This is a genomic window from Bradyrhizobium altum (genome assembly GCF_020889705.1).
Taxonomy (GTDB): Bacteria; Pseudomonadota; Alphaproteobacteria; order Rhizobiales; family Xanthobacteraceae; genus Bradyrhizobium; species Bradyrhizobium altum.
The window spans coordinates 1-53,174 of sequence record NZ_JACMYP010000023.1 but is presented as its reverse complement, the minus strand read 5'-3'; the positions used below and the strand labels follow the sequence as shown (position 1 = coordinate 53,174).

Sequence of the window (53,174 nt, the reverse complement as noted above, 5' to 3'; positions counted from 1 at the left end):
CAAATTAAAAGGGGCCGTGTGCGAACGGCCCCTACCGGAAATCTCTGAAAAATCGATCTTAATGAAACTAGCCCCGGCACCCGCGATATTAGAGTCATGTGCCCCCAAAACAGACGATCGCGGTAACGCCAAAGCGTTCACTCGTAACGGGCTGAACTGGATCAAAAGGTTCTCCGTCATTGCCGGCGCGTTCGACATTCCGGGGCAGGCAATCATCGATGGCGAGGTTGGTCGTCCATGACGGGCGGACCAACTTCTCCGAGCTGCAGGCAGAACTCGCCAGGGGCGATCAGAACCGTCTGCTGTACTATGCCTTTGATCTCCTGTGGCTCGATGGGCAAGACCTTCGCAAGCGGCCCCAGATTGAACGCAAGGTGACACTGCAGGGCCTGTTCGATTCCTACCGGCTTGAGCCGCCCGTGCTTTTCAGTGAGCACCTGCTTGGCGATGGTCAGCAGCTGTTTGAGCACGCACGCACGCTCAAGTACGAGGGCATCATCTCGAAACATGCGGATGCGCCTTACCGCTCGGAAAGAACGGAAGCTTGGCTGAAAGTGAAGACGGTCCAACGCGAGAAGTTTCCAGTCGTCGGTTTCATAAAGGACCCGACAGGCGTGGCCGCGCTCTACCTCGGCAAGCAGCTGGGCAAGGAGCTGGTCTACATGGGCAAAGTCGGCACCGGTTGGTCGCGAATAATATCCAGTCAAATCCGCAAGCAGCTCGATACAGTCGTGAGCCCGAAGTCGAAGCTCACCAAGCCGATCAGGAAGCCGAAGGCTACATGGGTTGAACCATCGTTCGTCGCCGACATCGAGTACCGCGACATCACGTCAGAAGGGCTGCTGCGGGCGAGTTCATTCAAGGGCCTGTCCAGGAAGTAGGAACGCATGAAGTTCCTATCCGTTGAAGGTTTGGAGAAATCCAATGAACAGACGGATTGACGAAGCAGTAGCGGCGCGTGCCTATCAGCTCTGGGAGCAGGCCGGCAAACCGGAAGGGCGGGACGAGGAATTTTGGCGTCTTGCCGAGCAGGAATTGCGGAACGAGGATAAAGGCTCACCCTTGCGTACGCCTGACACGCTGTGACCAACCCGAATTGTCCCATCTGCCAGGGACTCGGCTGGGTGTGCGAGAACCATCCGCACCTTGCCTGGACAGATGATCCCACCGGCTGCATGTGCGGCGCCGGCATGCGTTGCGAATGCAACAGCTCGGCCGATATCGACGCAGGAATTGAGGAGCCGGATGTGAGCGGGGTGCTCAACGAGACCCCGCCCATCAACCGTTAGCGTCGGGCCCCGCTTGGTCGTATTCTTTCGCCGATTGGGCGAACGGTTGACAGGCCTCAGTGAGATAGCCTCGCGCTGCGCCTTGATGGCGATCGAGCCGAGCGGGCGTTCCATCTTCAGGCCTGATAGCCCCGTGGGCGTCTTCGCCTTCGCCAATGAGGAAAGCCGCTGCACTTCCTTGTCTGTCCACGCCTGGCGCGAACGACGATTGCAGCAGCAGCTCGACGAATTGAAGCGGCTTAGTGAACTCGCTCGCGTCCCGACGAATCCGAAATCGTCAACTCACAAGAGGAACTTGGGGCAAAACTGCACGAACTCGGTTCTGGTGCGGGTCGAAATAGCCGAGCTAAGCCATGCCAAAAAATTTTGCGGGCGCCCCTTGAAACTGATTGCCGCTTTTCTAATTTGATTTTTGCCGCTTACGGGCGGTGCCGGGCGCCAGGTCGGGCTCGGCAGAGCGAACAGGGCGCCGGACAGGTGTCTTGCACCGGATGTCTTGCGCTCCTTCGTATCCATCTTGCTCTCAGGAGGATTTGGCTATGAGGACGTACGATTTCACTCCCCTGTGGCGTTCGAGCATTGGATTCGACCGCCTCTTCGATCTTCTGGACGAGACCCAACATCGGTCCGAAGACACTTACCCGCCCTATAACATCGAGCGGCTCGGAGGCGACCGTTACCAGATCTCGGTGGCGCTAGCTGGCTTTCGTCAGGATGAGATTTTTGTGACGGCCGAGCAGAACGTCCTGACCGTGGAAGGTCGCAAGGGCGACAAGGACCAGCACGAATACCTCTATCAGGGTATCTCGGGGCGTCCGTTCAAGCGACAGTTCAACCTTGCCGACTACGTGCAAGTCAAGTCGGCGATGGTCGACAACGGTCTGCTACGGATCGAGCTCGTGCGCGAAATCCCCGAGGCCATGAAGCCTCGGCGAATCGCCATCGGAAGTGGCGCTCCTGCCGGACAAATCACGCAGAAGGCGGCCTGAGCCCGCTTCATATTGGGTCAAGTCACGCACGGACGATAGCCGTCCGTGCCCTGACCAGCTGCATGTCAAGGAGGATATCATGGGTATTCGGGATCTTGTTCCCTGGACGAAAGGTCAAGAACTCTCAACCGGACGTGAGGCGTTCGATCCGTTTCTCACGCTTCACCGCGAGATGAATCGCCTGTTCGATGACGCCTTCCGCGGCTTCGGGTCACTCGGTCGCGTCAACACTCCGTTGATGGAGGGCCAGTTTAGCTGGCCACGCCTGGAACTGAATGAGACCGATAAGGAGGTTACGGTTTCCGCCGAACTCCCAGGCCTCAGCGAAAAGGATGTCCAGGTTGAGATCACCAATGGCGTTCTTTCGATCCGGGGTGAGAGGAAAGCCGAACGTAGCGACGATTCAAAGTTCGTCAGCGAGCGGTACTACGGCGCTTTCGAGCGCCAGATTGCGCTAGATGGCGTCGAGGAAGACAAGGCGAAGGCCGACTTCAAGAACGGCGTCCTCACCGTGACGCTGCCGAGGTCTGAGCAGTCAAGGACGAACGTCAAGCGCATCGCGATCAACAACAACTGAAGCCAGAAGTCGGTGGCGCATAACCGTCGCCGACTCCATCCCGGCCTCCATCAACCCCGTCTCTGGACGAAAGGAGAAAGCAGGAGACACCGCCATGAGCCAGGTCAATCATAACGTGAACATCAATGAGCCGCTTTTTCATTCAGTATCCCACTACAATTCACCGGGCGACGTATTGAATGACGCCCGGCTCTCGACAGACGAGAAGCGTGTCATCCTCTCGTCCTGGGCGTCGGATATGTACGTCGTCGAATCCCAACCGGCTCTTCGGGAGGTACCCGGCATTCCGCATCGGTTGCGCCTTGCCGACATCCTGGCGGCGCTGAAACGTCTGGACGATGAGAGTGATCCGCCGCCGCGCGGCGGTATGGCCATGCGGACGCCTCGTTTCAGCAAGCCTGTATGTGCCGTTTCCGATTCCGAACGGAATGCTGCGTCGAGGCGACGCCGGCCGTTGAGGGTATCTCGCGCGGATGCTCGGTGGACCCGTGAAGCAAATGTACGGCGATACCGAAGGCTGTTAGACACTCAACTGACGGAGGCCGAACGTAGCTTCATCAAGCGGCGTCTTGTCGAGGAATTGAAGGGGTTGATCGCCTCCAAGAGCGAGCGTCGTAAGCCCGGAGATGACAGCGGACGATCGGCAAGATGGCGCGACTGCGAAACTGTCCGATGAAAGGCGAGAGAGATGGCGGCAGATCCATTAGCCCAGGCAAAGATAGGCACGGAGGCCCTTGCGCTGTGTATCGCAGGGGTCCTGTGCGAACGCGATCCATCGCTCTTGTCTGGATTCCAGGAGAGCGCGACGGCGCTTCATCGGATCCTCGATGATCGTGGAGATCATGAGGCGGCAGCAATGGTCGGCGCATTTGGCCGCGCGCTGATTGATCCGGCATTCAAGCGTCTTTCAAACTAGCCAGCCGACCGATCATTTGCGGCCGACCGTCATCGTAGGTAGGATTGAACTGGTAAAGACAATTCCAAACCAAAGAGGTCCAACGGCGTGCAAGGTAGGCGCTCACGAGACTCGAACAACAACCTGGATTGTTGGAGGGACATAGGATTCGTGATTTGGTCTCCATTCCACTCATCCGCGTGGCCTCGTGAGGTCCACTGAAGGACAAGGCCTAGATGAATTGAGGGAGGCATACTCTGACGTGCAGCCAGTATAGTGTACATCCGTTCTTGTCGCGTTCTGAGTACCGCGATAGCTCTCCATCCGGGCGCTTCATGCTCGCCACCAACAGGCGACGATCTCGTCTAGCTCCCGGTCATACTGCTCCAATTGATGGGAGATCGTTGGCGGTCAGCATAGAGACAATATCCAAACAGGAGTGCTGGATCCGATTGAACCGAAACCTCTCCCCGATGTTCACAGGAGGTCGCTAAAGAGCCAGTTGCATTTCTGCGCGCCGCGCTGTGCTCTGAATGGATACTTTCAGCCTTTTGGGAGACTGCATGGTCGAGGTGTATTTCAACGTCAGGCGTGATCTGCTCGTTGTGAGAAAAGGAGTACCGATGCCGGCCGTTAGCGCCCAAGGGAAATGGCGCAAGACTAAGAAGAGGATCGTCAGGATCAGCGAGGAGATCAGACAGGCGGTTCACAGCCAAGGCTACTACATGCGTAAGCTGAGCGATCTCAAGAAGAACTAGTAGCGATCGGCGTGCAAAAGCACGGCCGCCAATGAAGACGGCCGGGCGAATGCAAATATGAACTCGATGAACACCGCGAATATGCTGCGGTGCGGAAAACTTCTATCCGGGACGCATACGGGTGGCGGTGCCGACGCGCTTGAGGGGGGCGATTGCTAACCGCCGCCCGACCGAGGCGAGAACGCATCCACGGACGCGGCTATTCGGGTCGCCAATTCAGTGGCGGTCGGCGTGGACTGCTTTTCGAGCGGCGAGCCGACGGAATGGACCGCCGCCAATCCAGCACCAGCGGTACAAACAGCTATCGCAATTGCAGCGAGATATTCGATCCTCATGGCGTCGATCCCTCGTATCGGCCCCATCAGTTAACAGGACACTTTCAGAATTGGTTCCCGACGGCGGGCGATTTCCCTTTGCGTGGTCGATGGACTTCGGCTTTATGCTTCGTAGGCTCCTCATTCCGTTCGCGATCAGAATTGGGAACGAAGACGCCTCGCCAGGACTTTATAAGCCGTGAGACCGCCGCTCGCTGGTGAACAATCCGGCGCATGTCGCGGATAGCCAAAGGTCGTTACCAACGACCCGCTGTTGTCAAAACCAGCGCTCGCGCATGATAGCCAAAAGCGGCGGTCTCCCGTTAAATCGCCAGCCGCGCCCCCATCAGTTGCGGGGGGGGGGGGGGAGCGCACTCTCGGCCTGCCGGTGGTGGTGTTCATTCCGACCGGAGGCTGTGTCATGCGCAATCGCATCGACATCGACCACGTTCACAGCCGGGCCATTGTCCGGGAGATCGGCGAGACGCTACGAGCTTCGCTGAAGCCAGAGTCGGAACTCTCGCCCAGGCTCAATAAGCAAATCGGCCGGCTCCGCGAATTGGAAGAGCAGTCGCCCTCAATCATTCATCATTCCACCGGCTGAGCGCTCAGATAAGCCTCGCCGTTGAGCCGGGAGAAGTCCTCGCATCGGCTGCGCCGTGCCATCGCGCGCCGTTCCTTTCAGAACAACCCGACCACGATGAAAAAGGCAACCTCAGTCAGGAAAGTGACGCTCATAATCGCGACTATGATGAAGGCGTTGCCCGCTGACAGTGGGATCATGACATGCCTCGCATCTTGCGAAGCCCCAAAGCCCCAAGCGTTAATTCGCCGAGGATCGGAATGTTTCGGTTCCCGACCGCGGGAGCGAACGCCGCGATCGGCGCTAACGCGCCTGTTCCACTCGGGGGGCGCAGTTCAAATCGAACAATGCTTGATCTGTCTCAGCATCGAGGCACCAGCCGAGACGGCCTCACCATGCTGATACTAAAAGGGCGACGGACGCGATCAGAGTTGCGGTGCTGAGGGCCACCACGACGAGGGCTCGTTCACTCTGCGCTTGCAGGTTTTTGTCGTCCATTTTCGCCAATGCCGGCTCGCGCATCTCGTTCCTAATTTGGAAAAGGCAGTCCTTCCAGAGCGCGCGCGGGAAAACATCGACTCCCCGCCTCACCGGACTTCCAGTTCCACAGCGCGTAGCCTGGCTGGATTGATTGCCATACAGGGCATTCTGAAAGCAGGCTCGCCGATCGGCGTGGCGGAATTGTTCGATCGCTACAAAAAGGGAAACGAGGAAAGCATCTGGAAGCTGAGAGAAGTGCAGGCATCCGAGACACCAGCAAGTTGACGGAGCAGGAAAGGTGGCCGCTCAAATACTCCCAGCCGGCGGACGTGGTCTTGCCGGAGCTACGTGCGATCAGTGTCCGCTTGCGGCGGTTTAGCGGACTTCGGTAGTTAGCCCGACAACTTCCGAGTCTGACCCAACTCCGACATCACGCGGCTCCTGCACTCCTGCTAGACGCGTGCCCTCACAAAACCGCTCCCGCGGCCCAGCAAGCCAATTCGGATTGTCGGTCTCCTCGCCATTATACGTAAAGGGCGACGGGGCTCGCAATTACCATAGCGCAGTCAGGCATACTGAGGATCGCCAGGGACATTAGTTGCTGAAGGTGGTCGTCAGCAGGTTCCCGGTCTCGTCGTATTTCAAATTCTCGAGCAGCGCCGCCCCGACGCCATGAGCCGCGGCTCCGATGACGCCCTCCTTCACGATAGCGTGTTTGCAGGGTCGTGTGCTTGTCTTTTTCATAAGCAAGCTTATCATTTTCATAAGCAAGCTTATTATGAGCTTACGCAGGAGTTTTGAAGCTTGGAAGTCGAATCCCCCACCCTTGGTTTTCTGCTGCACGAAGTCGCGCGGCTGCTCAGGAAGAGGTTTGAGCAGATTTCCCGGGAACCGGGTTGACGAGATCGCAATGGCAGGCGCTGGCCTATCTGGCCCAGAACGAAGGAATCCACCAAAGCGGATTGGCGGACCTCCTGGACGCCGAGCCGATCACGCTTTCGCGCATCCTGGACAAGCTGGAGGCCTGCGGACTGATCGAACGACATCCGTATCCGTCCGATCGGCGGATCCGGATCCTCCGGCTTGCGCCGGCTGGCCGGCAAAAGCTGATGCAGGCGCGCAAGCTCGGCGAGATAGCCCGCAAAGAGGCATTGACCGGTCTATCCGAGGCGGAGGGCTTGTGCCTGCTGGAAACGCTGAAAGTCTTGAAATTCAACCTCACCGAAGCGTGCGGCTCTTCGGCGGAAAGGCAGAAACGAGCAAGTCATGGGTAGCACTGGCGAAGTAAATCCCAAACGGCATGGTGCCGACGGTGAAGAGGCTGTCGTCCAAGGTGGTTCACAAGGCGCTGAGGAAAGGGTCTATCGTTTGACGCGCCATCCGCCGGAAAGAAGGGACGCTCCAGAGACAGATGCAGCCGCCAAGCCGGAAGCGAAAGAACGGCCGGACCCTCGCAAGCCGTCTGGCGCCCCGCATCGCCTCCCCACGCCGGCCGCTCCGGGAGTATCGAAAAAATCCCGAAAGCGGATTCTGATGTTTGCGTTGTTGCCGGTGGCGCTGATCGTCGGCGGCTATTTCTATGTGACGGGCGGCGCTGTCATGTCGACTGATAACGCCTACGTCCAGGCCGACATGGTCGGATTATCTACCGACGTTTCCGGTATCGTCACGGACGTGCTCGTTCACGACAACCAAAAGGTTGCAAAGGGCGACGTGTTGTTCAAGCTTGACGACCTGCCCTTCCGGCTGGCGCTGGATCGCGCCGAAGCCCAGATTGGAAACACCCGGAATGATCTTGTCGCGCTGCAGGCCAGCTATCGCAACATGCAGAGCCAGGTCGAGCAGGCCAGGACCGACGTCGATTTCAACAACGTCAATTTCAAGCGCCAGCAGCAGTTGATCACCAACGACTTCACCCCGCGAGCGACGTTTGACGCGGCCCGCAACACGCTGCAAGCATCGCAGCAAAAGCTGGCCTCGCTGGAAGCGCAGCTTGCCGGAATCGCTGCAAACCTAAACGGCAATCCGGATGCGCCTATTGAAGATCATCCGCGCTACAAGGATGCGCTGGCCGCACGCAGCGAGGCGGCGCGCCAACTCTCCCATACCGTGGTCAAAGCACCCTTCGCCGGGATCGTGACCAACGTGCCGTCGTTGCAGCCCGGCCAATACCTCGCCGCTTCGGCGACGGCCTTCAATATCGTGTCAACCGATCATGTCTGGGTTCAGGCCAGCCCAAAGGAAACGGAACTGACTTATGTCAAACCCGGACAGAAGGTCACGGTCGACGTCGATAGCTACCCCGGTGAGCGATGGGTCGGCACGGTCGAAAGCATAAGCCCGGCGTCGGCATCGAGCTTTTCGTTGCTGCCAGCGGAAAATACCAGCGGCAATTGGGTCAAGGTGGTGCAGCGGATTCCGATGCGCATCCGGGTCAACAATGCGCCGGGCAAGCCGCCGTTGCGCGTCGGTATGAGCGTGGAATTGAATGTCGACACCGGACACGAGCGCGGACTGCCGAATTTCATCACCGATCTTTTCGGATCCTCGGAAAGCCAAAATGGCTGAGTCCACTGCGGCCGAGACCCGGCCGATCAACCGGCCCGCCATCACGGCGTGCGTGATCCTCGCCGTGATCATGCAGGCGCTGGATACCACGATCGCCAACGTGGCCCTCCCATACATGCAGGGAAGTGTCTCGGCCAGCGCGGATCAGATCAACTGGGTGCTCACATCCTACATCGTGGCCGCGGCGATCATGACTCCTCCCTCCGGGTTTCTCGTCAACAAGTTTGGCCGCCGGCGGGTACTGATGGCGGGGGTCGTCGGCTTTGTTATCGCGTCCGTGCTGTGCGGTATCGCGCAGTCGCTGGTCCAGATCGTGGCGTTCCGTCTGCTCCAAGGCTTTTTCGGAGCGGCGCTGGTACCAGTGTCGCAATCGATCCTGCTCGACATCTACACGCCCGAAGAACGGGGGTCGGCGATGGCGCTGTTCGGCGTGTCCGTGACGGTCGGGCCGGTGCTCGGCCCAGTGATCGGCGGCTGGCTGACGGACCATTACACCTGGCGTTGGGTTTTTTATATCAACGTGCCGCTGGGCGCCCTCGCTTTTGCCGGCATCTCGTTCTTCCTGCGGGAAACCAAAACCCGCGCAACCGCCAAGCTCGATTGGCTGGGATTTGGCAGCTTGAGTATCGCCATCGCCGCCATGCAGGTCTTCCTGGATCGGGGCGCGCAGCTCGACTGGTTTTCCTCCTTCGAGATCCTGGTCGAGGCCGTTGTCGCGGTATCGGCGTTTTACATCTTTCTTGTTCACACCTTCACGGCCAGGAACTCCTTTGTGAATCCGAGGCTGTTTCTCGACCGCAACTTCACGGTGGGAATGCTGTTCATTTTCATCGTCGGCATAACCTATCTGGCTTCGCTGGCATTGATGACGCCCTATCTGCAAACGCTGATGGGATACCCCGTCGTGACGACCGGACTCGTCATGGGTCCGCGTGGTTTGGGGACCATGGTCTGCATGTTCGCGGTCGGCAAGCTGATCGGCCGCATCGATACCAGGGTGCTCCTCATGATCGGGCTGCTGCTGACGGCGTGGGCCATGTATGACATGACCGGCTGGAATCCGAACGTCTCGCAATGGACGATCGCGGTGACCGGCTTCATCCAGGGGGCGGGACTTGGATTTCTGTTTGTCCCGCTTACCACTGTGACCTTTGCCACGCTTGCCCCGGAGCAGCGGGCCGACGCAACCGGTCTGTACAACCTCTCACGTAACGTCGGCTCCAGCGTCGGAATCTCCGTCGTATCGTATCTCTTGACCAGGAATGACCAAATCAACCACGCCATCATCGGAAGCCATGTCACGGCCGTTAATCCCGGATTCAGGAACAGCGTCATCGCGCACGCGTGGAGTCCATGGACCGCCTCGGGACGGGCCGCGCTCGATCAGGTGATCCAGAACCAGGCTTCCATCATCAGCTATATCGACGATTTCAAACTGATGATGATCCTCTCTCTGTGCGCCATCCCCCTCGTGCTCTTGCTGCGGCGTGCCGCGTCGGAGGCAAGTCGCAACCACGCGATGGTCATGGAATGATCCCAGCATTTCGGCTCTCCACGACCCTGGACCAGGCGACTGCAAAAAGAAAGGAAACGCAAATGAACAAACCTCTCCTAGCCCTCGCGTTGCTCGCGAGCCTACCGACCGAAACCTTTGCCCAGCACGCCGGCACCGAGCAGGACGAGAAGGCTTGCATCCGCGATGTTCAGCGGTACTGCCACAACTTCGTGGACCAAGGCGATTTTGTTATTCTTGCCTGCCTGAAGAAAAATCGTACCAGGCTGCACCCGGCCTGCCGAGACGTGCTGATCAGACACGGCCAGTAGCGACGCGCATGAAACCGTAACTCATGGTGCTCAGTGGCGATAGCCTTAGCGCTGGGGATACTGACACGTCCTTGCGGCGCGGCACGATTGGTTGCGTCGCGGGATTCAAACCAAGCCTGCGCCGCGGGAATAGGCGCAGCTTGCGGTTTCAATGAGCCTGCTCATCGCCTTGTCGACCGAAGACAGGGCAGGTCGCGGCCGGCATACGCCTCAGTTGGATGGAAAACAGGACATGACGATAGGTACGCTTGACGCGAAGACCGCCCTGCTGGTCGTCGACTTGCAGAAGGGCACTGTCGGCCTCCCGACGGCGCATCCGATGGGCCGTGTCGTGAACAATGCCGTCGCATTGACGGAGGCCTTTCGCAAACGCACGCTGCCGGTCGTCCTCATCAACGCCGACGGCGGCGCGCCCGGCCGCACCGAGCAATCATTCTTTCTCCATGACCTGCCCACCAACTGGACTGATCTCATCCCTGAGCTCAACCGGCGACGCAGCGACCATATCATTACAAAGCGCACCTGGGGCGCCTTCACCAACACCGGCCTCGAGAAATATCTCCGGCAGTGCGGCGTCACGCAAGTCGTCATCACCGGTGTTGTCACCAGCGCCGGTGTCGAGTCGACGGCGCGCCAAGCTCACGAAATCGGATTCAATGTCGCTCTCGCCGTCGATGCCATGACCGATCTAAATGCGGACGCTCACGACAACAGCATCATGCGGATCTTTCCGAGGCTGGGCGAGACTGGCACGACGCAACAACTCATCGAGCTGCTCGCAGCGACATCCCGCGGCGAGAAAGGGATCACCTGAACATGGAACGGATGCATTATCTGGCTTACGGCGGCGGCGCAGTGCTCACCAACGCCACTCCGCATGATAGGATTCCATCTGACGTTTGCATCGACGAAAATTCTCTTCATCGCGGAAGGCGCCGTGCCTCGCGGCACAATAGAGCGCTAGGAAGGTGCGGAGTAGTAGGCAAACGCTGAAGTTGTCCACTTGCGAGCGTGATCGCAGACAGAACGGTCAACGCACGCATCGGCTCGCGACCCTGCCCACTATCCCTGCGCAACGTCTACGACGTGCCGGTCGTTTCCGACTGTGATTACGATCGTATACGATTTCTGACCGCCCTCTTGATTTGTGGGTGACGCAAGATGCAGTTGGCCGCCGTACTATTCGCCCGGTCGGGCGACAACACGTGTCACCGTTATTTCATCATCAGCATCGAGATGACTCCCGTCCGCCATTCCGCCTGCCGACGCAGAGAAGGGATTCACAATCGTGGGAGCTTCGGCTTTTTCCACGTGTTCCGCCGCCGCTGTGTACAAGCCCGGCAGGTTGCCGGGGCGTTCGCTGCGGCACGCAAATCGATCGAGGTCTCCTTATGGCCCATCCCGACGAAATACAGCGTTCGTCGGCTTGTCGGCTGTCGAGGGCAATCCGGACCCATTTGAGCAACGGCAAAACCGACGCAAATAACCCGAAGCGAACGTCAACCAATACTCTTTACGGTGGCGAAAGCACTCTCCACTATTACCTCTGGTTGCTCGTTTCCTTATCCCGTTAGAGCCCTCTCAACGACCATGGCTGATCGAAAGAAGTGTCTTCTGGATGCAATCGAGAAAATGAGCGTCCAGTATCCCGTCTACTTCGATGAAGAGTTTCTGGGCCAGTTGCTATCAAGTACCGTGCCCGAACGGGTACTGCTTGGCGCTCTCGTCGAGATGGTCGATCGTTGTTTCGATCGATATGAAAATGGCCCTGTTCGGGACGACGATGGAGTGGACACGCTTGCGCAATCGGCTGGTGAAGAGGCAGTTCTCGCTCTCGCGGCGTTTGGCTTGATGGATCGCCTCAGTGCCCGTCTTGGGCGCTGGACGCCTGAAGGGAAAAGGTTTCGCGCCGAAGGCTTGCAAGAGTGGAGGGATTGGAAGGATCAAATCGAGGCCAATGCCCAAGCACAACGGCGTGAAGTTGAAGGCAGAGCGCGTGCAGATAATGTCCGATGGGCTAAACGCGCACTGATTGCTTTATGCGTCGCCGCAGGCCTTTTTGTTGTCGGATGGATTGCAGCCAAATTCTAAGACGCTACTCGAAGCCCCCAAAGTCGGCTTGTGGCGCATCCCGACGAAATACAGCGTTCGTCGGCTTGTCGGCTGTCGAGGGCAATCCGGGCCCATTTGAGCAACGGCAAAACCGACGCAAATGACCCATAACTACCAACCCGCGTGCGCGCAGATGCGCAGCAGCCAACATCAGTCCACCTGCAAACCGGCAGCCTTGATCGGACCCTCCCAGCGGGCGATCTCTTCAACCACATATTTGGCAAGGTATTCGGGCCCGCGCCGCTCAGGTGCAACGCCGACCACGCCGATGGCGCTAAATCGGGACTTGATCGCAGGCGTGTCCATTACGGCGTGAGTTGCCTCGTTCAGCGTGGCTACAATGTCCTGCGCCGCGCCTTTCGGCAGGAAGAAAGCTGTCCATGTAACGACGTCGCAGTCGCCGATACCCTGCTCCTGCGCCGTCGCAAGTTCTGGCATCAGCGGCGTTCGCTCGCGCGACAACAGCGCGAGGGGCTTCGATTGCTTTGCGGCGGCACGCGCCACAAAGGCACCCATGTTGCTGCACATATAGTCAATGTGGCCGCCGATCAGGTCGTTCGCGGCCGGTCCGCCACCCCGATAAGGAACGTGGGTCACGTCGATGCCGATCCTTGCATTGAGCAGCGCGCAAGCAAGATGCGTAGTCGATCCAACACCTGCAGAGCCATATTGCATCTTCGAGCCGTTCTGCTTGAGCAGCGCGATAAACTCCGCAAGGTTGTTGGCCGGCAGATCTTTGCGGCCTTCGAGCACCATCGGCTGGTCAGAGAAGAGCGTGACAGGGGTGAAGTCGCTCACCGCATCATAGCGCCGCTTTCGGTATATCGATTGATTGTAGGCGTGGCTGCCAACAGTCCCGAGCAGCACCGTATAGCCGTCAGGCCTGGCATTGATCACGCGTTGGGCACCGATTATGCCCCCGGGGCCGGCCACGTTCTCCACGATCACTGGCTGGCCGAGCAGTTCGCCCATGCGTGCTCCGATGATCCGGGCTATCGTGTCGAATACGCCCCCGGCTGCGTAGGGCACCACGATGGTGATGGGCCGCGCCGGATAAGGTTGCGCTACTGCCGCAACCGACCAGATCGCCGCTCCGGCACCCGCCAGCAACACAAAACGGCGCCCTATCATGCAACTCTCCAATCCTGGAAAGCTCCGAGCGTTGGAAAACTAACGTGTTTTGTGCCGCGTGTCGAATAACCATGTGCATTTACTGCAGTGCATGAGTCCGTTGTTGGCCCTTTTCGACCGCCTCCGACACTTGTCTCGACGTCGGCTGTCAGGGGCAATCCCGACGTGATCGGCACCGGGTCAAATCGGCGCTCGTGACCCACAGCAGAAGTCGCCCCTTCAGGCGGTACTTAGTATTGCAGGAGCCAGTCCCAACTCAACAACAGAAAAACGACTGCGTCGGATATATTGGCGTCTATCCCAGTCGTTAGTCGACAATTCAGAACAGCCGAAAGATCAATGGAAGAAGGATGGCCGTGAGCACGCCATTCAAGCCCATCCCGAGGCCGGAAAAGGCACCAGCGACCTCGCTGATCTGGAGTGCCCGCGCGGTTCCGATTCCGTGGGAGGCAATGCCCATGGTCAGGCCAACGACACGCGGATCGTCAACACGGGCAAGGCGCGCGACAAGGGGGCCGAGGACGGCTCCGGTAATGCCGGTCATGATCACAAGCACGATCGTCAGCGTTTGCAGGCCACCAATCTGCTCGGAAATGCCGACCGCAATTCCGGCGGTGACCGACTTGGGCGCCAAGGAGAGGATGGTTTGCGAGCTTGCCCCCATCGTCCACGCAATGCCGACTGCGCTCAGGACCCCAACAGGCAATCCGACACCCAATCCGACCGCGATCAACCGTGCGGAAGCGCGGATGACGGTCCGCTGACGAAATAGCGGTACGGCCAACAGAACGACTGCGGGCCCCAACATGAAGTTTATCGGGTCAGCGCCGCGCAAATACGTCTTGTAAGGGATATGTGTCGCTTCGAGGCCGAGCGAAATAAGGATGATCGCCAGAAGGGTCGGGTTGAGCAATGGGTGATTGCCGCCGAGCCGCGATATGCGAGTTGCTGCCAAGAACGCGAATACGGTCGCACCTGTCTCCAGGATCGGTTGGTCGGCCAGGCTGATCCAGGTCAGACTTGTCAGATCAAGCGTTGACATCGCGTTCTGCTCCCTCGACGCATTCGGATCCAGGCTCTCGACTCTTTGCAATCGTTCGACCGAGCAGGTTCACAACGACCATCGTGACAAAAAGAGTAATGGCGGTGCCGCCAATCACCGCGGCCAAAATTGGCGTTGCTTCGGTCTTGAACACATCCAGATAGGCGATCACGCCGACGCCTGCCGGTACAAACAACATGCCCAGAAACTGAAGCAGGCGATCCGCAAGGATACCCAGATCATCGGGCAACCGCCCCCGAACCGCGAGTTCGGCATAGAGCAGTATGAGGCCGGTGACAGGGGCGGGCAGTGGCCACAAGCCAGACCTAGCGGCAATTTCACCCACGGAAAGCCATAGGAGCACGCGAGCAATCTGTTCAAGCATGGCAATCGTCTCCACAATCATCTTGAGCGAAAGAGCTTTGGCGGCCCGTCCATCGCGGACCACTATGTGTCTTCACCGGCTCATGCCACCGAGCTATTTCCGTTCGACGGAATCGGAACGGAGGCTCTAGATCCTCGTTGGACGCGTTTCTTCACGCGGAGCGGCATTCACTTCGCTCGAAAACGCTTTAGTTGCGTGCGGCCATTTCCGACGACAAATGGTGCCAGTAGCGTTCGTTTCGGTTTTCAGGGGAGCCGATCAAGGTCCATATGCATACCGCCGTGATCACGGATACAACAAGGCACCACGTGGTCAGTCGCAGGCGATCATTGGTCACGGTAATGCCGTTGCAATCGCGAGCTCAGCTTGGGTGACGCTCGGCTGCCCCGCTGCCAAGTAGATCGCGGCGATCGCGATGAGCGCCAAAACCACGTATCCGACGGTGATCAAGCCGCCGTGGTTACCGATAGGCAGTAGGGATCGAATCGCAGACTGGGGAATTGCGGGAATTGCAATCTTCATGACAATCCTCCTGCAAATACTTCCATTCAATACGCCAGGCAGTATCGCGGGGCAGGCACGACGGTGCAGTGAAATGGTTCACAAGCGCGCCCGCACCAACGATATTATTCGTCCTCGGGGCACCGGACGACAGCCCAATTTTTTCGCAGCACCTGCAATGGAGATAGGCAGCCCATTCGGGAAAGTATCTTGATCAGCACCGACAGTGATCGACCGATGGCGAAATCACACAGCCACAGTACGCCCGATCTGCTCTTGGATAATTTCGAGGCTTTGGAAACTCGTCCCGGCCGGCGGGCGATTGTTTCGCCGATACCAAGCCCCGAGAAACGCATTCACGACATCGCGAACCACGGCGCCGAATTTGTTCCTGAGCCGATGTCCCCTGGTGGCCCTTCGCGACATATTGCACCGCCACGCATCTTCGCTCGCTAACGGGGCATAGCGGAAATCGATAAGCCGGCGTCTATCGCAGAGGGCGACGCTCATGACCCAAGTCGGACATTTCAACGTTGCCGACAATGTCAGAAGTGGTTCAGAGGGTTTGCGGCCGTGAATCGCGGGTCGACGAGACGCGACCGTTCTGGCCGCGAGCGTGTCAGGCTGCCGCATCAAACGCGTCGATCGTGCGGGTCGAGTACACCAAGGCCGCGCCGGCGTTGACGCTAATGCCAACCCCCAGCGCCTCGGTGATCTCACCCTTGGTGGCGCCGTGCTTCTTCGCCGCTGCGGTGTGAACGGCGATGCAGCCGTCGCAGCGCAATGTGATCGCTACCGCAAGCGCGATCAACTCGCGGACCTTGCCGTCAAGGTGTCCAGTCTTGGCCCCGGCACCGCCAAGCGCCATGTAGCCCTTTACGGTATCCGGGCTGAGCTTGCCGATCTCGCCAACGCGGGCGAGGATCTGGCTTCGATAGTCATTCCAATCAAGCATGGCCATTGTAACCTCCATAGTGTCTGCTGCTCTCTTGAACTTGTTTGTGCGACATGACGAGCGCCGACATGTCGATCGTATCAGCACTATCGGCCCTGGAAGACCGGGTCGTTCAGCACCGTTCCGAGATCTTCGAGTTCCGTCACGACACCGTCCACGAACGTTACCGCGATGAACGGTCCCTTTTCGCCGACCTTGTAGACCGCGTGCAACGACGGTTGCCCGTTGAAGACGTAGTCGACCCGGTAGTGCGGGGCGCCATAAAGCTCCTCGATGTCGTTTGTTGTCATCCCCAAGCGCGGCGCAAGTGTCGGGCTCTCAGCCTTCGGCGGTGACGGCAATTCGACGCGAAGGAGATCGCCCGGGACCTCCCGCCCGGTTCCCCGCGCGATCACGCGCCCCGCTCTTAAAAACACACTGAGATCGGCTCGGCCGTCACGCATGAATATCCATTGATCGACGTTGATGCCGAACAGATTGTAGTGACGATTTTCGGTTGGCACGCCAAGCACCTGCCGCACCGCGCTCTCGGCGAGACCAGGCCAGGCCGCCCGGCCGAAGGCCGGAAGATCAGTTTTGTCGGGGCGGAACACATCGAGCTTGACGCTCGAGATTTTCCTATCCGCCAGGACGATTTTGGTTGGAACGGCGCCGGCAAATTCGAGCTTGAGTTGCGCTCTGCCATCCATGCTAAACGCCGTCGTCCTCGTCGGTTCGCCCATGATGCGAAGCACCTCATCAACCGTCATGCCCAGATCAAGCTGGCGCGCGGCGTTGGTACGTGGTCAACCCATGGCGGTGACGTGATGTCGCTTGCATGGCTTGCTGCGATGGAAAGACCCACGGCAGCAGCGGCCACGATTGTTGCAAATGTCCTTTTCATCTTGATCTCCAATGATGCAAAAGAATTCGTCTGCGATGGCAAGACAGATCATTCCCGCGATTGCGTCGCGTCGGCGGACACGACCGCGGAATCCGCCTGTGGCGGGTTGTGCTGGGCTGTCGGGTAGACCCCGGTCGCGTACGTCGCGAAGCCGTCCAGCATCAGCGAGAGCGCGGACGACCAGATCAATGTCATCGCGCGGTCGGCCCATTTTGTCGTGACGCGCGACCTCTTTGGGGCGGATGGTGTATGCGCTTGCGCGACGTGCGCACATGCGCGCCGGTCTATGGCTCCGACGCACCGCGCGGCGATTCGATCGGCGATGTAGCGGGCGTCCTCACCGACGCCGAAGATCAGGCCCGATTTGGCGTTATGCAGCCAAGGCAGTCCGATAAAGAACAATCCAGGAAAGGCGCTCACCCCGCGCGTCTGGATCGGAAAGCCGTCGCCATCGGTCACGGGAAGCGCGACCATCGAAAAGTCGAACGCGTAGCCGGTCGCCCAGATCACGTTGGTGATGCCGGTAGCAGCAAGGTCGAGCTCCGTTAGAATTCTCTGGTCAAACCCGTCACGCAGGATCGGTAGCGTTTCTGCCGGGGCCGACATGCCGTTGCTGGCGACATAGCTGTCCACGGCCTTGCCGAACTCCACTTCGGCCCGGCCGGCCGCCGCGAGATTGTCGTGCAGGTCGCCCTTCAGCTTGATGATGCCGCCGTCGATCGCCTCTAGGCGACCGAGCAGCGTAACGCCATCGCGGGCGAATTGGTGCAGGTTGATGGTGCGGCCACCTTTGGTGCCTGAGATGTGCGGCTTGCCTGCAAATTTTGCACGCGGCGACGGCAGTTCGCTAACCGTGCGATCGTAATGTCCCATCCTGGCGAACCACCAGTTCGCGTCCTTGCCGCGATAACGCCGTGGGGTGCGGCCGGCCCGGCCGACGGCAAGATAGACCTTTCGCCCGGACTCATAGAGTTCCTCGGTGATTTGTGCGCCGGACTGCGCGCTGCCGACGACCAATACGGCGCCTGGCAGAAGCTGCTCGGGATTGCGATAGCCGTCGGAGTGAAGTTGCCGGATGCCTGCAGCTAGATCGCGGCCGAGCTCCGGAATCTTGGGCGTCTGATAAAGGCCCGTCGCCACGACGACGTTACGTGTCCTTATGTTCTCGCCGTCATCGATCGACACAACGTAGTCGCCACTGGCGGCATCGCGCGCGACGGAGACGACGCGCGCGCGACTGCGGATCGGCAGCCGTTGCGCCATATCGTCCAGATTTGCCACGATTTCCAGCCTCGGCATAAAGCCGTCCGGATCATCCGCGCCGTAGCGAACCCCCGGCAATCGCGACTGCCATCGCGGCGTGTTGAGTGCGAAGGAGTCCCAGCGGTGATTCCGCCAGGCTTCGCCTGGCTTGTCCGCCTGTTCGAGAACCACATGGTCCACGGACAGCTGTCTCAAATAGTGGCTGACAGAAAGGCCAGCCTGGCCTCCGCCGACGACGACGGTGTTCACGGTAGTCATCATTAAACTCTCCTTGTCACTACGAAGCGGCGTCCAGCCGCTCGGTTGGTTTTCTCATCGTGACTCGGAGGTGTTGTCGAATGGGCGCTGCCATAAGCCCGCCGTTCGGCATATGATTGTTCACGAACCGTGATAAATCGCGGGAGGCGGACGTGGATCGTATCGAGAGCATGGGAGTATTCGCGAAGGTTGTCGCGAAACAGAGTTTTTCCGGAGCCGCGCGGGAGCTGCGCTTGTCGCAAGCGGTGGTGAGCAAGCACGTTCGCGCGCTTGAGGATTGGCTCGGGGCGCAGCTATTGAACCGCACGACGCGCCGTCTCAACGTCACTGAGATCGGGGCGCTGGTTTATGAACGATGTGAACGCATCCTCGATGAGATCGACGAGGTTCAGCAAAGCACGAGCGCGCTGCAAACCGCGCCGCGCGGCGTGCTGCATTTGGCGGCACCGGTCTCTTTCGGTATTACGCAGCTCGGACCCGCGCTCGCCGACTATCTCTCCCGCTACCCGGAGGTCGTGGTCGATGCCACGCTCGATGACCGCTTCATCGATTTGGTCGAGGAAGGGTTTGATCTTGCGCTTCGTGTCGGCGCGCTGAAGGATTCGAGCCTGATGGCGCGGCGCCTGGCACCAGTCCGTTTTGTGCTCTGCGCAACTCCCGGGTATGTCAAACAATATGGTGCGCCGAGGCAGCCCGATGATCTCTCAAACCATCGGTGCCTCTTCTACAGCCTGCGCGCCATTCCGGGGCAGTGGCGCTTCGTGGGGCCGGAGGGCGAAGTCACCGTGCGTATCAGCGGGCGTTTTCGCTCAAACAGCGGGAACATGCTCTACGCGGCGTTGCTGGCAGGAGCCGGTATCGGCCTGGTTCCGACTTTTGTTGCGGGCGGGGATCTAGCGGAAGGTCGCCTTGTCTCGCTAATGCCCGATTACCGGCCGGTCGAAAGCGAGCTGTCGGCGATCTATCCGCCGGGAAAAAGTCCCTCCGCCAAGGTCCGAAGCCTGATTGATTTTCTTGCTGATCGCTTCGGACCCGAGCCGCCCTGGGATGAATGGAGGCAAGCCGGGCGTTCGAAGAAATCGAATGCACGAACGCGATGGCCGTCTCGCGAATAGGGCACCGCGGGGCAATCAGGAATTTTCTGACCGGTAGAACATCGTGCTCGATGGCGGGAGTTTTCCGGGCCTGGTTTGATCAAAGTCACGCTTGAGTCGGCTCTTGGCCCTTCGCGTCAGTTGGCGCGGTGCCGCCATATGTCCGTGGCCGGTGGTGGACCGGAAGACCCGTGATCAGGTGCGGACCGGCGCGATTGACCCGTCTCGGAAGTCGGGCGGCCAAGTTTTCTGCGCTGCGATAAAGCCACTTCAGGTAAGCTGGCCTCACCGGCTCCAAAGGAGATATGTCCATCATGCTGGACCGCATTCTCGATGCAGCAACCGACAATCTCAGGTTCGCGAAGATTCTGGTCCAAATGGGTCTCGATCCGAACAACGTGACCTGGGACGCCATCTTCAACCGCCTGCTGGAAATCCTTCTGCACAACATCACGCTTGCCAATATGTTCGCCCTGGTCGGCGCGATCTTCTTTGTCGCCACATTGCTGACGCACACGATGGTGCCGCTGCGGGTGGCGAACATGATCGGTTGCGCATTCTTCGCCATCTTCGGTGCGCTCACCGGAGCCGTCACGACCTTTCTTCTTTATTTTCTGATGATTCCCATCAATGCCTACCGTCTCCGCCAAATGCTCGCTCTCGTGAAGAAGGCGCGCACCGCAACACAGGGCGACGTGTCGATGGAGTGGCTCAAGCCGTTCATGACCGACCGCAAGTATCGCAAGGGCGATATCTTGATGAAGAAGGGTGACGCAGCCAACGAAATGCTGCTGACCGTTACCGGCAAATTCCGGGTCATCGAAATCAACGTCGAACTTCCGGCGGGGCGTTTGATGGGCGAGCTTGGTTTCCTCACGCCCGACAACCGCCGGACCGCGACGATCGAATGTATCGAGGATGGCCGCGTCCTGACCATCAGTTACGAAAAGCTGCTCGAGATCTACTTCCAAAACCCGCAGTTCGGCTATTATTTCCTTGTCTTGACCAGCCAGCGCCTGCTGGAAAATCTCGCGCGGGCCGAAGCCATCATTGCGCAGAACAAGATCGCGCCGCAGACGCCTTTCGCCAACTGACAGCGGTCCGGGGCGATTGATCCCGGCCGTCGCCTACTCCGCCGCCGCCGTCCTAGTTCCCACTGGCTTCGCGCGCACGGCGCAGAACTTGAATTCGGGGATCCTTCCAAACGGATCGAGCGCCAGATTGGTGAGCAGATTGGCAACAGTCCTCCCGCTCATCCTTCTTGCCAGGGCTTGAAGTGCCGATCATTGCACGCCGCCTGCGGCGGCCATCGGTGCGACGAAGCCGATAACGTTCATCAGCGTGGCGGCTCGAACGACCCTTAACCGACTTCGGGTGGCGGCTGGAGGACGCCATCCAGCGTCATGGCCGCTGCCCTCCAGCAGGAGCTGCGTGACTTGGGGCACTGTCCTGACAGCGCAGGACTGCGAGGCTATAATGGCCAAGGTTCCCGAACGCGCCGGCACCGCGGCGCATGCAACGAGCAGGGCCATGAAAGTCAAAGACCTGATAGATGAGCTGCAGAAGCTCGATCCGGAGACGCTGGTCGTCACGTCCAGTCCTGACGGCTTCGCTCTGTATGAGCCGACATTTGACCACGAATGGATCACGATAGACCGGTTCGGTAGTCCGCAGCGCGCCATATCAGGCGACTCCGGAGCGGTGCAGGCCGTCAGGCTCTGAGCCTCCGGGAAGTTCTCGTGCACATAGAGCTTGATGCGCCCGCCGATCGTATCGTGTTTTGGTACGTCTGGTTCGAACGCCGGGACCGGCGCAACGTTGTGGGAGGCGGAGGTGAAACCCATCAAAGGCGAAATGATCCGAACAATCGTGAACGAAGCCGGCGATGAAGTGGGCCAGACCAACCTCGACGGCACGCTTATCAAAGGGCACCACCAAATCGACGCCGAGTTAAAGCTCCACCACAAATTGTTCTTCAGGACCAGCTTCGCGCTGACAAAGATAAACTGCATCACCATTGCCATACCGCGCACAAGATCACGCTGGCGGTGGACGGCTTTAGACGGGCTTGAGCCGATGATGGGCGCGCCGGTTTGGCGTGCTTGGGCCGGCGTCAAGGTCAAGCCGGTGTACCGAAAACGTAAAGGCGAGGCGCTTCAAATGGCTTGCGGCGTTTGTGCCCGCTCCACCCGATGCGCCGCCTCGCTTCCCGGTGAGGGCAGCACTCATCTACGCGGTTGCGGAATGACCGCTGTTGGCCCATCGCGACTGTGAGGTACCCAGCGATGAATGTCTGCTCTTGAGGCAAGAGGAGACGTACGGCCTTGGCGGCCCCTCCCTTCGGTGCGGTCACGCTCTACTCGCAGGCATGCGCATGCGACCGGAGCCGCGAAGCGTCTCCGCCCTTGGGGTGACGATCGTTGCCGCTCACTGCTTCTGCCCGGTCCGCGCTTCTGTTCGGAGTCGGCCAAATGGGCGCGCTCCATGATGGGGTCCGGCGAGGCGAGGTCGTCCAAGCTCACAGCACGTGCTGAACGCACAGGGATCGAAACGGACTGACCTTCCCCACGTCCTCGGCAGAGCAGATAGCTACGCCGGAACGATTCTTAGAAGGCATGCGTGGCAGTAGCCTGGCGCGCTGGTTGCGGCTCTGGTGGTCGGTGTGACACTCACGCCGGTCGTGCGGCATGCCAACCTGCCGTTTGCCGCGATCGGCTTTTGCCGCAGTGGTGTCGATGATCCCCGGGGTCTATCTGTTCCGGGTGGCAAGCGGGTTACTGCAGATCGCCGCCAATGCCCGGGTGACGCAGGATCTGGTGCGGCGATTTTTTCTTGTCCCGACGGTGTGGCGCGGTCCTCGCGAAGCCGCTTGAGACGTCCGACGATCCTATCGATGTCCTCCTTCGGAGTTTCGACCCCGCGCTTGGACTTCTTCTGGAAGATATCCACGACGTAGATGCCTTCGGCGTACTCGACGGTATAAACGCCTCGATATGTATCCGTGTTGTGGTCGGCTACTACGTGTGAATGAGGGATAGTTTATCCGCAAAATCCCCTCGTTTGAGCATTTTTCTCCGTCGAATCGGTCCGCAAATGAGGGCAAAGCTCGCCGTAAATTCGAGCATAGTCGGCCCGCAATCTGTCTGCTGCCGACTGCGACCGGCGCGCCGGCGCGGCCTCCGACTCAGCACAATCCCTAGATCAGTGGCCCAAAGAGGTTGAGGGAGAGGAAACGGTGAGGATATCGTCCGCCGACTTCGCGTCGATGCTTCGCTTGAACATCGCATCCAGTTCGTCGACGCTCAACGCCGTGAGCCGGCTATTGAGGTCGGCCGGAATATCGTTCGGAAACTTCCTCTGCAAGGTCTCCGTGATCACGGCGACCAACCTGTTGGCGTCCGCCTCGGCCCGGACCCGATCGTAGCTCTCCTTCATCAAGGGGCTGTCTTCGAAATTGACGGGCAGGTTCATGTTTCTCCACTCCATCGCGACGATCTCGCCGGCACGGCGCAAGCCGGCAAAAGAGGTCAGCAGGGCACCGGCGTTGAGCGTCTCCGATTCCGATTTCGATGCCTCAGCGACCCGCTGCACAATCCTCCGTATCATATACGGCTTGGCCATCGCGAAACAGGACCGCCAGGGCGGCATCTTCGACGCTTTGGCTTGTGAACAAGACTTCGGACATCGGAATCGAGCGTTTTCACGTCCAGATAACCGTATTCGAACTCGATCTGGGGCTCCTTCAGCCGCAGCTTGGGCGACCACGATCCCGGTCCGATGTAAGCCGCGGTCTGCACGACGCTAAGGCCATTGCATTCGACGTCGCCCGAGGTCTGCTGCCAGTTCCGGATGTCGGCCCGATAGCTGAGCATCCGGGTCAACATGTCCGGATCCCGATCGCTCTGCAATTCCACATGCGCCAGGTATGCCCTCCGTCGCCCGTTCTTCACGTACGCGAGGAAGTCAACTTCATGCTCCCGGGCCGGAAAATTCGTAGGCAGCTCGCGCCATTCCCCCTGGATGCCGAGGGCGGCCCGCAGGTTCGACCGCCGGTTCTTTATGATCGTCTTGAGCGGAACGTCGTATTTCATCGCGCGTCCTATTACCGGGCTCCTTCCATAACCCGGCCGCCGGAAAACGCGAACTCACTTGCTCCGCCGACCTTCGAGCGAGCCCGGCACGTCCCCGCGCCGGTAGGTGCGGCGCAGGTCCTCGACGAAGTTTTCGATGCCGGCCTGTCCGCCGCTGAGGATGTCGAAGCCGGCGCCGCACACCGCTGTACGGAGTGACCTAATCGAAGAGCTTCGGCATTTGGCGCCGGCGTATCTGGGATGCGACTTCAGGGATCGAACTGGTCGCTGCCGGGCGGTGCACCGTGGTCAGTGTCGAGGTGACGGCGTTATCCCCCAATCGACGGGACTCCCTGAAGAGTATGCTCGGTTCGACATACATCCGGGACTAGTCATCGTCATTCCGGCTATTCGGATTACGGTGTGGAGCAGGTCCGATTATTCGCTTAATCCGCAGCCGAAGCAGCCGGATGCCTGTTAGACGGTCCAGGGATCGATTGTCGTCAGACCGGCAGCCTTGAACGCACTCGTGTCGCGCGATGCCACGGCGAACCCCTGCACGGCGGCGATCGCGGCGATGTAGCCGTCGGGCGTGGGGAAGCCTTTTCCGGCCGCGCGCGCCTTGACGGCGAGATCGGCATACCGCCGCGCGGCGGCAGTATCGAAGGGCAGGATGCGGGCCGAGAACAGGTCCAGCACACCGTCGAGCGTAGTTGCCAACCTGTCCTTGCGCCTGCCGAGCGGCAGCACGCCGATGCCGAACAACAGTTCGGCGACGGTGACGCTGGAGAGAAACACCGTCTCGGCCGCCTGGGCGTCGAGCCAGTCGCGGACCGATGGATGTGGTTCGGGCTTCATCGCCTCTGAGACCACATTGGTATCGAGCAGGATCATTCGAAGCGCATCGGCTCGGCGGGACGCGTGCCGCGGCCATACTCGAGCGCCTCGACATCGGCATTGGTGAGGCCGATCTTCCGGCTCATCTCCGAAAGGGCGGTGCCGAGCCGCAGCCGGCCCTCGGGACGCACGGCGGCCTCCAGAATGGCGCGCATTTCCGCTTCCGTGCTGCGATTGTGCTGCGCCGCGCGGACTTTCAGGGCGCGATGCGCCTCCTCGGAGAGGTTGCGGATGGTGACAGCGGCCATGATAGCGTCCTCCGGCGACCGATAGCGATGATATCAAATAGAGCCTTTGATGGCATTTTTCAAGGGATCGCGGTGGTGCGGGCCCGGGCAGCTACGATGAGCGCGGCTGCCCCCGACGGCTCAATACCCTCCGTCTGCGGTTAATCCGGTTTTCCGTCACCCCACACCGTAGTCCGGATAGCCGTAATTCTGGAACCGCACAATTAACAGCCGATTGGAGAAAAGGCGCCCGAAGCCTTCGCCACCATGAAAGACGACCTGGTCAACAAGGTCATGGAGGTGCTCGTCGACGGCAACGTTCACGTCCGTGAGTGGAACGGCTTGTAGGGGAACTCAGGGGACGTGCTTTGCCCGTCGCTGCAATGGTGGGCGTGTGTGCATGGCTGCATGCGACGACGATCGCAGCATGCCGCCGTTCTCGCTGGAGCACTCCGAACAGACCGGATCACCGGGCGAGCCGCAGTCGGCCGGCGGCATCGTAGAGAAGGTCGCACTCGCGCACCTTGCGGATATCTGCCTTCCTGGCCGGTCCCTCGGAGGGTCCCTCACTTTCGCCACGGATGAAGCCAGGTGGCTTGAAACACCGAAGCTGCGCTTTCCGAGACGGATCTCCCATTCGCCGGCTGCCAGCATGACCAGGCACTTAGACTAGCGGTTAGCACTCAGACCTCGCGACGGTCTCTGAAATCCCGTAGGTTAAGTTGCCTTGACAGAATATGTCCTTACAAACTGTATTGATCATGGATCAAAACAGCAGGAATTTCTGGACCGCTGCGTATTCTTTACAGAATCGGTAAGCACTAAAACTTGAAATATGGAGACCCGGTCGACACCGACCCAGCCGAGTAGGATTCAGAAGGCTACGCTCTACTTGGAATCGGCCACGCTGCGTCGATGCCCCTGAGAAGAAGCGTCGCTTCGTGGTCGACCGTCATTCGATACAACGAATCCTCAACTCGGATCACTTGAGCGATTTATTATTGTTGTCCGCAGAGCGGCTTCCTAGTCTAAACCCTAGGTCAACGCTTTTGGCTACGGTGCCGCCAACCGCCGCACATCCGCGACGCTGCCGGCGACGTCTCGGCGACCTATAGCTATGATACAGCCTCGCAGTTGACCGGGATCACCTACGCGAACGGTTCGACCGCGCTGGGCACGCTATCTGGCTGCTGTTGGTGTTGATCCTTTTGGCGGTGGTTTCGAACGTGAGCAAGGCATCCCAATTGTTCCCGGAACCCGTGCCGGAAGGCGAAACGGTAGTTTTGGACGAGACGCGCTTTGGTAAAGCGTGCAAGTCAGCAATCGCTGATGAAGCTCGCGAACTCGCCTGGTCTCTCGGAAATTCGATCCTGACGCAGAGCGATAAATGGGGCCTGGTTTGGCGTGTCGACTTTTCTACACAGACATTGACGCCGGAGGTTATCTCCGAATTTCTCGAAAGGTTGTCGTCGTCGACTTGCTCGACGCGCGCAGGGACCGGCGAATGTCCGATCTGCTCGACGGATACGACGAAGACGCCACGGTCGAATGCTACGAAGGCGGGCGGTTCGAAGGCAGGTGGGCCCTGCGTTCTTATTGGACGCTGAGGCTGGCCGATCAACCTCCCGGCCCCTTCCAGATCGAGGCGATCATGCCGGAAGACGGCGGCATCAACCTCGAGTACCGCGATGCCGGGGGCGGTTGTTCCGAACGCGTCTTCGTTTGAACGCCGCCGGGAAGATCGTGCACTCGACCTGTAGTCCCCTGGTGGCCAAGGATGAGGCGTTTTTGGCCTGACGCCGTGACGGCCTGCGTCCGTTCGCCGCGCTCGCAGCAGCCTAAGCCGATCGTTCCAGTTGCCGTCATTGTCGCCTGCGCCGTCGTCCCTCGCGTCTGCTCGGTCGCCGCGCTGGAATCGCGCGTTCGAGCGGGCGAGGCGGGAGGGCGGCAGGTGCTTCAGTTTGCAGCAGGGGCACAGGCGCAACTGAAACCTCCGGGACGACCGGCAGGGGGAGATTCGGCAAGGTGAGGATCTCGCGGCCGGCCTCGGTCAGCTGCCAGCCCGTTTCGTCCCGCAGCACCAGGCGGTTTGCGAACAGGTCCAGGTCCGGCACACGAGCGGCGAGACGTCGCATTCTCTGCGTCCATTCCGGGCCGCTCGAATTCAGGATGGCAAGATCACGCTTGAGCTCGGCGACGCTGGCGCGCCCGCCCGGATAGCTCGACAACACCCTCAGGATAGCGATCTGCAACGACACGCCACGCCACCCCACGCATTCACCGACATCGTGGAGGGGCAGGCGAAGCTTGTAAAGCGATGAGGCGGAAGGAAAGGCTGGAGGCCTGCGCCGGGGACGGGAATAGCCCCAGTGCGCCAACTGTTCGGTGCGCCGCGCTTGACCTGGCCGTCAGACGATGCGTCACTAGTGTCGGGCAATTGACCGACGACATGTCACGATGGCCGGATCGGCGACCCGAGCGCCGGCAGGTCAGCTCGATCACAATCGGTCTTTTCCGGTTGATCGACCCGTCGTTCGTAGTGAGCGGCCAGCCGTAGCAGACGTTTCTTGATGAACGGGTCAGCTTGTTCAGCAAGCGCCCGCACGGTCCGCGCCCTCTCCTTGCAAAACTCGTCGTCCATGACGCCCCCGCTGAATGACCGCGGGATTGTGCCAGTTCAACGGTTGTACTGTGTGTGACGTAGGTTACATTGCCATAGAAGTTTTCCCCGCAATTCGCAGGCGTTTTGGGAGGCAATCGCGCGTTTCACTCCGCAGCGAATGCGACGCCGACCCATCCATCTTTGCGCCAGACGACGCTGCAGGAGAAAGCTTTGCTGGGTGGAACGATAAGCGTGAACTGGTCAGGAAGAGACGATGGCGGATCATCTGCCTTCAACGCCGCGCCGTTCTCTGTGATGTCGCGCACGACACAGCACAGTGACATGTCACCAAATCTGATCAGCGCATTATCCAGCGATGGATTGCGCACAGACTTTCGCCTGTCGGGAAAAGAAATCATTTCCGTGCCCATCAATAACTAAATTCAAATAAGATCGATGCTGCGCGAGAAAGTTTGCGTTTCTACTAACGACGAACGGGCTGTGCTGTGTCACGCTGTTCGCCGATCGGATCGGCCTTCCCGCGGCGGCGCCGCGGCCTCTGACGACGGTTTCGGGGCGGATCGGACAATGTTGCCGCGTCCCTCGCCAGTTGCCCGGCGAGTTCACTCGTTGGCGGATCGTCGACTGATCGAAGCGGCGATCTTCGAACAGCGACTGCCGTTTCGAGCGCGGCCAGGAATAGCCGCCCCTCCTCCGTGATTTCCCAACCCGCATCATCGCGAAGCACGAACTTCGCCGAAAAGATGTTGAGATCGGGCGCATGTTCGGCCAACCGCTTCATGCGATCGGTCCAGTCTCTGCCGCTGTTCATCAAGATTGCAACGGCGTGTCGTATTTCGGCAACGGGGGCACGCCCGGCGGACTGGCCGGCCAGTACTTTCAAGACGGTAAGTTGGAAGGACACTTCCACGTCTCCAGTCTGGCTGGGTGCCAAGTCTAGGCGAGATCGGTTAACCGCCGGTCAAAACTCTGACTGATCCGCCGCGATCTGACGTGATCAATGTTACCCGTTAACCTCAAACAGCAAGGTTAAGAACTGAATTGCGTTGCTGCCACTCGGTCCGCGTCCAATCATCGTGCCAGCCGTGCGGATTGGCTTTAGTCATGAGTACCGCGCGGTCAGGGGCCGCCGTTCTCCGGGAGAGGCTGTGGCCCCGCCTAATTTGGCGGCCCGATGACAGACACCAGCTGCAAGAAAACGACGATGCCCGGCGCCGAACGGACCGTGAGGGTCATGTTCGTTTGTGAGGGCTGCATGGCCATCTACGAAGCCAGCCAAGTATCGCGCACGGCGACTAAGTACTTCAGATGCGAGCAATGCGACGGCATCGTTTATCGGTGGTCCGGCAACTACGATTACGTGCAATGGAAGCGCTATCCGAAGGAACAGGCGATAAGCGCTGACCCTACCCCTCAGCGCGGCCGATCATCCACTCGCGCGCGCTGAGTGCCACGCAGCACTGGCAGCCGGCCGTAACGACGCAGAACCTCCTCCCATCCGCCCGGCTTAAACGATCGCTTCGTGATGCCATCGACGGTCCACGTCGCTGCCAGCACCCTTTCGCCGTCGAATTTCACGGTCAACGTTGTCTCGCGCGCGTCGTCGTCGACAAGACGACGAAGCGATAGGGCCATCTCGTTGAACCGAAACTCATAGGAGCGAACGCGACCGGCTCCGGGCAGATCGAGATAGCCGCCGTCGCCGTTGCGCCGAAGAATGGCGACCGCGATCTTTACGAGCGCTTTGATCCGTTCAGTTCGCTCGATCGCGTTCATGACCGTTGAGCACCTGAACTCCGCGACGATCCTGCCGATACCCGTGGAGCCCGGAGTTGACGATACTGATGACGTCGAAAGCGTCGGTCACCGGCCAGGTCGAGGTCTGTCTTCTCTCAGATTAGGTAAATGTCTGTATTGAGCGCGAGAACTGGACGGACGGTTCATGCGGCGAGTCGATCGAGACGTAATTCACGGAACTTGCGGCCGTTCCTTCTCGTAGGCTGCGAGGAGCGTCTTCACCCAAAGCGCCATCCCCTCAGCCTTCAGATCGATCCTCTGCGATTGGCTGTAGTGTTGCTCTGTGACAGGCGCAAGCTTTTCGCGTTCACTCATGCGACTGGTCGAGGTCTTGTGCCCGAGTATGGCGGTAGCCGACCCTCCTAGACGCTTGTCGTCCAGCAACGTGGTCAGTGTTCGTCGGCAATCGTGTAACGTCCACGGGGCAACATTGTAGCGCGCGAAGAGATTGGGATACACCTTCATTGGCTTTGGCTTCGGGCCGGGCTTTCCGCTTCTCTGAGGCTTTTGTCGCACAGTATGGTCCCACACCACTCCCTGCAAACGATACATAAAATGATTCAGCGAACCGGCCGTTGTGTGCTTCTTCGGGTCGCGACCCGAAAACATCCAAGGGGACTTGCCGCCAGACTGCGCATAATATCTGTCGAGTACCTTCAGTGCTTCTGGCAGGGGAAGCGAATGAGGTCGACCGCCATCCCTACCGCCTTTCATCTCGTCCGACGTCCAGTTCGCTACCTTCCAACCGCGAAGTCTGCGGTTGGTCTTCGATGCGTCGAACAAACGATCCTTGCGGAGCTGAAGGAAGGCGCCTGTCCTCTGAGCGGTGAGAGCGATGCCCCACAATGCGCCCAGCGTTCCGGCGTATACTTTATGACCACCATCCAGCTGCGCGTAACGTTCAGCGAGAAGTAGCGTTCTTGCGATTTCTACCACGGTGGGGGCGTGCGTTCGTTCTTTCGTCTCGTACTCGAAAGACAGGCGATTCCACCATTCGTATTCAAGTTCCTCTAGTCCCGATGCTGTCGCATGGAATCTCCAGGCCCAACTCAGCATTCGCTTCGACTGGGTAACGGCGCGATGCACGGCGGACTTGGCGTTCTGAACGCCGATTGCATTCCGGATACGTTCGAGATCGCTGAGCTTGACGTCTCGGACCATCTTGTCCGCGATCGCCCTAAAGGGCTCAAGCTCCAGGTAGTGCTTGTAAGCCTTCCTGTACTTGGCCTTGAGTTTGGGCAGCTTGTATTCAAGAAACTTTTCGGTCAGCGTCTTCCATGTCCAGAACGGCGCTTCAGGCCTGACAGGTAGCTTTCGCGCTTTTTCGACTCGCGCTAGATCTTCATCCATCCGCATTTCGAGCTCTCGATAGAACCCGTCGCGCATCGGCCCAGGCGCAACACGCCGGTCCGGAAGGATCAAATGGTCAAATACGGACGCAACGTCTCGCAGGTCACGGCCTCTCGATGCGGCGAGCTGAATCTGCTTCGCGATGTACCGGGCGTTGTCTAGGTCAAGATCGCGGACGTCGGCCAAGCGGATCGTCATCTCCCGCCTGCGCAGGTACCAGATCGGCTTGTTGGGAGTGATCCGTAGGGTTAGCCCGACCGTTCCGACGTCTCGCCATTCCACCACCATCCCCTTAATGCCTTCGTCTTGGCTAAGAAGGATAGCGTCATCGACAGCTGCTTCGTTTAGGCGAAGCGACTTGCGCCTGTATTTCGAAGGACTCGGCATGGTAGAAAAAAACTCGTACAACGGGCGTACAAAAACAGCTATTGATGGCGTCCGGTCGTTCATGGTGCGTTCGAAGAGGCTATTATGATGCATTTTTTAGCGTTATCAATAGCTTAACGCCACGATTCCTTGGACCGAAAGAGTAAATGAATCGTCTTCCCAAGCTGCATACGAGGGTTCGATTCCCTTCGCCCGCTCCAGCCCCAAGGTCAGCCCCAAGGCTAAATTGCGCGGGACAGTCCTGTCGGCAAGACAATGTATTTTCGCGGCAGTAGCGGGAGACTTGACGTGAGGTTGCTGGGAGCGCTGCTGCTCGCGTTGGGCGCGCTTTGCATGACGAAGCCGGCATCGGCACAAATGTATGATCCCCGCTATCCCGTCTGCATGCGTGTTTACGGTGAACTGGTCGGCGACCGAATGGACTGTATCTTCATGTCGATGAAGGAGTGCCTGGCCAGCGCTGCGGGGAATCCGGCAACCTGCCTGGCTAATCCCTTTTATGCGCCAAGACCTGTGCGTCCCTTCAAGCCTGAACGATGACCTTTTCCGCTCGTGTCCGCGAGCGTTCATTTGAGACGACGCGCTGTTTGCGATTGTTCTGATCGGGTGCGCAGTTGTCGTTCGCGCGCGTCGCGGCCACAAACCGGCCTCGCGGGATGATCCCGGGATATTACGGCGGTCTGTTCACGCAACGTGCGCGCCTAACGCACTGTACTCGACCTGTTCTTCTCACAACGCGCAGTTATGTTTCCGTAGTTCTCCGCGTTTGAGAACGGAGTTCCGTCGGAACGCGAGAGCGGCCGGTAAGTGGCCGAGGTTGCATCATTCCTTCGTTTGTGATCAGCGCCATCCCATGGCGGGCGCGACGTGAGTCAAGATGCTCTCGATCACATGCGCGTTGTAGGCGACGCCGAGTTGATTGGGGACCGTCAGCAGCAGGGTGTCGGCCTCCGCGATCGCCTCGTCCGTCTTGAGCTGCTCGATCAGTTTCTCCGGCTCGGCGGCGTAGCCGCGGCCGAAGATCGCGCGTGTCCGCTCGTCGATGAAGCCGATCTGGTCTTCCTCCTGCCCGTTGCCGAAATAGGCGCGGTCGCGATCGTCGACCAGCGCGAAGATGCTGCGGCTGACCGAGACCCGCGGCTCGCGGGTGTGACCGGCTTCCTTCCATGCGGCGCGGTAGGCGCGGATCTGGGCGGCCTGCTGGATATGGAAGGCTTCTCCGGTCTCGTCGCTCTTCAGGGTCGAGCTCTGCAGGTTCATTCCGAGCTTTGCCGCCCAGACCGCGGTGGCGTTCGAACCGGCGCCCCACCAGATCCGCTCGCGCAGGCCGTCCGAGAGCGGTTCGAGCCGCAGCAGGCCGGGCGGGTTGGGAAACATCGGCCGCGGATTCGGCTGCGCAAATCCTTGGCCGCGCAGCATATCGAGGAAGATCTCGGCATGACGGCGGCCCATGTCGGCGTCGGTCTCGCCTTCGCCCGGCTGATAGCCGAAATAGCGCCAGCCATCGATCACCTGCTCGGGCGAGCCGCGGCTGATGCCGAGTTGCAAACGTCCCCTCGCGATCAGGTCAGCCGCGCCGGCGTCCTCGATCATGTAGAGCGGATTTTCGTAGCGCATGTCGATCACGGCGGTGCCGATCTCGATCCGGCTGGTCTTCGCGCCGACCGCCGCCAGCAGCGGGAAGGGCGAGGCCAGCTGGCGGGCGAAGTGATGGACTCGAAAATACGCGCCGTCTGCGCCGAGCTCTTCGGCGGCGACCGCGAGGTCGATGGATTGCAGCAGCACATCCGCGGCCGAGCGGGCCTGGGATTGCGGGGAGGGCGTCCAGTGCCCGAACGAGAGGAATCCGATTTTTTTCATGTCGGCAATGTAGGCATGTCCGGCACGAATTGCGAACGGTGGCTTGACCCGGCGATGACGGAAAATGTTTACCAACCGGGAAAAATATCTGCGGCAGGTGTTGCGGGTTTTGCGGATCGCGCCGCAGTGGATGCGCTGCATGCGCGCTGGTCTTGCCGCCTGCGCTGCGGCGCGGCTTGCGATCAGCTCGCGCGCCGCCTAGTTTTCCGCCGCCATTTTCCCGCCACCACGTTCCCGCAGGACCCGATGTCGCAGCCGTTTCTGTTTCAGCCGATCACGCTTCGCGGCGTCACCTCCCGAAACCGCATCCTGATTTCACCGATGTGCCAGTATTCGGCGACCGACGGCCTCGCCAATGACTGGCATCTCGTGCATCTCGGCAAATTCGCCCAGGGCGGCGCCGGGCTCGTGATGGTCGAGGCTGCGGCGGTCACCGCCGAAGGCCGCATCACCCATGGCGACGTCGGCATCTGGAACGACGAGCAGATCGCGCCGCTCGAACGCATCGCCGCCTTCCTGAAGGACAACGGCGCGGTGCCCTCGATCCAGCTCGCGCATGCCGGTCGCAAGGCCAGCATGCAGCGCCCCTGGTACGGCAATGCCGCACTCGACGAGGCCGACCGCGCCCGCGGCGATCTGCCGTGGCGGACGGTTGCCCCGAGCGCGATCCCGATGGAGGAAGGCTGGCTGATGCCGCACGCGCTCGATGCGGCCGAGCTCGCCGCGTTGCGCGAGCAATGGCGGCGCGCCACCTTGCGCGCGGTGGAGGCCGGCTTCGAATTCGTCGAGGTACATTGCGCGCATGGCTATCTCCTGCACGAATTCCTCTCGCCGTTGTCGAATCGCCGCAGCGACGCCTATGGCGGCGACCGCGCCGGGCGGATGCGCTACCCGCTCGAGATCATCGAGACCGTGCGCGCCGCCTGGCCCGCGGAGCGGCCGCTGTCGGTGCGGATCTCCTCGGTCGATGGTGTCGATGGTGGCCTGACGCTCGAGGATCAGATCGCGTTCGCGCGCGAAGCCAAGGCGCGCGGTGTCGATCTGATCGATTGCTCGTCGGGCGGCCTGCTCGGCTCGGCGACCGCGGCGCGGATTCCGCGCGGTTATGGCTTCCAGGTGCCCTATGCGGAAGAAATCCGTCGCGCCGCCGAGGTCGCCACCATCGCGGTCGGCCTCATCCTGCATCCGCAGCAGGCGGAAGATGTCCTCGCCAACGGCCAGGCCGATCTGGTCGCGATCGGGCGCGAGGCGCTGTTCGATCCGAACTGGCCGGTGCATGCCGAACTCGCGCTTGGCGGCGGAGGCGGCGAGGTGTTCGCGTCCTGGCCGAAGCAGTATGGTTGGTGGCTCGAGCGGCGCGAGCCGGGCCTGCGCAGGCTCGAGGGTCCGCCGCTGCCGTTCCGCAAGGTGTGACGGATCAAGCTGCGACAATTCATGAGGGAGGATTTGACATGACGATTTCGGCACAGCGTCCCTATCGCGGCGTCTTCCCGGTGGCGCCGACCATCTTCGACGCCGGCGGCAACCTCGATCTCGACGGACAGCGGCGCTGCATCGATTTCATGATCGATGCCGGCTCGCACGGCATTTGCATCCTCGCCAACTTCTCCGAGCAGTTCGTGCTGACCGATGCCGAGCGCGAGACCGTGATGCATGCCGTGCTCGAGCACGTCGCGGGCCGCATCCCCGTGATCGTCACGACCACGCATTTCTCCTCGGCGGTGTGCGCCGCGCGCAGCCGCGAGGCGGAGACCGCCGGCGCCGCGATGGTGATGATCATGCCGCCGTATCACGGCGCGACCTTCCGCGTTCCCGAGCCAGGCATCTACGAGTTCTATCGGGTGGTGTCGGACGCCATCAACATTCCGATCATGATCCAGGATGCGCCGGTCGCGGGCACGCCGCTCTCGGTAGACTTCCTGGCACGGATGGCGAAAGAGCTCGCCAATGTCAGGTACTTCAAGATCGAGGTGCCGATGGCCGCGGGCAAGCTGCGCGGCCTGATCGAGAAGGGCGGCAGCGTGATCGAAGGGCCGTGGGACGGCGAGGAGGCGATCACGCTGATGGCCGATCTCGATGCCGGTGCCACCGGTGCGATGACCGGCGGCGGCTATCCCGACGGCATCCGCCAGATCATGGATCCGTTCTTCGCCGGCCGCCGCGACGAGGCCGTGCAGGCCTATGCGCGCTGGCTGCCGCTGATCAACTACGAGAACCGGCAATGCGGGCTGCAGGCCTGCAAGGTGCTGATGCGCGAGGGCGGCGTCATCAAGTCGGACGCGGTGCGGCACCCGTTGCAACCGCTGCATCCGGCCACGCGCGCTGGCCTGATCGAGATCGCGCGCACGCTCGATCCGGTGGTGCTGCGCTGGGGGCGGTAGGAGCGTTTTCGAGCGAAGTGGATACCGGTTCGCGTAAAGAAAACGCGTCAAAACAGGAATCTAGAGCCCCGTTCCGATTCCATCGGAAAGGGAAAAGCTCTAAGCGCTTACGCGTCCCACGTCACCGGCAAATCCAAGAGGCCGCGGAACGCCCAGCCGCCGATCCGCGGCGGCCGGTCTTTGATCAGCCGCAGGTTCTTCAGCCTGTCGAAGATCGCCGGCAGCGCGACGTCGGCGACCATGGCGCGCGAGGCCCAGGCGCCGGCGCAGAAATGCGGACCGGCGCCGAAGGCGATGCTCTTGCTGGCGTCGCGGCGCACATCGAATGCATCAGGTCTGTCGAAATGCTTCTCGTCCCGGTTCGCCGAGCCGAACATCAGGAACACGCGCTCGTTGGTCTCGAATGCAACGTCCCTGATCGTCCAGGGCTTTGCGATCCGCCGCGGCGACATCCCGATCGGCGAGATCCAGCGCGCATATTCCTCGAACACCTGCAGCCACGGGATCGCGCCGCCCACAGCCAACGCCAGCTGATCCGGGTGGGTCAGCAGCGCCCACACCGTGCCGGCGATCGCGTCGCGGGGCTCGTTCTGGCCGCCCGAGATCGCGAGCTTGATGTTGGCGCGCACGCTCTCCATCGCCATGTCGGTCTGCAGCATCACGCCGAGCAGGCTGAGGTCGGGCGTCTTGCGCAACACCGGCACCATCTCGTCGATCGCGGCGTCGATGCCCGAGGTCGCCGCGCGGCAGCGCGCCTCGATGGCGGGATCGCCGGTGTAGTTGGCGATGCCGTCGATCATGCCCTGCGACCAGGCATTCATGTCCTGGAAGCGCATGTTGGTGAGGCCGGTGATCGATTTCAGGCATTCGGCCGAGAATGGCAGCGCGAAGGCCTGCACGAAATCGACCACGTCGTTCGGCGTCAATTCATCGAGGATGCGCGTCGCATGTCCGGCGAATTGTGCGGTCCAGTGCGATCTGACGGTCTTCGGCGAGACCGCCGGGAAGATCGCCTTGCGCTCGTTCATGTGCGCATCGCCGTCCTTGCGCATCATGTTGTGGCCCATCAGCCTGTTCATCAGCCCCTCGGGCTGGTGCGACGAGAACACGTCGATCTGCTTCTCGGAGACGAAGATGTCGTCGCGGTTGCACAGCAGCGTGCTGCCGAGCTGCGGCACGAAGGCGATCGGCGCCTCCCTGCGCATGCGCGCCAGCGTCGGGTAGGGATCCTGCCAGAACGCGGGGACATCGATGTCGAAATGGGGAGCAGTGCTCACGACGTGATCTCAGGTTGGCCTCAGGTTTCGAGCCGAGCATAGGCCGACAGACGTGACCGGTCTGTCCCCACGGTTGGGGACAGGGAGAGGCGGCGGCTCAGGTTCTTCAGTTCAGCTGGCGTGCCGATGCCATCAGGCGCAGTGCGATCGCGAACAGCTCGTTCTGCGAGGAGATGCCGAGCTTGTCATAGGCGCGCTTGCGATAGGTGAGGGCGGAGTGCAGCCCGATGCCGAGCTCGGCCGCGATCGCTTCCGAGCTGAGGCCCGAAAGGATGCCCAGGCACACCTCCTTCTCGCGGCCGGTCAGTCTGGCGAGCGGCTCAGTGGTCGCAAACAGGCTCTTCAGCCGCGCGATCGGATCGGCGTCCGCTGCCGGATCGCGCTGGAAGTGCCGCGCCACGGCTGCGGTCAACGCGGGCGCCACCGCGGCCAGGCGCGCGATCTGCTCGCGGCTGAAGCGGCCCTGCTCGGTGATCTGGTAGAAATTGACGTAGAAGCAGGTGTCGCCTGTCCAGATCGCAGAGGCGAACTTGTCGACGATGTCGGAATCGTCGAAGAAAATCTTCCGATAGCCGTCGCTGTACATCCGGCGCGCAAAGGTCGGCAGCAGGATCGGCACGGCCTGCGCCTGGCCCTCGAACACCGCCTCGCGGTTCGGGTCGGCCTGATGGAAATGTTCCGAATAGGCGATCCCGAGGTCGCGTCCGGTCGGGATGTTGCCGACGTCGAGCAGGCACGCGGCGGACCGCGGGCCCGTGAACGAGAACACCATGCAGTGACCGACACCGGCGACGCGGCGCAGCGCGCCGATCAGGGCTTGCGGAAAGCCGTCGCGGCCGATCGCCAGCAGCGCCGGCGTGATGTCGCTGACGACCGAAGTCTTGAAGGCGTAATCTGCCTTCATGGCGTCCTCCCTGTGTTTCGGGAAGACTAGCAGCGACATTGCGGGGGTGGAAGCGGTTGACGTAACGGCGTTGGCGTTCTGTCCCCTCGTCATTCCGGGGCTCGCGAAGCGAGAGCCCGGAATCCATCGGACCGCAAGCGCTGCGGCTGAATGGATTCCGGGCTCGACGCTGCGCGTCGCCCCGGAATGACGACTGTGGGGAGCCTGGGTCAGGCGCCCGGCACCTGGTCGAGGAACCCGGTGATGCTCCTGATCCGACCGTCCTTCAGCATGGCGAAGTCGGTGCCCTTGATCGGGCTGTCGACGCCGTTCGGCCCGAGGCCCCAGGAGAAGCGGACGTGGTCGCCGAAGCCGTTCGGCTCGCCGATCAGCTTGAAGGTGAAGTCCGGAAACTTCTGCTGCACGCCCACGATCAGCGCGTCGACGCCCTCATGGCCGTCGCCGCTCATCATCGGATCGACATAACGCGCATCGGCGGTCCAGTTCTCGCTCAGCATCTCGCGGCGTCGGCTCGGCATCCGCTCGTTCCAGAGTTCAATATAGCGGCGCGCGATGGTCGTGTGGTCGGTCATGGTGCTCTCCTTCTGAAGTGCCGGACTGTGCGGCTGTCCGGACTATCGAAGGTTCGCCTGCGCCGATCGATTACCTCGCAGGTCATCGCGCACGCAACCGATGCGCAGGTCACGGCCTGATATAGGCCTCCGGATCACCGCGCGCGTGCGCCTCCATCGCATCGAGGAAGCAGCGCACCTTGGCCGGGACGAATTGCCGCGCCGGCAGCAGCGCGTGCACGTTGAGCGGCTCGCAGGCATGGTCCGGCAGCAGCCGCCGCAACTCGCCGGCCGCGACCGCCGCGCGGGTGTAGCTCGCCGTCACCCGCAGCACGCCATGTCCGGCGAGCGCCGCCTGCAGGCGGACATGGGCATTCGAGCTGGTGAGGCGCGCGCGATCGACAGCGAGATGCTCGACCACACCGCCGGGTGCGGTGATCGCCCATGGCGGATCGCTGGGACCGGTCAACAGCGGCAGCTTCCTCAACTCATCCAGCGTGCGCGGCTCGCCGAACTTCTCCAGCAGCGCCGGCGCCGCGAACAGGCCGCGCTCGAGGGTGAAGACGCGGCGGATCACGATGCCCGCCGACGGCAGCGGCGCCTCCAGCATCGCGAACACGATGTCGTAATTTTCCGCGATCGGGTTGACGATGTCGTGCTCGACGTCGATCCGGATCGCGAGCTCCGGATGGCGGCCCATCACGGCGCAGGCGACCGGCCCTGCGTGATGCGCGCCGAATTCGTAGGGCGCCTTGATGCGCAGGGTGCCCGAAACGGCGCTGCTCATCGCCAGCGCCTCGCTGTGGGTGTCGTGCAGTGCGGCGAACAGCGGGCGAACCTTGCGATAGATGGTCTCGCCGGAATCGGTCAGCCGCAGGTGCCGCGTGGTCCGCTCGATCAGCCGCAGCCCGAGATTGGCCTCGAGACGCTGCACCGCAGCACTGAGGCTCGATTTGGGATGCCCGAGCACGCGCGCGGCCGCGGTGAAGCCGCCATGCTCGACAACCTCGCAAAACAACTCCCAGTCGCGCCACTCCATGGCCGATTGTCCATCCAGCGGTACAGTGTGTCCAGCCAAATCGGATTATCCCGATGACCGGGATCACCTAACCTCATTGCAAGCAACATTGCATTGGGAGGCTGACATGGCCGATGACGGAATTTTCCTGCGCAACGCCTGGTTACGTGGCGGCGCTGAATCACGAGCTGATCGACGGCAAGAAGCTGGCGCGCACCATCCTGGAGCGGCCGATCGTGATCTATCGCGGCGCCAGCGGAAAGGTGGTCGCGCTCGACGACCGGTGCTGCCATCGCGCCGCGCCGCTCTCGATGGGGCGCGTCGAGGGTGACGACATTAGGTGCATGTATCACGGCATGAAGTTCGCGGCCGACGGCAAGTGCATCCAGATCCCCGGTCAGGACGCGATCCCGGCCAAGCTCGGCGTCCGCAGCTATCCGGTGGTCGAGCGCTACAACATGATCTTCATCTGGACCGGCGATCCCGAGAAGGCCGATCCGAAGCTGATCCTCGACTATCCGCCGCTCGAGGATCCCAAATGGCGCGGCCTGCCGGGCTACATGCACTACAAGGCCAACTGGCTCCTGATCGTCGATAACCTCAGCGACTTCGCGCATCTGGCCTTCGTGCACACCAACACGCTCGGCGGCTCCGAGGAATACGCCTACAAGACCAAGCCGGTCGCAATCGAGAAGCTCGACGACGGCTTCCGCGTCGAGCGTTGGCACATGGGCGCCGATGCGCCGCCCTACCACAAGAAGGTGATCTCCAACCGCGACGACAAGGTCGATCGTCGCAATATCGGCCGCATGATCGTGCCGGGCATCTTCACGCTCGACACGACATTTGCGCCGGCGGGGCAGGGCGTGGAGAAAGGCGTCCAGGTTCCGGGCACGCGGCAATACCGCAACGCGCAGTTCATGACGCCGGAGACGCGCTCGTCGACGCACTTCTTCTGGAACTACCTGCACGATTTCGACACCGACAATCCGAACATTTCGCTGTCGCTGCGGCATTCCCTCGAGGAGGCCTTCAACGAGGACAAGGATTTCATCGAGGCGCAGCAGAAGGTGCTCGACGTCGATCCGGATTATCAGCTGCTGGCGATCGGCGCCGATGCGCCGCTGACCTATTTCCGCTGGCTGTTCGCACGCAGGCTCGATGCAGAGAAGAGCGCGGCGCGCGCCGCATAGCCGCCGAAGCGATGGTGTCCGCGCCTGGCTGCAAGGCGTGCCGGGATCGCGAAATCGTGACGTCCCGGCGTGGCTGCCGTCCCGGCGGGTTTGGCGTAGAGTGACCAACGTGAATTCGTCGGTTCTTGATCAGGGTCAAGGCTTCGATCCGTGCCGGTCGGACTATTCCGGTGGCGATCAATCGGTGAATGAGCTTGCACGAAAAGGCGGACCCATCGGAACGAAGTGCCAGCGCCGACTGGGTGCAGCACGCTTGGCTATGGCCGTTTGAAGCCACGCGATTGGCGCTCGATATCTACTCGCAGTGGTACCCCAGTCGCGCGCCCGAACCGACAGATGCGGCGGACGAAGTGGCGGCGCTGCCCTGGACGACGGCCAATTCGGTGGCGCTGCAACTGCCGTCGATGCGTCTGCTGGACTTCTCGAGAGCTGGCGAAGGCCAGCCGCTGCTGGTCTGCGCACCCTATGCGCTGCACCGCGCGAAGATAGCGGATCTTGCACCCGGCCACAGCCTGATGGAGGCGTTACAGGGCGCGGGTATTGCACGTCTCTATCTCACGGATTGGCTCTCGGCGGCACCGGAGATGCGATATTTCTCGATCGACACCTATCTGTCCGATCTCAACGTGGCCGTCGACACGATTGGGCCGCCTGTCGACCTTGCAGGTCTCTGTCAGGGCGGCTGGCTGTCGTTGCTGTATGCGGCGCGGTTTCCCGGCAAGGTGCGGCGGCTCGTGCTTGCGGGCAGCCCGGTCGACCTCTCGGTGCCGTCGCAGCTTTCGCGGATGGTCGCCTCGCTTCCGCAGCAAGGCTTCGAGGCAATGGTGCGTCAGGGAGATGGGATCGTCAGCGGCAAGCACATGCTGCAGCTCTGGAGCATCTCGTTCAGCCAGCTTGACGTGGAAGCGGCGCTGCAGCGGCCGCTCGACGGCGAGTCGGAGGATGCGCGGGCGCTGCTCGATCGTTTCAGGCGCTGGAACGGCGAGACGCTCGATCTGCCGGGGATCTACTACCTCGAAGTGACCGAGTGGATCTTTCGCCAGAACCGGATCGCGGCCGGAGACTTCGTTGCGCTTGGCTGCAAGATCGATCTTGCTGAGGTGAAGCTGCCAGTCTTCCTGCTCGCCGCGGAGAACGACATCGTTGTTCCGCCTGACCAGGCATTTGCCACAATGCGGCTCTTGGGCACACCGCCCGCGTGGCTGCAAAGGGAGACCGAGCCGTGTGGCCACCTCGGCCTGTTCATGGGTCGCAGGGCTCTGGCCGGTTCGTGGCGCCGGATTGCCCGCTGGCTTCAGTCTGATCTCGGTGAGGCCGCGGGCGAGCGATCGCGGATCAGCGCGTGAGGTGCAAAATAAAAATGCCCCGAACTGCAATTTTGCAATTCGGGGCATCCGACATCCGTCGTGACAACGTGCGTCGCGCTTATTTCGCCGCGACGACCATGATCTCGACATTGTACTGCGCCGCTGCGAGCTTGGCCTCGACGGTAGCGCGGGCCGGGGTGTTACCCTCCGAGACCCAGCCGTCCCACACCGCGTTCATCTCCGGGAACGTCTTCATGTCGGTGATGTAGATGGTCGCGCTGAGCAGCTTCGACTTATCGGTGCCCGCCTTGGCGAGGTGGCCGTCGATGATCGACAGGATGTCCTTGGTCTGGTCGGTGACGCTGCCGCCCGCGGCCTTGCCGGCGACGACGCCGGCGAGATAGACGGTGTTGCCGTGCACGACGGCCTGGCTCATGCGCGGGCCGATTTCGAAACGCTGAATGCTCATTTGGGTCTCCACTTGAATGGCGGGCATGTCTATAGCGTTTTCAAGCGAAGTGGCTACCGGTTCGCGTGAAGAAAACGCGTCAAGACAAGAGATCGACAGGTTTGGTTCTGATTTGATCAGAACCAACCCTCTAGCCTGTCACGGCGACCACCGCCACTGCACAATTTGCAGCACCGCTCACGGAAATCGCGCGAAGAACGCCCAAATCGTGTCGGCGCCGTCGATGTCGCCGTTTTGGGGCCCGAGCAGCGTCGCCGCCAATTTCGTAAAATGCGCGTCGGGGAAGTGGCCGGGCATGCGGTGCCCGCCGCCATTCACGCGGTAAAGCACAACGTCACGTCCCTGCGGGCAGGCCGAGTCGATCCGCGTGACGGTCGATTGATCGAACGGATTGCGGTCGGGCAGATCGGTGGCTGCGGCGTCCCTGGTCTCGCAGCCATCGATGCGTCGCCAGAATTCCAGTGTGCGCTCGGTCGACCAGAAACCGTCGACGGCAAAATAGCTGGTGCCGCGGCCGCCCTGATAGGGGACCAGTGGATCGATGGTGCCGTTCATCAGGAGCATCGGTATCGGACGCGTGGGCCGGCAGGCGCGGGCGGATTCGTCGGTCAGGTTCATGACGACGCTGGCCGCCGCGGCGAACAGGTCGGCGCGTTCGCAGGCGAGCGTCATGGCCATCGCGCCGCCGTTGGAGATGCCGGTGACATAGATCCGCCTCGGATCGGCGACACCGTCGCCCACCAGCTTCGCGATCAATTGGGTGATGAAGGCAACGTCGTCGGTGCCCTCCGGCGGCGGATTGCCGGCACGCCGCTGGTCCGGCCGGGAGTCGGCCCAGGCGCGGTTCAACCCATCGGGATAGACCGCTGCAAAGCCGTCGCGCCTGGCGATCAGCGGCCACGATGTCCGCGTGATCATGTCGGCACCGCTTTGGGTCTTGCCGTGCAGCACGATGACGAGCGGCGCCGGCTTGGCGGCCGGAGCCTGCAGCGTGAATGTTCGCGTCGTGCCGTTGATGACGAGCGAATCCGCAGCCGCCGGCACACTGCTCAACGCAAGTGCGCCGGCCAAAGCCGGTAAGCCGATTGGGCACCGTCGCATCGCCAAAGAAACCCGCCTTGCTGCGGCGATTGCAGCACGCCGGCGAGGCGGGTTCAACCGGTCTGTCGGGAGCCTGGCGTCACGATCAGGTTGGCTCGTTCAAGGCATCGGCCCAGCGCGCGAACAGCGCGATCTGTTCGGCCGGCCAGGCACCGTCGCACGGCATGGTGCCGGCTTCCAGCCGGGCCAGGATGTGCCGATTGTGCCTGGCGACGTCCGCCTCCTTCCAGAGATCGAAGGCGAACAGCATCGAGTTGCGGTCCATCGGCCGGAACAGCGGCCGGATGTGCTGCTCGAATTGCACGGCCTCGCCGGAACCGGGCAGCGCGACGCTGACTTCGTTCGCGGCCTGCGCATCGCCGGCGATTGCGGGCGGCCGCGCGGCGGGCGTTGCGTTGCAGACCCACCACCAGCGCGGCACCGGCATGTTTGGCGGCGGTTTCGCGTCGGCGCCGGAATTCTCCACCGCGATCCGCGAGCCCCATTCGATATAGGCGACGAATGCGGCGCGGAATTCCGGGTCGGACGGCAGCCCGGCATCGTCGGCGCTCTGCACCATGTAGGTGGCCCACAGCGCGCGCTGCTCCGGCCGGATCTCCTTGCCGATGTGCTGCGACACCATCCGCCGATAGCCGCCATAGCGTTCGGTGTAAAAGCGCGGTCCGCCGAACACTTCGCTGAGCCACGCCGCCACCCGTTCGGGATGATCCGGCGACATCTCGGCGAACAGCGGGGAGAGCAGCGGATCTTCCGGCACGTAGCGGCTGTAGAAGATGCGCGTCATGTCGAGCAGCGCGGGATATCCGCCCGCCCATTCGAACAGCGTCGGCTCGCGCATTGGATCCGGAACGGGATCGTGAAATGCGACATTCCAGTGCATGCCGCTGCAGAACGGCTTGTTCAGCGACGAGCCGCAGCGGCAAAGGCTGAGATGCTCCTGCGACGCACCCGCATTCCGTGCGATCGGCGCGCCATCCTCGTCGACCAGTTCGACATGGCCGGTGACGCGATAGGGGCCGTCCTTCGACACTTCGATCTGTGGCGGCCGGTCGACGTCGGACAGGTTGGCGTCCCGCGCGGGGCCAATGCCGATGCCGAGCGCGCCCGATGGGCATCTGCGCACCGCATTGATGAGGTCGTCGAGGCGCGCCCCACTCGGCGCGATGAAAGGCTCCTCGCCGAGATGAAACACGGAGTTGAGCCGATCGGTGCAGAAGCCGGAATGCGCGCATGTGCCGCGATTGTCGAACACGTAGGCCTGCTGGCCCGCATAGACGTCGAGCTTGTCGGGCACGCGCCGTGGATCCTTGGCGCCGGTGAAGCCGCGCGCAACGTGGCTGTCGTCGCAGAACGGTTTTGTCCGCGATTGTCCGCAGCGGCAGAGCCGCGCCGGCGCCTCGGCTGCGATCGGCACGCCGAGATGATCGACGATCGGGATGCCGGGCTCGGGCTCGCAGGGCCCGTTGCGTCTGACGATGATGCGCTTGCGCTTGTGTTGCTCGTCGCTCGGGCCTCGGGCGGAACTGTCCTCTGTCATGCCTTGCAATGATCCCTGAACTCGCCCAACCCGTGCAAAGCGTGCTTAGATGGATCGACGGCGGCTCTCAACGAACCAGATGGAAAGTGCCGCGGGAGAGTTGCGATGATCCGCAAGACCAAGCGCAAATATGGTTGCCCGGTCGAGTTCTCGATCGATCAGCTCAGCGGCAAATGGAAGACCGTGATCCTGAGCCGGCTGAAGGTCCGGCCGATGCGCTATGGCGAACTGCGCCACGACATCCCTCATCTCAGCGACAAGGTGTTGACCGAGCGCCTGCGCGATCTCTGCAATTCCGGCTTCGTCATGCAGGAGCGCGGCGGCGGCTCCTCGCGCTATTGCCTGACCAAACGCGGCGAGATGCTGAAGCCGATGCTGCAGGCGCTCTACGATTGGGGCGAGGCCAACGCCGACACGTTCGGCGTGCGCTTCCTCAGTGCGGAGGCAGATTAGAGCGCGGGCTCATGACGCGCGGCCAGCCATAGCCGGATAGGGGCAGTCCGCAGTTGGACGCTTGCGAAGCGAACATCAGCCGGCCGACAATCTCCGCTGAAACCGTCATGATCCGACTCGGACATCAGGACCTAAGCAATCCTCATCGTTGGTTGGTAGAATTGCGCTGCGTGTTCCTTTCGGAAGAGACCCACATGAGACGGCTTCTCCTATCGATTGCCGCATTGCTGGGGGTGTTCGGCGCGGTATTCGGGCAGACATCCCTTGTCTCGGAGATCGCGCCCGGTGGAAAGCTGCGGGTCGGCATGATTGCCATTACCGTGCTCGGAGGCGTGGCCGAACCCGTCGTGGGTTTCGTCGGACAGAAGTTGGGTGCTGCCGTTGAACCGGTGATGTACCCGAACCCGGAAGCCTATCTACAAAGCTTTGGCAAGGCTGAATGGGACATCGCCATCGGGCCACGCGTCCTTGCCCCGACCGACAAGGCGGATTCAACGGCGAACCTTTGGGCCATAAGTCTCGTCTACGTGGCCGCGCCGGGAACAGAATTTCCCGATATCGCCTCCGTGGACAAGGCAGGCATAAGGATTGGCACCATCCGTGGCGCTCCCTCCGACCGTGTGCTGACGCGGGAGATCAAGGCCGCTGAGATCGTCCGTATCCCTCTGAGCCCGACCATCGCGGCTGACGCAGCCGACCTACTGCGCTCCGGCAAAGCGGACGTCTTTGGCGCAGACTCCGGCGTCGGGTATCCTGCCGCCGGGGCCCTGACCGGCGCCAAGATCGTGCCGGGCGCCTTTGGGACGGTTCTCGTGGCGGCCGCATTGCCGAAAGGCCGCTCTCCCGCGGCGCAGGCTCTGCTCGCGACACTTGTCGAAGAAGCAAGACAGACCGGCGTGGTGCAGAAAGCGATCGATGCGAAGGGCCTCAAAGGTGTGAACGTCGTCTCGAAATAGCCGGACACGACGAAGACCCGGGTCAAGCTCGCTTTAGCCCGTCGGAGACAAGCCAACTGCACCGAGCGATGTCCGCATTTTGGGAGGCCCGGAAGACATGTGCTCATGCTGAGTTCTTCTCAGTTTGACCCTAAGCGGACTTCCTCTGTTCATGGGAAATTGAGCATTCACCGCGCTTTCGGTTGACGGAGTGCATTTATGCAATCCACAAGTGTAATTGTGGTGTCGGCACCTTTGTCCCTGGGTCAGAACCGAAATTAAGCGTGAACCCTCTTTGCAGAACCGCAGTTTTAGCTCTACTTGCTGCTACGACCTTATCTGTAGTGGCTTGTTCCCGCCAAGATGACATCCATCTCACCTGCGCGACGACTATCTTTGTCGCGGACAAGCTTATGGAAACCGGCAAAGTCCCGACTGACGCCACCCTACGACAGAAAGCGAACGACGCTGAGATCAACCATCAGAACGCGTCGGCGACTTTCAGAAGGTTGGACACACGTGAGCCTGAAGGTGAACGTGAACGTCTCATAGAGCTTGCTCTCATTGTTGGGAATGAACGTGATCGAATTCTCAAGGAGCTGTCACCAAAGGAAATCGTCGCGCGCGCGCAGACCTGCATCGAACAGGCCCCCCTAAAGGGCGAGGGTTTCCGCGTCCTGATGGCAGCTTTTGACTGAAAGGTCACAGCCGAGCGGTGCATTGGTTCGCTCTTCGCGCGACGAGTTGACGGCCGACACGCTGCCATGACTTTGGCATCGTCCCGTTGATGTCCGGCTTGTGACACAAGGCGGACAGTCGCGCGGTCAGCAGCCTTTGTCGCCTTCTGACCCGGAGCCGCCCTTCCAAGGGGCTTTGTTCAGATGAGCCTGAAGGTGATTGCGATCAAGAAAAACACGATCAGCCCGATGCCGACCATCTTGAAGATATACGGGGCCTCGACGTCGTCGCCGAACCGCTCGAAGGACGGCCCCCACAGGACCGTTGCGACGAACCCCAGAACAAAAAGTGTGATCGACAGGATTGTGGAGGCGGTGTCGCTAATCGAGGCTCCCATCTGGACATTCCGCTCCTTTGGATGTGGTTGAGAAATTTACAGCATCTACGGGTTGAGGAAGAGTTTCCGACGCGCCCCAATGTAGGCAACGAGCGAAAAGCGCCGTCGCTTCTTGGCCCTTTGCGGAAATGCCGCGCTTGCTATCCAAAGTTCGGTGTCGGGGGGCAAGCCGACGTCACAGCGCTTCGGCGTGCAAGAACGTCGAACACTGGCCCGGCCGGTCTTAGCGTTCGCGCTCCCAGGTGAGGGTTCCGACTACCTTCTTGCCGGGATAAACGGCACTGGCTTGTTCAGCCGTTCGAATGGTCAACTTGTCGCCCTGCAACCTGAAAAATCTCTCCTGGTCCTGCCCGGTCAAAAGCTCATTCCAGGATATATCGACCTTGGTCGTGAACTTGTCGTCCTCGATGGTGAACGGGCCGGTGTAAACCATCAGCGTCTTGAGGAGAGCTGCTGACTCTGCATCGTTTGCCGCCGGCTTGCGATTTGCCGCCGCGATGACGAATGCCGCGTACCCGTCCGGCGTGATGAGCGCCCTGCCTTTCGGATTGTGACCAAACGGTTCCGTGACGTCTCCACCGATGATCTGAATGGTCCACGAAGTCAGCTTCCAACTGCCGGCCAATTGCCTCGCTGTGTCCTGCGCGAAAGCCAATCCAGGCGTAAAATAGCAATACACGACAACAGCGAGGGCGAAGAAGCGCATATGCTGTCTCCTATGAAGGAACAGACTTCGAGTATGGCCATACTAACCACGGGGAATGAAACCTGCGAGCCCTGCGACGACTGCCTCCTGGCCCGCCACGGCAAGTTCTTCGGGCAGCGGAGTGGCAACAGGTTCGGTATTGGCTCCAGTGCGGACATGCCGGCCTTTATCTTACCCGGCTCGCCCGCGCATGGTAACGTCCGGGGTGCTCGACTGATGCTATCGATCCTCCGTTTGGAATAGACCAATGACTTTGCGAGCAATTTTCGCCGCCTGCGCCGTTGCGGCTTTTGGATCGTTCATGATGACAATCGACGCGCTGGGTCAGAAACAATCGCTAAAAGATCAATTGGTGGGCACGTGGACGCTGCTCTCGTGGGAGCAGAAGAAAGACGACGGCACCAAGATCGAGCGTTATGGGGCCGCTCCGAAGGGCATCGCGTTCTTTGATGCGGGTGGGCGATACATCATCACGGTGATGCGCTCGGATCGAGCCAGATACGCGAGCAATACCCTGTGGCAGGGCACACCCGAGGAAAACAAGGAAACCGCCGACGGCACGATAACCTACTTCGGAACGTATTCTGCTAACGAGGCAGATAGCAGCATCGCGATCCACGTCGAAGGCAGTTCCTTTCCAAACTGGAATGGCACCGAACAGAAGCGCTTTGTCGCCATTGCGGCAGACCAGCTGACGCTGACCGTTCGTCCCCCGGCGGGAGATATAGTCGACGTAATTTGGAAACGAGCGAACTGATCCGGCTATCACGTCTGCTGTTGGCCTATCGTGACCTATCGTGCTGCGGACGAACCTGGTCGCCATGAGAGCAGAGCGGACGTGTCACCTGCCGGGCTTATGGGTACACGGCCTGGCGCAAGATCAAGCTGCGGCGGGACATTTACGCAATTTCTGAATATTAGAAATATATCCCTGAGTTGCCCGACGTGTCAAGTTGCCTGGTCGAACGCCGGCCACCGCCGGCTACTTTGCATGGGGTTGTTTTCGATATTTTGGCAGCCCCCTGCGACGAACGGATTTCCGGCCGGAACCTTAAGCAAGCAAAGCCCGTTGTCACGGGATGTTGGGGGCAATCAACACAAGGAATACTCATGCGCATCAGCATCTCGACGGCATCCATCATCGTTGCTGCACTCTCGCTTGGAACGCCTGCTTGGGCGCAAACGCAGGGAGCGCAACCGAACACGCCGCCGCAGGCTCAGTCTGACGAGTCCACCGTCATCCGGACCATACAGGTCGTGGACGTCAAGGAACTCAAGCCTGAAGTCCGGTCGAGGGTCGAGGCTGTCGTGGCGAAGGCTAGCGAAGACGACCTGCGGAACCTGCGGGGTTCCGTCGACGCGTCCCAGGAAGCAGTATCCGCACTGAAGGCGAACGGCCTCAGCTCCGCACAAGTCGTCGCGGTCAATCTCAGCAACGGCATCCTGACGCTGTTCACCAGGACGGCCTGACCAAGTTCGCAGCAGCCTGAAGACATTCGGACTGAACAGCGAAGGCCCGCCGGTTCCAGCCGGCGGGCTTCCCGCATCTCGGAACAGCGCGCGCTGGTTTAGTTCACCGCCTTCGCCGCCGCGCGCCCTGCGTTGCGGCCCGAGAAAAGGCAGCCGCCGAGGAACGTGCCCTCCAGCGAGCGATAGCCGTGCATGCCGCCGCCGCCGAAACCGGCGGCTTCACCGGCTGCGTAGAGCCCGCGGATGATCTGGTGGTCGTTGCCGAATACGCGCGAATCGAGGTCGGTCTCGAAGCCGCCGAGCGTCTTGCGGGTGAGGATGTTGAGCTTCACCGCGATCAGCGGGCCGTGCTCGGGATCGAGAATGCGGTGCGGCTTCGCGGTCCGGATTAGCCTGTCGCCGATATAGCGCCGCGCATTGTGCAGGTTCATCACCTGCGCGTCCTTGACGTAAGGATTGGTGATCTCGCGGTCGCGTGCCTCGATCTGCGTCTTGATGGCGTCGGGCTGCAAGAGGTCGTTGCCGGCGAGCTTGTTCATGGCACCGACGAGCTCAGTGAGATTGTCGCGCACGATGAAGTCGGCGCCGTGCTGCTTGAACGCCTCCACCGGCGCCGGCGCGCCCTTGTTGGTGGCGCGCTTGATCGTCATGCGCCAGCTTTTTCCCGTGAGGTCGGGGTTCTGCTCCGAGCCCGACAGCGCGAACTCCTTCTTGATGATGCTCTGGGTCAGGATGAACCACGAATAATCGTAGCCCGTGGTCATGATGTAGTGCAGTTGCCCGAGTGTGTCGGAGCCCGGGAACAGCGGGGCCGGCAGCCGCTTGCCTGTCGCGTCGAACCAGAGCGACGACGGTCCCGGCAGGATCCGGATGCCGTGACGCGGCCAGATCGGGTTCCAGTTCTGGATGCCTTCGACATAATGCCACATGCGGTCGCGGTTGATCAGCCGGCCGCCCGCGGCCTCGGTGATCCCGATCATGCGGCCGTCGACATGCTCCGGCACGCCGGAGATCATGAACTTTGGCGGCTCGCCAAGCCGCTTCGGCCAGTTCTGCCGCACCAGATCATGATTGCCGCCGATGCCGCCGGAGGCGACGATCACAGCCTGCGCGCGCAGCGAAAAATCACCAATGACGTTGCGCGAGGAACTCTTGCCGCGCTCGACGCCTGACGGTTCCAGGATCGCGCCGTCGACGCCGTCGACCGTGCCGTTGCTGATGCTGAGTGCATCGACGCGATGACGGAACTTGAACACCAGTTGTCCGTTCTTCGCGGCCTCGCGCGCGCGGCGCTCGAACGGCTCGACGATGCCGGGGCCGGTGCCCCAGGTGACGTGGAAGCGCGGCACCGAATTGCCGTGGCCCATGGCGTCGTAACCGCCGCGCTCGGCCCAGCCGACCACCGGGAAAATGCGGTGGCCCATCGCGCGCAGCCAGTCACGCTTCTCGCCCGCGGCGAACGCGACATAGGCTTCGGCCCATTTACGCGGCCAGTGATCCTCCTCGCGATCGAAGCCCGCGGTGCCCATCCAGTCCTGCAGCGCCAGCTCAACGGAATCCCTGATGCCGAGCCGGCGCTGTTCCGGCGAATCGACCAGGAACAATCCGCCGAACGACCAGAAGGCCTGGCCGCCGATGCTCTGCTCCCCTTCCTGGTCGAGCACGATGACGCGCTTGCCGGCGTCGGCGATCTCGGTTGCGGCGACCAGGCCGGCAAGTCCGGCGCCGATCACGATCACATCTGCATCGTCGGCCATTCTGATTTCCCCCGTCTCGCCGGAATTCAAGACCGCGTCGTTGTGCGCGGTCAACGCCAAATGGATCTTGCCTGTGGCGGCGAGGCATCAAATGGTTGCGGCAAGTTGTTCCAGTTTGGGACCTTTTCCACGCTCCACTGCAGCGCGCGCGCAACACCCAATTTGAATTTGTTTTGACCGGCTTCGCTCGTCTGGACAAAAATCCGCGGCGGCAACACGCTCACGATTGTCTTGCATCACAGACCAAACAGATTCGGTTTCGACTGGGGCTGGCCAAAATGAAGTTGATGACGGGGTTGCTCGCTGCGGTTCTCCTGCTGGCGGGAATGGGGGCGTCTCAAGCCGTGGTCAGGATCGCCGATGATCGCGGCGGCAAGATCGGCGTCTATGTCGACAGGTATCAGGACCTGCGCACATCGGGCGAAACCGTGATCATCGACGGGCTGTGCGCCTCAGCCTGCACCATCGTGCTCGGCAAGGTCCCGCATGACCGGATCTGTGTGACCTCGCACGCCAGTCTCGGCTTCCATGCCGCCTGGGATTACGGCGACAACGGCCGCCCGGTCCCCAATCCCGAAGCCACCCATATGCTGTACCTGATGTACCCGCCGGCGATACGCAGATGGATCACCGACCGCGGTGGCCTGACCCGGCGCATGATCTTCCTGCAAGGCAGGCAACTGCAGGCCCTATACAAGCCGTGTTATCTCAACGCCCAGGCCTCGGCGCCCAAGCCCGCGCACTGAGCCTGCGCAACAGAGCCCGCGCGCTGAGCTACCTATCTCGCTCGGCGGGCCGGGCATGATGGGGCAAGCGCCGAAAATCGCCTCGCTATGATTTGACGACGTGCGGCCGCCATTGCGCTTGCTGCCTGCCGGAACCCGGCTTATCTCAACCGCATGGTTCAGCCGATCTCCACCCGATCCGAGTTCATGACGGCTCCGCAAGGCCGGGTGGCATCTGCGATCCTGTGGGGCGCTGCCGGAATCGGCGGATTGGCCTTGCTCGCCGCTGCCGCGCTCTGGTTCCACTACGGGACCGCGGTGTTTTTCGAAATGATCACGGCCGGCATTGCCGCCTGCTTCTGACAAGGACGCCCTCGTATCATGCCCCGGACCACGCGCCCATTGGTGATCTTTGCCGCCTTCGCGGGCAGTTTGGCGGTCGGCCTGTTCCTCATGTTGTGGGCGGTCGGCGGCTTGCGCACCGTCGCCGCGCCGGCTGCGATCGGCGGGCCGTTTCAGCTCACCGACCAGTCCGGCCAGACCGTCTCCGACAAGAACCTCCAGGGCAAGCCGACGCTGATCTTCTTCGGCTTCACCCATTGCCCGGACATCTGCCCAACCTCGCTGTTCGAGATCTCGGAGGTCCTGAAGGCGATGGGCAAGGACGCCGACCGCGTGAATGCCTATTTCGTCTCGGTCGACCCGGAACGCGACACCGCCACGGCGATGAAGGACTACCTTTCGAGCTTCGATCCGCACCTCAAGGGCCTGACCGGCGATCCCGCCGCGATCGCCAAGGTGCTGTCGAGCTACCGGGTCTACGCCAAGAAGGTGCCGCTGAAGGATGGCGACTACACGATGGATCACACTGCGCTGATCTATCTGATGGACCGCGACGGCCATTTCGTTGCGCCGTTCAATCTGAAACGGGCGCCGGAAGAGGCGGCGACCGATCTCAAACGGTATCTTTGACCGCCATTTCCGGCTCAGAATTAACCCATTCGGCGCTCGCATCACGCGCCGGATGGTCTATAAGCCGTTCAATTTCCTGATATTGCCGGTTATGCCAAATCCGCCTGCCCAGCCTTTTGCCGTCCGCCCGCGCCAGCTTCGCCTGGCCGCGGCAATGATGGCGGCCGTCGTGCTGGTGATGACGGGGGCAGCGGTCGCACAGACGCCCCCGGCACCGGCGGCGCCCAAGGC

General features: G+C 61.2%; 65 protein-coding genes and 1 pseudogene. 35 read left to right on the top strand and 31 right to left on the bottom strand.

The window, feature by feature from the left end:
• Window positions 1–218 precede the first annotated feature (218 nt).
• Together H8B02_RS09490 and H8B02_RS09485 are read left to right on the top strand one after the other, a co-directional pair.
• Window positions 219–881 carry an ATP dependent DNA ligase gene (locus H8B02_RS09490; protein ID WP_229165966.1) on the top strand — a complete coding sequence of 221 codons (663 nt, stop codon included), beginning with the start codon at window positions 219–221 and terminating at the stop codon, window positions 879–881.
• A 43-nt stretch (window positions 882–924) separates the two neighbouring features.
• Window positions 925–1,086: a DUF2934 domain-containing protein gene (locus H8B02_RS09485; protein ID WP_229165965.1), complete on the top strand. Its 162-nt coding sequence runs from the start codon at window positions 925–927 to the stop codon at window positions 1,084–1,086.
• Window positions 1,087–1,571: 485 nt separating this feature from the next.
• Here H8B02_RS09485 and H8B02_RS09480 read toward each other — a convergent pair whose 3' ends face one another.
• Window positions 1,572–1,805, bottom strand: a complete 234-nt coding sequence (locus H8B02_RS09480; protein ID WP_229165964.1) for a hypothetical protein — start codon at window positions 1,803–1,805, stop codon at window positions 1,572–1,574.
• Between the two features lie 23 nt (window positions 1,806–1,828).
• On the opposite strand from H8B02_RS09480, the gene H8B02_RS09475 reads away from it, so the two are divergent.
• The 7 genes from H8B02_RS09475 (at window position 1,829) to H8B02_RS09445 (ending at window position 6,170) form a co-directional block, all read left to right on the top strand.
• On the top strand, window positions 1,829–2,278 hold the full coding sequence (locus H8B02_RS09475) for an Hsp20 family protein (protein ID WP_229165963.1): 450 nt from the start codon (window positions 1,829–1,831) through the stop codon (window positions 2,276–2,278).
• Window positions 2,279–2,357: 79 nt separating this feature from the next.
• Window positions 2,358–2,855 (top strand): Hsp20/alpha crystallin family protein, encoded by a 498-nt coding sequence (locus tag H8B02_RS09470; RefSeq protein WP_229165962.1) that lies wholly within the window; start codon window positions 2,358–2,360, stop codon window positions 2,853–2,855.
• Between the two features lie 94 nt (window positions 2,856–2,949).
• Window positions 2,950–3,531: a hypothetical protein gene (locus tag H8B02_RS09465; RefSeq protein WP_229165961.1), complete on the top strand. Its 582-nt coding sequence runs from the start codon at window positions 2,950–2,952 to the stop codon at window positions 3,529–3,531.
• Between the two features lie 12 nt (window positions 3,532–3,543).
• Window positions 3,544–3,771: a hypothetical protein gene (locus H8B02_RS09460; RefSeq protein WP_229165960.1), complete on the top strand. Its 228-nt coding sequence runs from the start codon at window positions 3,544–3,546 to the stop codon at window positions 3,769–3,771.
• Between the two features lie 542 nt (window positions 3,772–4,313).
• Window positions 4,314–4,508: a hypothetical protein gene (locus tag H8B02_RS09455; protein ID WP_229165959.1), complete on the top strand. Its 195-nt coding sequence runs from the start codon at window positions 4,314–4,316 to the stop codon at window positions 4,506–4,508.
• A gap of 735 nt (window positions 4,509–5,243) precedes the next feature.
• On the top strand, window positions 5,244–5,426 hold the full coding sequence (locus tag H8B02_RS09450) for a hypothetical protein (protein WP_229165958.1): 183 nt from the start codon (window positions 5,244–5,246) through the stop codon (window positions 5,424–5,426).
• 456 nt (window positions 5,427–5,882) lie between these two features.
• Window positions 5,883–6,170, top strand: coding sequence for a DUF2235 domain-containing protein (locus H8B02_RS09445; RefSeq protein WP_229165957.1), 288 nt, complete (start codon window positions 5,883–5,885; stop codon window positions 6,168–6,170).
• Between the two features lie 309 nt (window positions 6,171–6,479).
• Here the strand turns inward: H8B02_RS09445 and H8B02_RS09440 are convergent, their stop codons facing one another.
• Window positions 6,480–6,590 (bottom strand): molybdopterin cofactor-binding domain-containing protein, encoded by a 111-nt coding sequence (locus H8B02_RS09440; RefSeq protein WP_229165956.1) that lies wholly within the window; start codon window positions 6,588–6,590, stop codon window positions 6,480–6,482.
• A gap of 99 nt (window positions 6,591–6,689) precedes the next feature.
• Here H8B02_RS09440 and H8B02_RS09435 point away from each other — a divergent pair.
• The 6 genes and pseudogenes from H8B02_RS09435 to H8B02_RS09410 all read left to right on the top strand — a co-directional run bounded on the left by H8B02_RS09435 (window position 6,690) and on the right by H8B02_RS09410 (window position 12,368).
• A pseudogene (locus H8B02_RS09435) lies at window positions 6,690–7,159 on the top strand (MarR family winged helix-turn-helix transcriptional regulator).
• Complete coding sequence (locus H8B02_RS09430) at window positions 7,152–8,453, top strand: HlyD family secretion protein (RefSeq protein WP_229165955.1); 1,302 nt, start codon at window positions 7,152–7,154, stop codon at window positions 8,451–8,453. The pseudogene H8B02_RS09435 and the gene H8B02_RS09430 overlap by 8 nt, the downstream one beginning before the upstream one ends.
• Window positions 8,446–9,987 (top strand): DHA2 family efflux MFS transporter permease subunit, encoded by a 1,542-nt coding sequence (locus H8B02_RS09425; RefSeq protein ID WP_229165954.1) that lies wholly within the window; start codon window positions 8,446–8,448, stop codon window positions 9,985–9,987. Before H8B02_RS09430 ends, H8B02_RS09425 begins: the two co-directional genes overlap by 8 nt.
• A gap of 62 nt (window positions 9,988–10,049) precedes the next feature.
• Entirely contained in the window at window positions 10,050–10,277 is a 228-nt protein-coding gene (locus H8B02_RS09420) for a hypothetical protein (RefSeq protein ID WP_229165953.1), read from the top strand.
• A 151-nt stretch (window positions 10,278–10,428) separates the two neighbouring features.
• Window positions 10,429–11,091 carry a cysteine hydrolase family protein gene (locus H8B02_RS09415; RefSeq protein WP_312000744.1) on the top strand — a complete coding sequence of 221 codons (663 nt, stop codon included), beginning with the start codon at window positions 10,429–10,431 and terminating at the stop codon, window positions 11,089–11,091.
• A 776-nt stretch (window positions 11,092–11,867) separates the two neighbouring features.
• A complete protein-coding gene (locus H8B02_RS09410; protein ID WP_229165952.1) occupies window positions 11,868–12,368 on the top strand; it encodes a hypothetical protein in 501 nt (166 codons plus the stop codon).
• A gap of 171 nt (window positions 12,369–12,539) precedes the next feature.
• Here H8B02_RS09410 and H8B02_RS09405 read toward each other — a convergent pair whose 3' ends face one another.
• From H8B02_RS09405 to H8B02_RS09390, 4 genes are all read right to left on the bottom strand, one after another.
• The gene (locus tag H8B02_RS09405) at window positions 12,540–13,520 is read right to left on the bottom strand and encodes a Bug family tripartite tricarboxylate transporter substrate binding protein (protein WP_229165951.1); all 981 of its coding nucleotides are present in this window, start codon (window positions 13,518–13,520) and stop codon (window positions 12,540–12,542) included.
• Window positions 13,521–13,839: 319 nt separating this feature from the next.
• Window positions 13,840–14,562 (bottom strand): LrgB family protein, encoded by a 723-nt coding sequence (locus H8B02_RS09400; protein ID WP_229165950.1) that lies wholly within the window; start codon window positions 14,560–14,562, stop codon window positions 13,840–13,842.
• Entirely contained in the window at window positions 14,549–15,010 is a 462-nt protein-coding gene (locus H8B02_RS09395; protein ID WP_229165949.1) for a CidA/LrgA family protein, read from the bottom strand. The genes H8B02_RS09400 and H8B02_RS09395 overlap by 14 nt, the downstream gene beginning before the upstream one ends.
• Window positions 15,011–15,280: 270 nt before the next feature.
• Window positions 15,281–15,469: a hypothetical protein gene (locus tag H8B02_RS09390; RefSeq protein ID WP_229165948.1), complete on the bottom strand. Its 189-nt coding sequence runs from the start codon at window positions 15,467–15,469 to the stop codon at window positions 15,281–15,283.
• 189 nt (window positions 15,470–15,658) lie between these two features.
• Here H8B02_RS09390 and H8B02_RS09385 point away from each other — a divergent pair, with 189 nt between their 5' ends.
• Window positions 15,659–15,904, top strand: coding sequence for a hypothetical protein (locus tag H8B02_RS09385; protein WP_229165947.1), 246 nt, complete (start codon window positions 15,659–15,661; stop codon window positions 15,902–15,904).
• A gap of 163 nt (window positions 15,905–16,067) precedes the next feature.
• Here H8B02_RS09385 and H8B02_RS09380 read toward each other — a convergent pair whose 3' ends face one another.
• The 3 genes from H8B02_RS09380 to H8B02_RS09370 all read right to left on the bottom strand — a co-directional run bounded on the left by H8B02_RS09380 (window position 16,068) and on the right by H8B02_RS09370 (window position 18,810).
• Entirely contained in the window at window positions 16,068–16,409 is a 342-nt protein-coding gene (locus H8B02_RS09380; protein WP_229165946.1) for a carboxymuconolactone decarboxylase family protein, read from the bottom strand.
• A gap of 80 nt (window positions 16,410–16,489) precedes the next feature.
• Entirely contained in the window at window positions 16,490–17,152 is a 663-nt protein-coding gene (locus tag H8B02_RS09375; RefSeq protein WP_229165945.1) for a hypothetical protein, read from the bottom strand.
• Between the two features lie 182 nt (window positions 17,153–17,334).
• A complete protein-coding gene (locus H8B02_RS09370; RefSeq protein ID WP_229165944.1) occupies window positions 17,335–18,810 on the bottom strand; it encodes a flavin-containing monooxygenase in 1,476 nt (491 codons plus the stop codon).
• A gap of 149 nt (window positions 18,811–18,959) precedes the next feature.
• Between H8B02_RS09370 and H8B02_RS09365 the strand changes: the two genes are divergently transcribed.
• From H8B02_RS09365 to H8B02_RS09350, 4 genes are all read left to right on the top strand, one after another.
• Window positions 18,960–19,922 carry a LysR family transcriptional regulator gene (locus tag H8B02_RS09365; RefSeq protein ID WP_229165943.1) on the top strand — a complete coding sequence of 321 codons (963 nt, stop codon included), beginning with the start codon at window positions 18,960–18,962 and terminating at the stop codon, window positions 19,920–19,922.
• 284 nt (window positions 19,923–20,206) lie between these two features.
• A complete protein-coding gene (locus H8B02_RS09360) occupies window positions 20,207–20,995 on the top strand; it encodes a Crp/Fnr family transcriptional regulator (protein ID WP_312000742.1) in 789 nt (262 codons plus the stop codon).
• Window positions 20,996–21,377: 382 nt separating this feature from the next.
• On the top strand, window positions 21,378–21,623 hold the full coding sequence (locus tag H8B02_RS09355) for a hypothetical protein (RefSeq protein ID WP_229165941.1): 246 nt from the start codon (window positions 21,378–21,380) through the stop codon (window positions 21,621–21,623).
• Between the two features lie 111 nt (window positions 21,624–21,734).
• Window positions 21,735–22,175 carry a hypothetical protein gene (locus H8B02_RS09350; protein ID WP_229165940.1) on the top strand — a complete coding sequence of 147 codons (441 nt, stop codon included), beginning with the start codon at window positions 21,735–21,737 and terminating at the stop codon, window positions 22,173–22,175.
• 315 nt (window positions 22,176–22,490) lie between these two features.
• On the opposite strand, the gene H8B02_RS09345 is transcribed toward H8B02_RS09350, so the two are convergent.
• The 5 genes from H8B02_RS09345 to H8B02_RS09325 all read right to left on the bottom strand — a co-directional run bounded on the left by H8B02_RS09345 (window position 22,491) and on the right by H8B02_RS09325 (window position 25,116).
• On the bottom strand, window positions 22,491–22,937 hold the full coding sequence (locus tag H8B02_RS09345) for a type II toxin-antitoxin system RelE/ParE family toxin (RefSeq protein WP_312000748.1): 447 nt from the start codon (window positions 22,935–22,937) through the stop codon (window positions 22,491–22,493).
• Between the two features lie 165 nt (window positions 22,938–23,102).
• Window positions 23,103–23,492: a hypothetical protein gene (locus H8B02_RS09340; RefSeq protein ID WP_229165939.1), complete on the bottom strand. Its 390-nt coding sequence runs from the start codon at window positions 23,490–23,492 to the stop codon at window positions 23,103–23,105.
• Between the two features lie 11 nt (window positions 23,493–23,503).
• Window positions 23,504–23,992, bottom strand: a complete 489-nt coding sequence (locus H8B02_RS09335; protein WP_229165938.1) for a hypothetical protein — start codon at window positions 23,990–23,992, stop codon at window positions 23,504–23,506.
• Between the two features lie 456 nt (window positions 23,993–24,448).
• Entirely contained in the window at window positions 24,449–24,865 is a 417-nt protein-coding gene (locus tag H8B02_RS09330) for a type II toxin-antitoxin system VapC family toxin (protein WP_229165937.1), read from the bottom strand.
• Complete coding sequence (locus H8B02_RS09325; RefSeq protein ID WP_229165936.1) at window positions 24,862–25,116, bottom strand: FitA-like ribbon-helix-helix domain-containing protein; 255 nt, start codon at window positions 25,114–25,116, stop codon at window positions 24,862–24,864. The genes H8B02_RS09330 and H8B02_RS09325 overlap by 4 nt, the downstream gene beginning before the upstream one ends.
• A gap of 1,483 nt (window positions 25,117–26,599) precedes the next feature.
• On the opposite strand from H8B02_RS09325, the gene H8B02_RS09320 reads away from it, so the two are divergent.
• Window positions 26,600–26,821, top strand: a complete 222-nt coding sequence (locus H8B02_RS09320) for a hypothetical protein (RefSeq protein WP_229165935.1) — start codon at window positions 26,600–26,602, stop codon at window positions 26,819–26,821.
• A gap of 136 nt (window positions 26,822–26,957) precedes the next feature.
• Here the strand turns inward: H8B02_RS09320 and H8B02_RS09315 are convergent, their stop codons facing one another.
• The 6 genes from H8B02_RS09315 to H8B02_RS09290 all read right to left on the bottom strand — a co-directional run bounded on the left by H8B02_RS09315 (window position 26,958) and on the right by H8B02_RS09290 (window position 31,315).
• Window positions 26,958–27,353, bottom strand: coding sequence for a hypothetical protein (locus H8B02_RS09315; protein ID WP_229165934.1), 396 nt, complete (start codon window positions 27,351–27,353; stop codon window positions 26,958–26,960).
• Between the two features lie 194 nt (window positions 27,354–27,547).
• A complete protein-coding gene (locus H8B02_RS09310; protein ID WP_229165933.1) occupies window positions 27,548–27,736 on the bottom strand; it encodes a hypothetical protein in 189 nt (62 codons plus the stop codon).
• 125 nt (window positions 27,737–27,861) lie between these two features.
• Entirely contained in the window at window positions 27,862–28,128 is a 267-nt protein-coding gene (locus H8B02_RS09305; RefSeq protein ID WP_229165970.1) for a PilZ domain-containing protein, read from the bottom strand.
• 53 nt (window positions 28,129–28,181) lie between these two features.
• Entirely contained in the window at window positions 28,182–28,628 is a 447-nt protein-coding gene (locus H8B02_RS09300; protein ID WP_229165932.1) for a hypothetical protein, read from the bottom strand.
• 503 nt (window positions 28,629–29,131) lie between these two features.
• A complete protein-coding gene (locus tag H8B02_RS09295) occupies window positions 29,132–29,494 on the bottom strand; it encodes a hypothetical protein (RefSeq protein ID WP_229165931.1) in 363 nt (120 codons plus the stop codon).
• Between the two features lie 192 nt (window positions 29,495–29,686).
• Entirely contained in the window at window positions 29,687–31,315 is a 1,629-nt protein-coding gene (locus tag H8B02_RS09290; protein WP_229165930.1) for a site-specific integrase, read from the bottom strand.
• Window positions 31,316–31,540: 225 nt separating this feature from the next.
• On the opposite strand from H8B02_RS09290, the gene H8B02_RS09285 reads away from it, so the two are divergent.
• Entirely contained in the window at window positions 31,541–31,792 is a 252-nt protein-coding gene (locus tag H8B02_RS09285) for a DUF3551 domain-containing protein (RefSeq protein WP_229165929.1), read from the top strand.
• A 300-nt stretch (window positions 31,793–32,092) separates the two neighbouring features.
• Here H8B02_RS09285 and H8B02_RS09280 read toward each other — a convergent pair whose 3' ends face one another.
• Window positions 32,093–33,112 (bottom strand): LLM class flavin-dependent oxidoreductase, encoded by a 1,020-nt coding sequence (locus H8B02_RS09280; RefSeq protein ID WP_229165928.1) that lies wholly within the window; start codon window positions 33,110–33,112, stop codon window positions 32,093–32,095.
• 64 nt (window positions 33,113–33,176) lie between these two features.
• Between H8B02_RS09280 and H8B02_RS09275 the strand changes: the two genes are divergently transcribed.
• Genes H8B02_RS09275 through H8B02_RS09265 form a run of 3 tightly spaced genes read left to right on the top strand, consistent with a single transcriptional unit; the run spans window position 33,177 to window position 35,493 of the window.
• The gene (locus tag H8B02_RS09275; RefSeq protein WP_229165927.1) at window positions 33,177–33,314 is read left to right on the top strand and encodes a hypothetical protein; all 138 of its coding nucleotides are present in this window, start codon (window positions 33,177–33,179) and stop codon (window positions 33,312–33,314) included.
• 44 nt (window positions 33,315–33,358) lie between these two features.
• Complete coding sequence (locus tag H8B02_RS09270; RefSeq protein ID WP_229165926.1) at window positions 33,359–34,525, top strand: NADH:flavin oxidoreductase/NADH oxidase; 1,167 nt, start codon at window positions 33,359–33,361, stop codon at window positions 34,523–34,525.
• Window positions 34,526–34,563: 38 nt separating this feature from the next.
• Window positions 34,564–35,493 carry a dihydrodipicolinate synthase family protein gene (locus H8B02_RS09265; protein ID WP_229165925.1) on the top strand — a complete coding sequence of 310 codons (930 nt, stop codon included), beginning with the start codon at window positions 34,564–34,566 and terminating at the stop codon, window positions 35,491–35,493.
• A gap of 107 nt (window positions 35,494–35,600) precedes the next feature.
• On the opposite strand, the gene H8B02_RS09260 is transcribed toward H8B02_RS09265, so the two are convergent.
• The 4 genes from H8B02_RS09260 to H8B02_RS09245 all read right to left on the bottom strand — a co-directional run bounded on the left by H8B02_RS09260 (window position 35,601) and on the right by H8B02_RS09245 (window position 39,303).
• Window positions 35,601–36,770 carry a cytochrome P450 gene (locus H8B02_RS09260; protein ID WP_229165924.1) on the bottom strand — a complete coding sequence of 390 codons (1,170 nt, stop codon included), beginning with the start codon at window positions 36,768–36,770 and terminating at the stop codon, window positions 35,601–35,603.
• A gap of 106 nt (window positions 36,771–36,876) precedes the next feature.
• On the bottom strand, window positions 36,877–37,674 hold the full coding sequence (locus tag H8B02_RS09255) for a helix-turn-helix transcriptional regulator (protein WP_229165923.1): 798 nt from the start codon (window positions 37,672–37,674) through the stop codon (window positions 36,877–36,879).
• A gap of 209 nt (window positions 37,675–37,883) precedes the next feature.
• Entirely contained in the window at window positions 37,884–38,246 is a 363-nt protein-coding gene (locus H8B02_RS09250) for a nuclear transport factor 2 family protein (protein ID WP_229165922.1), read from the bottom strand.
• A 109-nt stretch (window positions 38,247–38,355) separates the two neighbouring features.
• Complete coding sequence (locus H8B02_RS09245) at window positions 38,356–39,303, bottom strand: LysR family transcriptional regulator (protein WP_229165921.1); 948 nt, start codon at window positions 39,301–39,303, stop codon at window positions 38,356–38,358.
• Between the two features lie 74 nt (window positions 39,304–39,377).
• Here H8B02_RS09245 and H8B02_RS09240 point away from each other — a divergent pair, with 74 nt between their 5' ends.
• Together H8B02_RS09240 and H8B02_RS09235 are read left to right on the top strand one after the other, a co-directional pair.
• Window positions 39,378–40,436, top strand: coding sequence for an aromatic ring-hydroxylating dioxygenase subunit alpha (locus H8B02_RS09240; protein ID WP_229165920.1), 1,059 nt, complete (start codon window positions 39,378–39,380; stop codon window positions 40,434–40,436).
• A 350-nt stretch (window positions 40,437–40,786) separates the two neighbouring features.
• Window positions 40,787–41,782, top strand: a complete 996-nt coding sequence (locus tag H8B02_RS09235) for an alpha/beta fold hydrolase (RefSeq protein WP_312000747.1) — start codon at window positions 40,787–40,789, stop codon at window positions 41,780–41,782.
• Between the two features lie 79 nt (window positions 41,783–41,861).
• Here H8B02_RS09235 and H8B02_RS09230 read toward each other — a convergent pair whose 3' ends face one another.
• The 3 genes from H8B02_RS09230 to H8B02_RS09220 form a co-directional block, all read right to left on the bottom strand.
• Complete coding sequence (locus H8B02_RS09230; RefSeq protein ID WP_229165918.1) at window positions 41,862–42,212, bottom strand: RidA family protein; 351 nt, start codon at window positions 42,210–42,212, stop codon at window positions 41,862–41,864.
• A 177-nt stretch (window positions 42,213–42,389) separates the two neighbouring features.
• Window positions 42,390–43,313 (bottom strand): CE1 family esterase, encoded by a 924-nt coding sequence (locus tag H8B02_RS09225; protein ID WP_229165917.1) that lies wholly within the window; start codon window positions 43,311–43,313, stop codon window positions 42,390–42,392.
• A gap of 85 nt (window positions 43,314–43,398) precedes the next feature.
• A complete protein-coding gene (locus tag H8B02_RS09220; RefSeq protein ID WP_229165916.1) occupies window positions 43,399–44,850 on the bottom strand; it encodes a CDGSH iron-sulfur domain-containing protein in 1,452 nt (483 codons plus the stop codon).
• A 105-nt stretch (window positions 44,851–44,955) separates the two neighbouring features.
• Between H8B02_RS09220 and H8B02_RS09215 the strand changes: the two genes are divergently transcribed.
• The 3 genes from H8B02_RS09215 to H8B02_RS09205 all read left to right on the top strand — a co-directional run bounded on the left by H8B02_RS09215 (window position 44,956) and on the right by H8B02_RS09205 (window position 46,936).
• The gene (locus tag H8B02_RS09215; protein WP_229165915.1) at window positions 44,956–45,303 is read left to right on the top strand and encodes a winged helix-turn-helix transcriptional regulator; all 348 of its coding nucleotides are present in this window, start codon (window positions 44,956–44,958) and stop codon (window positions 45,301–45,303) included.
• A gap of 107 nt (window positions 45,304–45,410) precedes the next feature.
• On the top strand, window positions 45,411–46,259 hold the full coding sequence (locus H8B02_RS09210; RefSeq protein ID WP_229165914.1) for a type 2 periplasmic-binding domain-containing protein: 849 nt from the start codon (window positions 45,411–45,413) through the stop codon (window positions 46,257–46,259).
• A gap of 392 nt (window positions 46,260–46,651) precedes the next feature.
• Window positions 46,652–46,936: a hypothetical protein gene (locus H8B02_RS09205; RefSeq protein ID WP_229165913.1), complete on the top strand. Its 285-nt coding sequence runs from the start codon at window positions 46,652–46,654 to the stop codon at window positions 46,934–46,936.
• A gap of 179 nt (window positions 46,937–47,115) precedes the next feature.
• On the opposite strand, the gene H8B02_RS09200 is transcribed toward H8B02_RS09205, so the two are convergent.
• Both H8B02_RS09200 and H8B02_RS09195 read right to left on the bottom strand, forming a co-directional pair.
• Entirely contained in the window at window positions 47,116–47,313 is a 198-nt protein-coding gene (locus H8B02_RS09200) for a hypothetical protein (protein WP_229165912.1), read from the bottom strand.
• Window positions 47,314–47,536: 223 nt separating this feature from the next.
• Complete coding sequence (locus tag H8B02_RS09195) at window positions 47,537–48,019, bottom strand: lipocalin-like domain-containing protein (protein ID WP_229165911.1); 483 nt, start codon at window positions 48,017–48,019, stop codon at window positions 47,537–47,539.
• 247 nt (window positions 48,020–48,266) lie between these two features.
• On the opposite strand from H8B02_RS09195, the gene H8B02_RS09190 reads away from it, so the two are divergent.
• The gene (locus tag H8B02_RS09190) at window positions 48,267–48,776 is read left to right on the top strand and encodes a lipocalin-like domain-containing protein (RefSeq protein WP_229165910.1); all 510 of its coding nucleotides are present in this window, start codon (window positions 48,267–48,269) and stop codon (window positions 48,774–48,776) included.
• Between the two features lie 353 nt (window positions 48,777–49,129).
• Window positions 49,130–49,489 (top strand): hypothetical protein, encoded by a 360-nt coding sequence (locus H8B02_RS09185; RefSeq protein WP_229165909.1) that lies wholly within the window; start codon window positions 49,130–49,132, stop codon window positions 49,487–49,489.
• A 98-nt stretch (window positions 49,490–49,587) separates the two neighbouring features.
• On the opposite strand, the gene H8B02_RS09180 is transcribed toward H8B02_RS09185, so the two are convergent.
• Window positions 49,588–51,246 (bottom strand): FAD-binding dehydrogenase, encoded by a 1,659-nt coding sequence (locus H8B02_RS09180; protein ID WP_229165908.1) that lies wholly within the window; start codon window positions 51,244–51,246, stop codon window positions 49,588–49,590.
• Between the two features lie 278 nt (window positions 51,247–51,524).
• Between H8B02_RS09180 and H8B02_RS09175 the strand changes: the two genes are divergently transcribed.
• The 3 genes from H8B02_RS09175 to H8B02_RS09165 all read left to right on the top strand — a co-directional run bounded on the left by H8B02_RS09175 (window position 51,525) and on the right by H8B02_RS09165 (window position 52,943).
• A complete protein-coding gene (locus H8B02_RS09175; RefSeq protein WP_229165907.1) occupies window positions 51,525–51,992 on the top strand; it encodes a hypothetical protein in 468 nt (155 codons plus the stop codon).
• Window positions 51,993–52,178: 186 nt separating this feature from the next.
• A complete protein-coding gene (locus tag H8B02_RS09170) occupies window positions 52,179–52,334 on the top strand; it encodes a hypothetical protein (protein WP_229165906.1) in 156 nt (51 codons plus the stop codon).
• Between the two features lie 18 nt (window positions 52,335–52,352).
• Complete coding sequence (locus H8B02_RS09165) at window positions 52,353–52,943, top strand: SCO family protein (RefSeq protein WP_229165905.1); 591 nt, start codon at window positions 52,353–52,355, stop codon at window positions 52,941–52,943.
• Window positions 52,944–53,174 lie beyond the last annotated feature (231 nt).

What these genes read in the sequence shown, in the direction of transcription:
- H8B02_RS09165 (WP_229165905.1), top strand. Translation starts at nt 52,353, where the DNA reads ATGCCCCGGACCACGCGCCCATTGGTGATCTTTGCCGCCTTCGCGGGC.
- H8B02_RS09450 (WP_229165958.1), top strand. Translation starts at nt 5,244, where the DNA reads ATGCGCAATCGCATCGACATCGACCACGTTCACAGCCGGGCCATTGTC.
- H8B02_RS09190 (WP_229165910.1), top strand. Translation starts at nt 48,267, where the DNA reads ATGACTTTGCGAGCAATTTTCGCCGCCTGCGCCGTTGCGGCTTTTGGA.
- H8B02_RS09270 (WP_229165926.1), top strand. Translation starts at nt 33,359, where the DNA reads ATGTCGCAGCCGTTTCTGTTTCAGCCGATCACGCTTCGCGGCGTCACC.
- H8B02_RS09220 (WP_229165916.1), bottom strand. Translation starts at nt 44,850, where the DNA reads ATGACAGAGGACAGTTCCGCCCGAGGCCCGAGCGACGAGCAACACAAG.
- H8B02_RS09180 (WP_229165908.1), bottom strand. Translation starts at nt 51,246, where the DNA reads ATGGCCGACGATGCAGATGTGATCGTGATCGGCGCCGGACTTGCCGGC.
- H8B02_RS09400 (WP_229165950.1), bottom strand. Translation starts at nt 14,562, where the DNA reads ATGTCAACGCTTGATCTGACAAGTCTGACCTGGATCAGCCTGGCCGAC.
- H8B02_RS09360 (WP_312000742.1), top strand. Translation starts at nt 20,207, where the DNA reads ATGTCCATCATGCTGGACCGCATTCTCGATGCAGCAACCGACAATCTC.
- H8B02_RS09425 (WP_229165954.1), top strand. Translation starts at nt 8,446, where the DNA reads ATGGCTGAGTCCACTGCGGCCGAGACCCGGCCGATCAACCGGCCCGCC.
- H8B02_RS09290 (WP_229165930.1), bottom strand. Translation starts at nt 31,315, where the DNA reads ATGAACGACCGGACGCCATCAATAGCTGTTTTTGTACGCCCGTTGTAC.
- H8B02_RS09375 (WP_229165945.1), bottom strand. Translation starts at nt 17,152, where the DNA reads ATGACGGTTGATGAGGTGCTTCGCATCATGGGCGAACCGACGAGGACG.
- H8B02_RS09460 (WP_229165960.1), top strand. Translation starts at nt 3,544, where the DNA reads ATGGCGGCAGATCCATTAGCCCAGGCAAAGATAGGCACGGAGGCCCTT.
- H8B02_RS09370 (WP_229165944.1), bottom strand. Translation starts at nt 18,810, where the DNA reads ATGATGACTACCGTGAACACCGTCGTCGTCGGCGGAGGCCAGGCTGGC.
- H8B02_RS09335 (WP_229165938.1), bottom strand. Translation starts at nt 23,992, where the DNA reads ATGAAATACGACGTTCCGCTCAAGACGATCATAAAGAACCGGCGGTCG.
- H8B02_RS09430 (WP_229165955.1), top strand. Translation starts at nt 7,152, where the DNA reads ATGGGTAGCACTGGCGAAGTAAATCCCAAACGGCATGGTGCCGACGGT.
- H8B02_RS09280 (WP_229165928.1), bottom strand. Translation starts at nt 33,112, where the DNA reads ATGAAAAAAATCGGATTCCTCTCGTTCGGGCACTGGACGCCCTCCCCG.
- H8B02_RS09420 (WP_229165953.1), top strand. Translation starts at nt 10,050, where the DNA reads ATGAACAAACCTCTCCTAGCCCTCGCGTTGCTCGCGAGCCTACCGACC.
- H8B02_RS09405 (WP_229165951.1), bottom strand. Translation starts at nt 13,520, where the DNA reads ATGATAGGGCGCCGTTTTGTGTTGCTGGCGGGTGCCGGAGCGGCGATC.
- H8B02_RS09380 (WP_229165946.1), bottom strand. Translation starts at nt 16,409, where the DNA reads ATGGCCATGCTTGATTGGAATGACTATCGAAGCCAGATCCTCGCCCGC.
- H8B02_RS09355 (WP_229165941.1), top strand. Translation starts at nt 21,378, where the DNA reads ATGGCCAAGGTTCCCGAACGCGCCGGCACCGCGGCGCATGCAACGAGC.
- H8B02_RS09265 (WP_229165925.1), top strand. Translation starts at nt 34,564, where the DNA reads ATGACGATTTCGGCACAGCGTCCCTATCGCGGCGTCTTCCCGGTGGCG.
- H8B02_RS09320 (WP_229165935.1), top strand. Translation starts at nt 26,600, where the DNA reads ATGTCCGATCTGCTCGACGGATACGACGAAGACGCCACGGTCGAATGC.
- H8B02_RS09490 (WP_229165966.1), top strand. Translation starts at nt 219, where the DNA reads ATGGCGAGGTTGGTCGTCCATGACGGGCGGACCAACTTCTCCGAGCTG.
- H8B02_RS09205 (WP_229165913.1), top strand. Translation starts at nt 46,652, where the DNA reads ATGGAAACCGGCAAAGTCCCGACTGACGCCACCCTACGACAGAAAGCG.
- H8B02_RS09240 (WP_229165920.1), top strand. Translation starts at nt 39,378, where the DNA reads ATGACGGAATTTTCCTGCGCAACGCCTGGTTACGTGGCGGCGCTGAAT.
- H8B02_RS09410 (WP_229165952.1), top strand. Translation starts at nt 11,868, where the DNA reads ATGGCTGATCGAAAGAAGTGTCTTCTGGATGCAATCGAGAAAATGAGC.
- H8B02_RS09310 (WP_229165933.1), bottom strand. Translation starts at nt 27,736, where the DNA reads ATGGACGACGAGTTTTGCAAGGAGAGGGCGCGGACCGTGCGGGCGCTT.
- H8B02_RS09415 (WP_312000744.1), top strand. Translation starts at nt 10,429, where the DNA reads ATGAGCCTGCTCATCGCCTTGTCGACCGAAGACAGGGCAGGTCGCGGC.
- H8B02_RS09225 (WP_229165917.1), bottom strand. Translation starts at nt 43,313, where the DNA reads ATGCGACGGTGCCCAATCGGCTTACCGGCTTTGGCCGGCGCACTTGCG.
- H8B02_RS09210 (WP_229165914.1), top strand. Translation starts at nt 45,411, where the DNA reads ATGATCCGACTCGGACATCAGGACCTAAGCAATCCTCATCGTTGGTTG.
- H8B02_RS09230 (WP_229165918.1), bottom strand. Translation starts at nt 42,212, where the DNA reads ATGAGCATTCAGCGTTTCGAAATCGGCCCGCGCATGAGCCAGGCCGTC.
- H8B02_RS09200 (WP_229165912.1), bottom strand. Translation starts at nt 47,313, where the DNA reads ATGGGAGCCTCGATTAGCGACACCGCCTCCACAATCCTGTCGATCACA.
- H8B02_RS09325 (WP_229165936.1), bottom strand. Translation starts at nt 25,116, where the DNA reads ATGGCCGCTGTCACCATCCGCAACCTCTCCGAGGAGGCGCATCGCGCC.
- H8B02_RS09250 (WP_229165922.1), bottom strand. Translation starts at nt 38,246, where the DNA reads ATGACCGACCACACGACCATCGCGCGCCGCTATATTGAACTCTGGAAC.
- H8B02_RS09185 (WP_229165909.1), top strand. Translation starts at nt 49,130, where the DNA reads ATGCGCATCAGCATCTCGACGGCATCCATCATCGTTGCTGCACTCTCG.
- H8B02_RS09255 (WP_229165923.1), bottom strand. Translation starts at nt 37,674, where the DNA reads ATGAAGGCAGATTACGCCTTCAAGACTTCGGTCGTCAGCGACATCACG.
- H8B02_RS09175 (WP_229165907.1), top strand. Translation starts at nt 51,525, where the DNA reads ATGAAGTTGATGACGGGGTTGCTCGCTGCGGTTCTCCTGCTGGCGGGA.
- H8B02_RS09330 (WP_229165937.1), bottom strand. Translation starts at nt 24,865, where the DNA reads ATGATCCTGCTCGATACCAATGTGGTCTCAGAGGCGATGAAGCCCGAA.
- H8B02_RS09455 (WP_229165959.1), top strand. Translation starts at nt 4,314, where the DNA reads ATGGTCGAGGTGTATTTCAACGTCAGGCGTGATCTGCTCGTTGTGAGA.
- H8B02_RS09170 (WP_229165906.1), top strand. Translation starts at nt 52,179, where the DNA reads ATGACGGCTCCGCAAGGCCGGGTGGCATCTGCGATCCTGTGGGGCGCT.
- H8B02_RS09295 (WP_229165931.1), bottom strand. Translation starts at nt 29,494, where the DNA reads ATGAACGCGATCGAGCGAACTGAACGGATCAAAGCGCTCGTAAAGATC.
- H8B02_RS09470 (WP_229165962.1), top strand. Translation starts at nt 2,358, where the DNA reads ATGGGTATTCGGGATCTTGTTCCCTGGACGAAAGGTCAAGAACTCTCA.
- H8B02_RS09390 (WP_229165948.1), bottom strand. Translation starts at nt 15,469, where the DNA reads ATGAAGATTGCAATTCCCGCAATTCCCCAGTCTGCGATTCGATCCCTA.
- H8B02_RS09215 (WP_229165915.1), top strand. Translation starts at nt 44,956, where the DNA reads ATGATCCGCAAGACCAAGCGCAAATATGGTTGCCCGGTCGAGTTCTCG.
- H8B02_RS09275 (WP_229165927.1), top strand. Translation starts at nt 33,177, where the DNA reads ATGTTTACCAACCGGGAAAAATATCTGCGGCAGGTGTTGCGGGTTTTG.
- H8B02_RS09475 (WP_229165963.1), top strand. Translation starts at nt 1,829, where the DNA reads ATGAGGACGTACGATTTCACTCCCCTGTGGCGTTCGAGCATTGGATTC.
- H8B02_RS09465 (WP_229165961.1), top strand. Translation starts at nt 2,950, where the DNA reads ATGAGCCAGGTCAATCATAACGTGAACATCAATGAGCCGCTTTTTCAT.
- H8B02_RS09195 (WP_229165911.1), bottom strand. Translation starts at nt 48,019, where the DNA reads ATGCGCTTCTTCGCCCTCGCTGTTGTCGTGTATTGCTATTTTACGCCT.
- H8B02_RS09485 (WP_229165965.1), top strand. Translation starts at nt 925, where the DNA reads ATGAACAGACGGATTGACGAAGCAGTAGCGGCGCGTGCCTATCAGCTC.
- H8B02_RS09305 (WP_229165970.1), bottom strand. Translation starts at nt 28,128, where the DNA reads ATGGGCACGGAAATGATTTCTTTTCCCGACAGGCGAAAGTCTGTGCGC.
- H8B02_RS09480 (WP_229165964.1), bottom strand. Translation starts at nt 1,805, where the DNA reads ATGGATACGAAGGAGCGCAAGACATCCGGTGCAAGACACCTGTCCGGC.